The organism is Saccharopolyspora sp. NPDC049426, from assembly GCF_040676935.1.
Lineage (GTDB): Bacteria > Actinomycetota > Actinomycetes > Mycobacteriales > Pseudonocardiaceae > Saccharopolyspora.
Genome location: NZ_JBFAPZ010000004.1, coordinates 226,084 through 281,620, shown reverse-complemented (window position 1 = coordinate 281,620; position 55,537 = coordinate 226,084). Strand labels below are relative to the sequence as shown.

At 71.1% G+C, this 55,537-nt stretch carries 57 protein-coding genes and 1 riboswitch (2 of these 58 running past the window's edge); of the genes, 33 read left to right on the top strand and 24 right to left on the bottom strand.

Annotated features, from left to right (window positions below):
- Together AB0J78_RS10285 and AB0J78_RS10280 are read left to right on the top strand one after the other, a co-directional pair.
- Positions 1-350 carry the 3' portion of a pentapeptide repeat-containing protein gene (locus tag AB0J78_RS10285; protein ID WP_363788436.1) on the top strand. It extends 451 nt beyond the left edge of the window, so 350 of the gene's 801 nt are visible here — the last part of the coding sequence; the start codon falls outside the window, past its left edge; its stop codon occupies positions 348-350.
- A 141-nt stretch (positions 351-491) separates the two neighbouring features.
- Positions 492-1,148, top strand: a complete 657-nt coding sequence (locus AB0J78_RS10280; RefSeq protein WP_363788434.1) for a DUF6518 family protein — start codon at positions 492-494, stop codon at positions 1,146-1,148.
- A 174-nt stretch (positions 1,149-1,322) separates the two neighbouring features.
- Here AB0J78_RS10280 and AB0J78_RS10275 read toward each other — a convergent pair whose 3' ends face one another.
- A complete protein-coding gene (locus AB0J78_RS10275; RefSeq protein ID WP_363788432.1) occupies positions 1,323-2,174 on the bottom strand; it encodes a LysR family transcriptional regulator in 852 nt (283 codons plus the stop codon).
- Between the two features lie 70 nt (positions 2,175-2,244).
- Here AB0J78_RS10275 and AB0J78_RS10270 point away from each other — a divergent pair, with 70 nt between their 5' ends.
- The gene (locus tag AB0J78_RS10270; RefSeq protein ID WP_363788430.1) at positions 2,245-3,114 is read left to right on the top strand and encodes an EamA family transporter; all 870 of its coding nucleotides are present in this window, start codon (positions 2,245-2,247) and stop codon (positions 3,112-3,114) included.
- 163 nt (positions 3,115-3,277) lie between these two features.
- On the opposite strand, the gene AB0J78_RS10265 is transcribed toward AB0J78_RS10270, so the two are convergent.
- Positions 3,278-3,676: a VOC family protein gene (locus tag AB0J78_RS10265; protein ID WP_363788429.1), complete on the bottom strand. Its 399-nt coding sequence runs from the start codon at positions 3,674-3,676 to the stop codon at positions 3,278-3,280.
- A 67-nt stretch (positions 3,677-3,743) separates the two neighbouring features.
- On the bottom strand, positions 3,744-4,787 hold the full coding sequence (locus AB0J78_RS10260; RefSeq protein WP_363788428.1) for a tyrosine-type recombinase/integrase: 1,044 nt from the start codon (positions 4,785-4,787) through the stop codon (positions 3,744-3,746).
- Between the two features lie 184 nt (positions 4,788-4,971).
- On the opposite strand from AB0J78_RS10260, the gene AB0J78_RS10255 reads away from it, so the two are divergent.
- Positions 4,972-5,748: an AAA family ATPase gene (locus AB0J78_RS10255; protein WP_363788427.1), complete on the top strand. Its 777-nt coding sequence runs from the start codon at positions 4,972-4,974 to the stop codon at positions 5,746-5,748.
- 82 nt (positions 5,749-5,830) lie between these two features.
- Here AB0J78_RS10255 and AB0J78_RS10250 read toward each other — a convergent pair whose 3' ends face one another.
- Complete coding sequence (locus tag AB0J78_RS10250) at positions 5,831-6,625, bottom strand: helix-turn-helix domain-containing protein (RefSeq protein ID WP_363788426.1); 795 nt, start codon at positions 6,623-6,625, stop codon at positions 5,831-5,833.
- A 100-nt stretch (positions 6,626-6,725) separates the two neighbouring features.
- On the opposite strand from AB0J78_RS10250, the gene AB0J78_RS10245 reads away from it, so the two are divergent.
- From AB0J78_RS10245 to AB0J78_RS10235, 3 genes are all read left to right on the top strand, one after another.
- Positions 6,726-7,490, top strand: a complete 765-nt coding sequence (locus tag AB0J78_RS10245) for an alpha/beta hydrolase (protein WP_363788425.1) — start codon at positions 6,726-6,728, stop codon at positions 7,488-7,490.
- On the top strand, positions 7,484-7,612 hold the full coding sequence (locus AB0J78_RS10240; RefSeq protein ID WP_363788424.1) for a hypothetical protein: 129 nt from the start codon (positions 7,484-7,486) through the stop codon (positions 7,610-7,612). Before AB0J78_RS10245 ends, AB0J78_RS10240 begins: the two co-directional genes overlap by 7 nt.
- 70 nt (positions 7,613-7,682) lie before the next feature.
- Positions 7,683-8,315, top strand: a complete 633-nt coding sequence (locus AB0J78_RS10235; protein ID WP_363788423.1) for a maleylpyruvate isomerase N-terminal domain-containing protein — start codon at positions 7,683-7,685, stop codon at positions 8,313-8,315.
- 2 nt (positions 8,316-8,317) lie between these two features.
- Here AB0J78_RS10235 and AB0J78_RS10230 read toward each other — a convergent pair whose 3' ends face one another.
- Entirely contained in the window at positions 8,318-8,632 is a 315-nt protein-coding gene (locus AB0J78_RS10230; protein ID WP_363788421.1) for a multidrug efflux SMR transporter, read from the bottom strand.
- Positions 8,633-8,654: 22 nt separating this feature from the next.
- Positions 8,655-8,713, bottom strand: a riboswitch (guanidine-III (ykkC-III) riboswitch).
- Positions 8,714-8,860: 147 nt separating this feature from the next.
- On the opposite strand from AB0J78_RS10230, the gene argG reads away from it, so the two are divergent.
- From argG to AB0J78_RS10205, 5 genes are all read left to right on the top strand, one after another.
- Positions 8,861-10,276 carry an argininosuccinate synthase gene (gene argG, locus AB0J78_RS10225; RefSeq protein WP_363788420.1) on the top strand — a complete coding sequence of 472 codons (1,416 nt, stop codon included), beginning with the start codon at positions 8,861-8,863 and terminating at the stop codon, positions 10,274-10,276.
- A gap of 152 nt (positions 10,277-10,428) precedes the next feature.
- Positions 10,429-11,001, top strand: a complete 573-nt coding sequence (mug, locus tag AB0J78_RS10220; RefSeq protein WP_363788418.1) for a G/U mismatch-specific DNA glycosylase — start codon at positions 10,429-10,431, stop codon at positions 10,999-11,001.
- A 136-nt stretch (positions 11,002-11,137) separates the two neighbouring features.
- Complete coding sequence (locus AB0J78_RS10215; protein WP_363788416.1) at positions 11,138-11,839, top strand: hypothetical protein; 702 nt, start codon at positions 11,138-11,140, stop codon at positions 11,837-11,839.
- Positions 11,840-12,067: 228 nt separating this feature from the next.
- Positions 12,068-12,850 carry a GntR family transcriptional regulator gene (locus AB0J78_RS10210; protein ID WP_363788415.1) on the top strand — a complete coding sequence of 261 codons (783 nt, stop codon included), beginning with the start codon at positions 12,068-12,070 and terminating at the stop codon, positions 12,848-12,850.
- A gap of 82 nt (positions 12,851-12,932) precedes the next feature.
- Positions 12,933-13,694 (top strand): sulfite exporter TauE/SafE family protein, encoded by a 762-nt coding sequence (locus AB0J78_RS10205; RefSeq protein WP_363788414.1) that lies wholly within the window; start codon positions 12,933-12,935, stop codon positions 13,692-13,694.
- 30 nt (positions 13,695-13,724) lie between these two features.
- Here the strand turns inward: AB0J78_RS10205 and AB0J78_RS10200 are convergent, their stop codons facing one another.
- Positions 13,725-14,528 carry an ATP-binding cassette domain-containing protein gene (locus AB0J78_RS10200; RefSeq protein WP_363788413.1) on the bottom strand — a complete coding sequence of 268 codons (804 nt, stop codon included), beginning with the start codon at positions 14,526-14,528 and terminating at the stop codon, positions 13,725-13,727.
- A 201-nt stretch (positions 14,529-14,729) separates the two neighbouring features.
- On the opposite strand from AB0J78_RS10200, the gene AB0J78_RS10195 reads away from it, so the two are divergent.
- The gene (locus AB0J78_RS10195; RefSeq protein ID WP_363788411.1) at positions 14,730-15,740 is read left to right on the top strand and encodes a s-methyl-5-thioribose-1-phosphate isomerase; all 1,011 of its coding nucleotides are present in this window, start codon (positions 14,730-14,732) and stop codon (positions 15,738-15,740) included.
- Here the strand turns inward: AB0J78_RS10195 and AB0J78_RS10190 are convergent.
- Positions 15,728-16,183 carry a MarR family transcriptional regulator gene (locus AB0J78_RS10190; RefSeq protein WP_363788409.1) on the bottom strand — a complete coding sequence of 152 codons (456 nt, stop codon included), beginning with the start codon at positions 16,181-16,183 and terminating at the stop codon, positions 15,728-15,730. The genes AB0J78_RS10195 and AB0J78_RS10190 overlap by 13 nt on opposite strands.
- Before the next feature lie 98 nt (positions 16,184-16,281).
- On the opposite strand from AB0J78_RS10190, the gene AB0J78_RS10185 reads away from it, so the two are divergent.
- Positions 16,282-17,202: a zinc-binding dehydrogenase gene (locus AB0J78_RS10185; RefSeq protein ID WP_363788408.1), complete on the top strand. Its 921-nt coding sequence runs from the start codon at positions 16,282-16,284 to the stop codon at positions 17,200-17,202.
- A 107-nt stretch (positions 17,203-17,309) separates the two neighbouring features.
- On the opposite strand, the gene AB0J78_RS10180 is transcribed toward AB0J78_RS10185, so the two are convergent.
- Positions 17,310-18,032 carry a M24 family metallopeptidase gene (locus AB0J78_RS10180; protein ID WP_363788406.1) on the bottom strand — a complete coding sequence of 241 codons (723 nt, stop codon included), beginning with the start codon at positions 18,030-18,032 and terminating at the stop codon, positions 17,310-17,312.
- A 172-nt stretch (positions 18,033-18,204) separates the two neighbouring features.
- Between AB0J78_RS10180 and AB0J78_RS10175 the strand changes: the two genes are divergently transcribed.
- Both AB0J78_RS10175 and AB0J78_RS10170 read left to right on the top strand, forming a co-directional pair.
- Positions 18,205-18,693: a hypothetical protein gene (locus AB0J78_RS10175; protein WP_363788405.1), complete on the top strand. Its 489-nt coding sequence runs from the start codon at positions 18,205-18,207 to the stop codon at positions 18,691-18,693.
- Positions 18,690-19,289: a hypothetical protein gene (locus AB0J78_RS10170; RefSeq protein WP_363788404.1), complete on the top strand. Its 600-nt coding sequence runs from the start codon at positions 18,690-18,692 to the stop codon at positions 19,287-19,289. Before AB0J78_RS10175 ends, AB0J78_RS10170 begins: the two co-directional genes overlap by 4 nt.
- A gap of 34 nt (positions 19,290-19,323) precedes the next feature.
- Here AB0J78_RS10170 and AB0J78_RS10165 read toward each other — a convergent pair whose 3' ends face one another.
- Complete coding sequence (locus AB0J78_RS10165; RefSeq protein ID WP_363788887.1) at positions 19,324-20,079, bottom strand: helix-turn-helix transcriptional regulator; 756 nt, start codon at positions 20,077-20,079, stop codon at positions 19,324-19,326.
- Between the two features lie 54 nt (positions 20,080-20,133).
- On the opposite strand from AB0J78_RS10165, the gene AB0J78_RS10160 reads away from it, so the two are divergent.
- Positions 20,134-21,291 (top strand): MFS transporter, encoded by a 1,158-nt coding sequence (locus AB0J78_RS10160; protein ID WP_363788403.1) that lies wholly within the window; start codon positions 20,134-20,136, stop codon positions 21,289-21,291.
- On the opposite strand, the gene AB0J78_RS10155 is transcribed toward AB0J78_RS10160, so the two are convergent.
- Entirely contained in the window at positions 21,288-21,968 is a 681-nt protein-coding gene (locus AB0J78_RS10155) for a histidine phosphatase family protein (protein WP_363788401.1), read from the bottom strand. The genes AB0J78_RS10160 and AB0J78_RS10155 overlap by 4 nt on opposite strands.
- A 115-nt stretch (positions 21,969-22,083) precedes the next feature.
- Positions 22,084-22,914, bottom strand: a complete 831-nt coding sequence (locus AB0J78_RS10150; RefSeq protein ID WP_363788399.1) for an undecaprenyl-diphosphate phosphatase — start codon at positions 22,912-22,914, stop codon at positions 22,084-22,086.
- A gap of 262 nt (positions 22,915-23,176) precedes the next feature.
- On the opposite strand from AB0J78_RS10150, the gene AB0J78_RS10145 reads away from it, so the two are divergent.
- The 3 genes from AB0J78_RS10145 (at position 23,177) to AB0J78_RS10135 (ending at position 25,503) form a co-directional block, all read left to right on the top strand.
- Positions 23,177-24,148 (top strand): aldo/keto reductase, encoded by a 972-nt coding sequence (locus AB0J78_RS10145; protein WP_363788398.1) that lies wholly within the window; start codon positions 23,177-23,179, stop codon positions 24,146-24,148.
- Between the two features lie 159 nt (positions 24,149-24,307).
- A complete protein-coding gene (locus AB0J78_RS10140; protein WP_363788396.1) occupies positions 24,308-25,288 on the top strand; it encodes a hypothetical protein in 981 nt (326 codons plus the stop codon).
- Positions 25,285-25,503: a DUF5703 family protein gene (locus AB0J78_RS10135; RefSeq protein WP_363788394.1), complete on the top strand. Its 219-nt coding sequence runs from the start codon at positions 25,285-25,287 to the stop codon at positions 25,501-25,503. The genes AB0J78_RS10140 and AB0J78_RS10135 overlap by 4 nt, the downstream gene beginning before the upstream one ends.
- Here the strand turns inward: AB0J78_RS10135 and AB0J78_RS10130 are convergent, their stop codons facing one another.
- On the bottom strand, positions 25,504-26,553 hold the full coding sequence (locus tag AB0J78_RS10130; protein ID WP_363788393.1) for a biotin/lipoate A/B protein ligase family protein: 1,050 nt from the start codon (positions 26,551-26,553) through the stop codon (positions 25,504-25,506).
- A gap of 87 nt (positions 26,554-26,640) precedes the next feature.
- On the opposite strand from AB0J78_RS10130, the gene AB0J78_RS10125 reads away from it, so the two are divergent.
- From AB0J78_RS10125 to AB0J78_RS10100, 6 genes are all read left to right on the top strand, one after another.
- Positions 26,641-28,188, top strand: a complete 1,548-nt coding sequence (locus AB0J78_RS10125; protein WP_363788391.1) for a D-aminoacylase — start codon at positions 26,641-26,643, stop codon at positions 28,186-28,188.
- Positions 28,189-28,400: 212 nt separating this feature from the next.
- Positions 28,401-28,538 carry a hypothetical protein gene (locus AB0J78_RS10120; protein WP_363788390.1) on the top strand — a complete coding sequence of 46 codons (138 nt, stop codon included), beginning with the start codon at positions 28,401-28,403 and terminating at the stop codon, positions 28,536-28,538.
- A gap of 219 nt (positions 28,539-28,757) precedes the next feature.
- Positions 28,758-29,408, top strand: a complete 651-nt coding sequence (locus AB0J78_RS10115; RefSeq protein ID WP_363788388.1) for a TetR/AcrR family transcriptional regulator — start codon at positions 28,758-28,760, stop codon at positions 29,406-29,408.
- Positions 29,405-30,340 carry an ATP-binding cassette domain-containing protein gene (locus AB0J78_RS10110; protein ID WP_363788387.1) on the top strand — a complete coding sequence of 312 codons (936 nt, stop codon included), beginning with the start codon at positions 29,405-29,407 and terminating at the stop codon, positions 30,338-30,340. Before AB0J78_RS10115 ends, AB0J78_RS10110 begins: the two co-directional genes overlap by 4 nt.
- An 8-nt stretch (positions 30,341-30,348) precedes the next feature.
- Positions 30,349-31,182, top strand: coding sequence for an ABC transporter permease (locus tag AB0J78_RS10105; RefSeq protein ID WP_363788385.1), 834 nt, complete (start codon positions 30,349-30,351; stop codon positions 31,180-31,182).
- A gap of 16 nt (positions 31,183-31,198) precedes the next feature.
- Entirely contained in the window at positions 31,199-32,389 is a 1,191-nt protein-coding gene (locus tag AB0J78_RS10100) for a macrolide family glycosyltransferase (protein ID WP_363788383.1), read from the top strand.
- Positions 32,390-32,533: 144 nt separating this feature from the next.
- On the opposite strand, the gene AB0J78_RS10095 is transcribed toward AB0J78_RS10100, so the two are convergent.
- Complete coding sequence (locus AB0J78_RS10095; RefSeq protein ID WP_363788381.1) at positions 32,534-33,283, bottom strand: TetR family transcriptional regulator; 750 nt, start codon at positions 33,281-33,283, stop codon at positions 32,534-32,536.
- A 139-nt stretch (positions 33,284-33,422) separates the two neighbouring features.
- Between AB0J78_RS10095 and AB0J78_RS10090 the strand changes: the two genes are divergently transcribed.
- Both AB0J78_RS10090 and AB0J78_RS10085 read left to right on the top strand, forming a co-directional pair.
- Complete coding sequence (locus AB0J78_RS10090; RefSeq protein WP_363788380.1) at positions 33,423-34,577, top strand: acyl-CoA dehydrogenase; 1,155 nt, start codon at positions 33,423-33,425, stop codon at positions 34,575-34,577.
- Positions 34,578-34,707: 130 nt separating this feature from the next.
- A complete protein-coding gene (locus AB0J78_RS10085; RefSeq protein ID WP_363788379.1) occupies positions 34,708-35,169 on the top strand; it encodes a DoxX family protein in 462 nt (153 codons plus the stop codon).
- On the opposite strand, the gene AB0J78_RS10080 is transcribed toward AB0J78_RS10085, so the two are convergent.
- Entirely contained in the window at positions 35,163-35,639 is a 477-nt protein-coding gene (locus AB0J78_RS10080; protein WP_363788378.1) for a DUF1232 domain-containing protein, read from the bottom strand. The genes AB0J78_RS10085 and AB0J78_RS10080 overlap by 7 nt on opposite strands.
- 112 nt (positions 35,640-35,751) lie before the next feature.
- On the opposite strand from AB0J78_RS10080, the gene murJ reads away from it, so the two are divergent.
- The gene (murJ, locus tag AB0J78_RS10075) at positions 35,752-37,377 is read left to right on the top strand and encodes a murein biosynthesis integral membrane protein MurJ (protein WP_363788376.1); all 1,626 of its coding nucleotides are present in this window, start codon (positions 35,752-35,754) and stop codon (positions 37,375-37,377) included.
- Between the two features lies 1 nt (position 37,378).
- Here the strand turns inward: murJ and AB0J78_RS10070 are convergent, their stop codons facing one another.
- The 10 genes from AB0J78_RS10070 to AB0J78_RS10025 all read right to left on the bottom strand — a co-directional run bounded on the left by AB0J78_RS10070 (position 37,379) and on the right by AB0J78_RS10025 (position 50,929).
- Positions 37,379-38,104, bottom strand: coding sequence for a glutamine amidotransferase (locus AB0J78_RS10070; RefSeq protein ID WP_363788375.1), 726 nt, complete (start codon positions 38,102-38,104; stop codon positions 37,379-37,381).
- Positions 38,101-39,495, bottom strand: coding sequence for a MurT ligase domain-containing protein (locus AB0J78_RS10065; RefSeq protein ID WP_363788373.1), 1,395 nt, complete (start codon positions 39,493-39,495; stop codon positions 38,101-38,103). The genes AB0J78_RS10070 and AB0J78_RS10065 overlap by 4 nt, the downstream gene beginning before the upstream one ends.
- 812 nt (positions 39,496-40,307) lie before the next feature.
- Positions 40,308-40,919, bottom strand: coding sequence for a transglycosylase family protein (locus tag AB0J78_RS10060; RefSeq protein WP_363788372.1), 612 nt, complete (start codon positions 40,917-40,919; stop codon positions 40,308-40,310).
- Between the two features lie 423 nt (positions 40,920-41,342).
- On the bottom strand, positions 41,343-42,239 hold the full coding sequence (nrfD, locus tag AB0J78_RS10055; RefSeq protein ID WP_363788371.1) for an NrfD/PsrC family molybdoenzyme membrane anchor subunit: 897 nt from the start codon (positions 42,237-42,239) through the stop codon (positions 41,343-41,345).
- The gene (locus tag AB0J78_RS10050) at positions 42,236-43,099 is read right to left on the bottom strand and encodes a 4Fe-4S dicluster domain-containing protein (protein ID WP_363788370.1); all 864 of its coding nucleotides are present in this window, start codon (positions 43,097-43,099) and stop codon (positions 42,236-42,238) included. Before AB0J78_RS10050 ends, nrfD begins: the two co-directional genes overlap by 4 nt.
- A gap of 2 nt (positions 43,100-43,101) precedes the next feature.
- A complete protein-coding gene (fdh, locus tag AB0J78_RS10045) occupies positions 43,102-46,377 on the bottom strand; it encodes a formate dehydrogenase (protein WP_363788369.1) in 3,276 nt (1,091 codons plus the stop codon).
- Positions 46,378-46,477: 100 nt separating this feature from the next.
- On the bottom strand, positions 46,478-47,119 hold the full coding sequence (locus tag AB0J78_RS10040) for a pyridoxamine 5'-phosphate oxidase family protein (protein ID WP_363788368.1): 642 nt from the start codon (positions 47,117-47,119) through the stop codon (positions 46,478-46,480).
- Between the two features lie 133 nt (positions 47,120-47,252).
- Positions 47,253-48,287 (bottom strand): PDR/VanB family oxidoreductase, encoded by a 1,035-nt coding sequence (locus AB0J78_RS10035; protein WP_363788367.1) that lies wholly within the window; start codon positions 48,285-48,287, stop codon positions 47,253-47,255.
- A complete protein-coding gene (locus tag AB0J78_RS10030; RefSeq protein ID WP_363788366.1) occupies positions 48,288-49,169 on the bottom strand; it encodes a metal-dependent hydrolase in 882 nt (293 codons plus the stop codon).
- A gap of 8 nt (positions 49,170-49,177) precedes the next feature.
- Positions 49,178-50,929, bottom strand: coding sequence for an SDR family oxidoreductase (locus AB0J78_RS10025; protein WP_363788365.1), 1,752 nt, complete (start codon positions 50,927-50,929; stop codon positions 49,178-49,180).
- 185 nt (positions 50,930-51,114) lie between these two features.
- Between AB0J78_RS10025 and selA the strand changes: the two genes are divergently transcribed.
- The 4 genes from selA to AB0J78_RS10005 all read left to right on the top strand — a co-directional run.
- The gene (gene selA, locus AB0J78_RS10020) at positions 51,115-52,398 is read left to right on the top strand and encodes an L-seryl-tRNA(Sec) selenium transferase (RefSeq protein ID WP_363788364.1); all 1,284 of its coding nucleotides are present in this window, start codon (positions 51,115-51,117) and stop codon (positions 52,396-52,398) included.
- Positions 52,399-52,407: 9 nt separating this feature from the next.
- On the top strand, positions 52,408-54,147 hold the full coding sequence (gene selB, locus AB0J78_RS10015; protein ID WP_363788363.1) for a selenocysteine-specific translation elongation factor: 1,740 nt from the start codon (positions 52,408-52,410) through the stop codon (positions 54,145-54,147).
- Between the two features lie 64 nt (positions 54,148-54,211).
- On the top strand, positions 54,212-55,150 hold the full coding sequence (locus tag AB0J78_RS10010; protein WP_363788362.1) for a Ku protein: 939 nt from the start codon (positions 54,212-54,214) through the stop codon (positions 55,148-55,150).
- A gap of 290 nt (positions 55,151-55,440) precedes the next feature.
- Positions 55,441-55,537 carry the 5' end (the start) of a phytoene/squalene synthase family protein gene (locus AB0J78_RS10005; protein WP_363788361.1) on the top strand. 884 nt of this gene lie beyond the right edge of the window, so 97 of the gene's 981 nt are visible here — the first part of the coding sequence; its start codon is at positions 55,441-55,443; its stop codon lies beyond the right edge, outside the window.

Here is a 55,537-nt window from a genome sequence, read left to right as displayed (position 1 = left end):
TCCACGCCCAGCGCGCCCAGACCGGTGATCTGCTCGGGCAGGCCAGCCGCTTGGTGCGCGGCGAGCGCCCCGGCCCGGAACACCGCGGCGCGGACCTGATGGGCCGCTCGCTGCGCGGCGCGGACCTGCGGGCGGCCAACCTGCGGGGCACGTTGCTCATCGCCGCCGACGCTCGTGACGCCGACCTGCGCCAGGCCGACGTGCTGGGCGCGGACCTGCGCGACACCGACCTGCGCGGCGCGAACCTCACCGGCGCCCTGTTCCTCACCGCACCGCAGGTCTCGGCCGCGCGCGGCGACGACACCACCCGCCTGCCCGCCGGCCTGCAACGCCCGGCCCACTGGCATTGACCCACCGGGGCCCTGCGCTCACCTGGACACAACCCTCCAGGCTCCTCGCCGATGACGGGGCGGACACTCCGCCATCCTGCGCTCCCGGGATTGGTCCGAACCGGTCTTCCGCCGCCGATCACGGCTGGGAAACTGCTGGGCATGGACCACACCGCAGCACCGCGCGGCGGCAGGCACCGCCGTCGCGGCACCGTCCGCGCCGTCGTGGTGGCGGTGGTGTGCGGGCTGATCGCGGGAGCGGCCACGGCCATCGCGCAGGGGACGCTGCCGGCATGGCTGTCGTCGCTGGCCAACTCCAGCGGATCGTGGACCCTGCTCGCCTTCCTGCTGGCACTGCCCGCCCCCACCGCGGCATCCGGAGCGGTGTGCGGATTCGGGTCCCTGCTGTCGATGCTGGCCGGCTACGTGCTCACCGACCTGCTGCGCGGCTACCCCGCCTCCACCGGGCTGATGGTGTTCTGGTCGGCCGCGGCGCTGATCGCCGGCCCGCTGCTGGGCGTGGGAGCGCAGTGGCTGCGGCGGCGGCCGGGAACCCGCGCGGCGCTGGGGCTTTCGGCGCTGTGCGGGGTGCTGCTGGGCGAGGCCGGGTACGGGCTGCTGGTCATCGCGCAGAGCACCTCACCGGTGTACTGGTGGGGCCAGGGGATCGTCGGGGTGCTGCTGCTGGCCGCCGGTGCCGGGTGGAAGCTGCGCGGGCCGGGGCCGGTCGTTCAGGCGATGCTGTTCACCGCGGCGGTGGCGATGGCGTTCGTGGTGGCCTACACGCACGGCCCCGCGCTGATGCTGCTCGTGCCATGATCACGATCGTCACCGGTGGTTCGCGCGGTATCGGCGCGGGCCACCCCGCTGATGCTGGCCCGCGCCGATATCACCAGCGAGTCCGATGTGGACGGGTTGTTCGCCGGCCTAGCTGGGTCAGGTGACGGGGCTGGTCCCCAACGCCGGGCTCCGGCCCGACCTGCCGGGTTCTGATCATCGCCGGTAGAGCTCGGTGAGCAGGTCGACGACCTTGCCCGCGTGGGTGTGCCGCTCGTCGCGCCACCAGATGACCCGCACCGGGATCGGTGGGGCGTCGCGCACCGGCCGGAACACCACACCGCTGCGCCGGTACTGGGTGAGGGTGGCCTCGGAGGTGATGCCCACGACGCGTCCGCTGGAGACCGCGGTGAGCCAGTCGTCGACGTCGGTGGTGTCTTCGAACGCGGGCCGCTGATCTTCCGGCCACAGCTGCGGGGTGGTGGATCCGGCGCGGCGGTCGAGGAGCACGGTGCGCTCGGCGATGTCGGCCAGCCGCACGAACCGGCGCCGCGCCCACCTGTCATCGGTGGCCATCGCGCAGTAGCGGCGTTCCAGGCCCACCACCACTCCGGAGAACCGCCGCCGATCGGGTTCCGAGCGCACCACGGCCACGTCGCACGCGCCTTCACCGAGCCCGGCGGTGGCCGAGTTGGTGCGCACCAGCTGCAACCGCACCTCCGGCCACGACGCCGCCCAGCGCCGCTGGAAGGCCACCGTGTGCCTGCCCATCGCCGACCAGGCATGACCCACGCGCAGGATCGCGTCCCCGGTGGTGGCCTCGCGCACCAGCTCCTCGGTCTCGGCCAGCACCCGCCGCGCGCGGGCCAGGATCCGGGTGCCCGCAGCGGTGGGGGTGACCTGGCGGCTGGTGCGCCGCAACAACCGCACGCCCAGGGCGTTCTCCAGACCGGCCAGGGTGCGCGAGACCTGCGCCTGCGACAAGCCGAGTTCGCCTGCGGCGTCGGTGAAGGTGCCGGTCTCCACGATGGCGACCAGGCATCGCAGCTGCCGCAACTCCACATCCATACCTCCAGCGTATCGGTGGCGTGGCGGATGCATTGTGCGCAACGATGCCCGGCCCGGGAGGGTGAGCGGCATGGCCACCACCCACACCCCCGCACCGATCGCCCCGGCCGCTTCCTCGCGCGGAGCGGGGGTGGCGTTGATGTCGGGCAGTGCGGTGTCCAACCAGACCGGCGCCGCGATCGGGTCGCTGGCCTTCGACACCATCACTCCCGCCGGGGTCGTCGCGGTGCGCCAGTGGATCGCCGCCGTGGCACTGCTGGCCACCACCCGGCCTCGCCTGCGGGAGTTCACCTCGGCGCAGTGGCGGCTGGTGATCGCCCTGGCCGGGGTGTTCGCGGTCATCAACCTCGCCCTCTACAGCGCGGTCGACCGCATCGGGCTCGGCCTGGCCGTCACCCTGGAATTCCTCGGCCCCCTGGCGGTCGCTCTGGCCGGATCGCGCCGCCGCATCGACCTGGCCTGCGCCCTGCTGGCCGCCGCCGGTGTGGCGGTGCTGATGCGCCCGCAACCCAGCGCCGACTACCTCGGCATGGGACTGGCGCTGCTGGCCGCGGTCTGCTGGGCCTGCTACATCCTGCTCAACCACGCCCTGAGCCGCACCCTGCCCGGCGCGCAGGGCACCGCCACCGCCTGCGGGCTCTCCGGCCTGCTGTTCCTGCCGATCGGCATCGGCGTGCTGCTCGCGTACCCGCCGACCTGGAGCGCTCTGGGCTTCGCCGTCACCGCGGGCGTGCTGTCCTCGGCGGTGCCGTTCCTGTGCGACGCGCTGGCGCTGCGCCGCGTGCCCGCACCGCTGTTCGCGATCTTCATGAGCCTCAACCCGGTGCTGGCGGCCACCGCCGGTTTGCTCATCCTCGGCCAGCACCTCGACCTCTGGCAGTGGGCGTCGGTGGCCGCCATCGTCACCGCCAACACCACCACCGTCCTGACCCGCCGGTGAGCTGGGTTACCTCGAGACCCGCAGCCGCGCTGGCGGCGACCTGCTCGAAATCCCGGTAGCGCTCCCGTACCTCGGATCGAGGAATCGCGCGGGTGGGGTGATCTGGTGATCACCCCACCCGCCGCGCGGCCCGGCTCCGCACCCGGGCCGATCGCGCGTGTGGTCAGACTTCGACGATGGCGATGTGGTTGCCGTCGGGGTCGCTGACCATGAACAGCAGCGGTGCCCCCGGGCTGGACTCGGGTTCGGAGTCGATCTGGACACCTCCGATGGCCCGCAACCGCTCGTACTCGGCGCGCACGTCAGGTGTTTCGACCCCGATAGCACTGCCACCGGGTTCCCCGCCGCCCATCGGGGGATTGAGAGCCAGGCGCGCAGTGGAACCGGGCGGGGCGACCTCCAGCCAGCGGTATTCGCCGTCGGGGCCGAACCGGGTGTCACCGCGCAACTCGAAACCCAGCTTGCCGATGTAGAACTCCAGAGCTGCGTCCTGGTCGGCGACGGTGAACATGGTGACGCCGATGCTGTTCACGGTCGTGGATGCTTGCGTGTTGGTAGCCATGCACTATGGACTACCCGGGTGGCCGGAAGTCACCGCCGCCTACCAAGATTCTTTTCGTCACCGTGACTCATTCGAGTGGTGCCTCAGGATCCCCGTTTTCGGGGTCATCACGGCTTGCCGTGGCGCGAGAGACCAGGTGTGCCGGGTCCCGGCTCAGCGACAGCGCGACGTGGTCGTAGAGCTGGGTGACCGCCGCGGAGGAATGCCCGAGGGCGTCGCGCCGGTCTTCCAGTGCGGCCCCGTGCTGGCGGGCGATGGTGTTGAAGGTGTGGCGCATCGAGTGCGGGGTGATGCGCTGCGGCATCGCGACACCGGCCTGGGCGGCCATGGCCTGCACGAGGCGGTAGATCTGGTGGCGGTTGACCCGGCGCCCGTCGCGGGTGATCACCAGCGCGTCGGTGTCGGCATCGGGTCGCTGCTGCAGGTAGGCCTCCAGCACCCCGTGCAGGGCGTGCGGGATCGGGCGGGTGCGCACCTTGCCGCCTTTCATCCGCACCGTGAGCACCCGCATCCCCTCGCGCTGGCCGAGATCCGACAGGTCGGCGTTGCACAGCTCCGACACGCGCACGCCCAGATCGATCAGCAGCGCCATCACCAGCGCGGATGCCTGTGGCCCGAGGGTGCGGTGGCGGTAGTCGCGGCTGCCGGCCAGCATCGCGCTCGCCTGCTCCGCCGAGACGCTGGCGGTCGGCGAGTGCCTGCGGTCGTAGCGCGGCCGGGCGGCGTCGCGGGCCGGGTTGGCATCGATCACCCCGGCGCGCACGAGGTAGGTGTAGAAGCTGGAGACCGCGGCCAGCTTGCGGGCGCGCGTGGAGGCCGCCGGTGGGCGCCCGGTGCGCGGGTTGGTGGCGGCGGCCAGTTCCGCGCCGTACATCTGCACCTCGGGCAACCGCACCGACAGCGGGTCCAGTTCTCGCCGGGTGCACCAGTCGAGGTACTCGCGCAGGTCCCGCGAATAGGCATTCCGGGTGTCGGCGGACTCGGCGAAGGACCCCAGCCAGGAGGCGATCAGCGCGGCCAGCGTGTGTCCCGTGCGCGTGGCCGAGGCGAGGAGTTCCGTTTGCGCCCGCGTCCCCACCGCATCCGGCCCGCGCCCCATCTCGATCTCCATCACCCGACCCTACCGCACATAAGCGCGATTATGCGCGCCGCCCCTCGGTCCGTTTTCGCTGGATCGGGTTCCATTTCGTTGGGTTAGAAACGTTAGTAACGTAATTGGTTTTGGGGGTGGACGAAACCTGGCGAGAACTGCCGGGGCGACTTCCGGAGGCGCGCGGGCGCGCTAGCGTCGGGCGATGCGTCAGAGCTGGGACTCGCGTCGGGCCACCGGCGCCTTCATCCGCCACGCCCGCCTGGACACCGGCGGGGACACCGGCCGCTACCCCTTCACGCTGCCGGTGGTCTCCCACTTGGCCGCGGGCGGCGGAGTGGACCTGGATTCATCAGTGACGTTTCTGGTCGGGGAGAACGGGAGCGGCAAGTCCACGCTCGTCGAAGCGATCGCGACCGCGGCGGGTTTCAACCCCGAAGGCGGCTCCCAGTCATTCCGCTTCGCCACCCGCGCCACCGAGTCCAGCCTCGGCGATCACCTGATCCTGCGCTGGAACCGCAAACCGCGCACCGGGTTCTTCCTGCGCGCCGAGTCCTACTACAACGTCGCCAGCGAGATCGAACGCCTCGACGAGGACCCGTACTCGCCGTCCTTGCTGCCGGCCTACGGCGGGGTGTCGCCGCACGAGCGCTCGCACGGCGAGTCCTTCCTGGACCTGGTCACCCACCGCTTCGGCCCCGGCGGCCTCTACGTCCTCGACGAACCCGAGGCGGCGCTGTCGGTGCGTGGCTGCATGGCACTGCTGGCACGGTTGGCCGAGTTGGCGCGGCAGGGAAGCCAGATCATCATCGCCACGCACTCCCCCGTTCTGCTGGCGCTGCCGGGCGCGCGCATCATCGAGATCGACGACGACGGCACCACGGCGACCACCGACTTCGACCACGCGCTGCCGGTCCGCCTCACCCGGGATTTCCTGGCCGGCCCGGACAAGTACCTCCGCCACCTGCTCGACGAGGACTGACGGGGCATCAATCCGGCACACTGCGGTCCCGGAGCGAGCGGCATCTCGTCGCCTGGGCGCGGCCGGTGGCACTTCGCGAAGTTCACCGGCGTTGCGGCCGGGTTTCGCCGAAGGTCCGCCGGTAGGCGCCGGGGGTGGTGCCGAAGTGCGCCCGGAAGCGGCGGCGCAGGTTGACCGCCGAGGCGAGTCCGACCCGGGTGGCGATGGCCTCCACCGGAAGGGCGGTCTGTTCCAGCAGCACTCGTGTCGCGTCGAGGCGCTGGCCGAGCAGCCACCGCCCGGGGCTGGTGCCGAGCTGTTCGGTGAACCGCCGGGCCAGAGTTCGCGACGACAGCCCGGCGTGCTCGGCGAGGTGGCAGACGGTCAGGGTGTGGAGTTGGGAGGTGGCCCACTCCAGCAGTGGCGCCAAGGACTCGTCCGCTCGGGCCGGTGCGGGTGGTGCGGCGTACTGGAGTTGGCTTCCTTCCCGGTGCGGTGGCAGCACCATGTTCCGGGCGATCTGGGAGGCGTATGCCGCGCCGTGGTCGGACCGGACCAGGTGCAGGCACAGGTCGATGCCCGCGCCGGTCCCGGCGCTGGTCGCCACGTCGCCGTGGTCGACGTAGAGCACGTCGGGATCCACCTGCACCTCGGGGAAGGTGGCGGCGAGTTGGGCGGTCTGGCGCCAGTGGGTGGTGGCGCGGCGGCCGTCGAGCAGACCGGTCTGGGCGAGGACGAACGCCCCCGTGCAGATGGCGACGATCCTCGCCCCGCGCTGGTGAGCCCTCCCCAGCGCCTCGGTGATGGCCGGTGGCGCGGGTGTGCCGGGTGGCTGCCAGCCGGGGATGACCACGGTGTCCGCGCTCTGCAGGGCCTCCAGCCCTGCCTCGACGAGCATCGTGTAGCCGATGGTGGTCCGGAGGGGGCCGGGGTCCTCGGCGCAGATCGAGAAGTCGTAGGCGGTCAGCTACCTGACCGCAGAGCAGGACGGCCCGGCCGTGTTGCTGCTGCACGGGACCTATTGGAGCCGGGTGTGGCTTCCGGTGCTGGGGCGCCTCGCGCAGGCGGGGCTGCGGCCCTTCGCGGTCGATTTCCCCGGGCTGGGGCGCTCGGGAGGCGAGCTCACCTTGGAAACGGCCACGGTTCCGGCCCTGGCGGAGTGGGTGGTGCGAGTGGTCTCCGCGCTGAAGATCTCCGGGCCGATCGCCGTGGCAGGTCATGACATCGGTGGCGCCGTCGCCCAGCGCCTGCTGGTCCACGATCAGCTGGAGGTGAGCCGGCTGGCCTTGGTCAACTCGGTGGTCTACGACTCCTGGCCCGCGCCCCACGTGGGCCGGTACCGGGACCCGCTGGTCGCCGCGGCGACCACCGTCGATGAACTGCTCGCCGCACGCCGACAGGCCGTGACGGGGGCGCTGGCGGGTGCCGCCACCGAGCAGCGGATCGCCGAGTACCTGCAGCCGTGGACCGATCCGCGGGTCGGACGCTCCTGGCTCGCCATGGCGGGCGCGGCCGACAGCCGCTACACCCTTGATCTCGTTCCCGCGCTGCGGCGTTCCACGGTGCCCAAGTTGCTGATCTGGGGCGAGGACGACGTCGACGAGAAGGTGGAGTACGCCGAGAAGTTCGCCCGGGAGGTCCCGCGGACCACGCTGGTCCGCATCCCGGAGGCCGACCACATCCCCACCGAGAACGCCCCCGGCCAGATCGCCCGTGCCCTCATCGATTTCTGTCGTCCCGCCCCGCATCGGCAGCGATGCTGACCGTCTGGCTGCTGCTCGGCCTCACAGCGCTGATCGCACTGTCGGTCGCGATCGACCTGGTCCTCTGGGCGCGCCACCTCCCCGAAGCACGAGGCGCGCCGCACAGCCATGACCCCGGTTGACGTCGGGAAGTCCGAGGTGGTGTGGCAAAACCCGGGGCGACCGCGGGTGTGGTGGCGGTACGGTTCGGGGATGTCTCGATCAGCGGTGACCGCCGATGACCTGGCTCGTTGCGTGCGACTGGCCGTGGCGGTCTTGCGGGAGGTGCCGGAGGACTCGTGGCGGGCGAAGGCCGGTTCGCTGGAGTGGGATCGCTGGGAAACGGTCGAGCACCTCAGCGATGACCTGTTCGCCTACGCCGTCCAGCTCAGCCCCGCGGCACCGGCGTTGGACGGTCTCGTGCCGTTCGTGTGGCAACCGCGCCGGGAGGGCGGGCCGTACAACGCCGTGCACGCCGACCCCGATGCCGGGCCGGAGGGACTGCTGCAGACGCTGGAGGCCACCGCAGCGCTGCTGGTGGCCATGGTGCGCACGGCATCACCGCAGATGCGCTCGCACCACACGTTCGGCCGCTCCGATCCCGAAGGCTTCGCGGCGATGGGCATCGTGGAAACCCTCGTGCACACCCACGACGTCACCGACGGCCTCGGTCTGGCCTGGACCCCACCTGCCGAGCTGTGCTCCCGCGTGCTCGACCGGCTCTTCCCCGAAGCCCCCGCCGCGACCGATCCGTGGCCGGTGCTGCTGTGGTCGACCGGCCGCGCGGACCTGCCCGGCCGCCCCAGGCCGGTGACGTGGCGCTGGGACGGCACACCCCCGGGATGAGGTCAGTGGGCGAGCTTGAGGCCGACCACGCAGCTGATCAGGCCCAGCAGCAGCGCGATCTTCAGCGGTGAGATCGATTCGTCGCCGGTGGCCATCGAGTAGCCGACGGTGAGCACCGCGCCGATGGCCACCCACACCGCGTAGGAGGTGCCCACGGGCAGCGTCCGCATCGCGATCGCCAGCCCGCCCATGCTGATCGCGAGCGCGCCGGCGAACACCAGCGACGGCGCGAGCCGGCTGAACCCTTCGGATTTGCCGAGCGCGAGCGCCCAGACGGCTTCGAACATGCCGGAGATGATGAGAACGATCCATGCCATGGCGGTGCGCGCTCCTCGCGCGTCTGCACCGTCTTTGCATGGCCAGGTACGGTGCGCCTCGTCCGGATCCGATTCGCCTCTGATTGTGCCCAACTCGCGTGCCGGTGGCTCGGCCCGTCGCGGTGAGTTCGGGCACGTCACCGCCGCTGGCCTGCGGTTGGGGTGAGGTTGCACACCGATGGGCGACCCGGGTGGATAACCATACAGTCGGTCGCATAAACTTTCCGCATGTCCAAGGTTCTGACGTCACTGCCGGTCGGCCAGCGGGTCGGCATCGCCTTCTCCGGGGGTCTCGACACCTCCGTCGCCGTGGCCTGGATGCGCGACAAGGGTGCCGTTCCGTGCGCCTACACCGCCGACATCGGGCAATACGACGAGTCCGACATCGCCTCGATCCCGGGCCGGGCCAAGGACTACGGCGCCGAGATCGCGCGCATGGTCGACTGCCGCGAGCCGCTGGTCGAGGAGGGGCTCACCGCGCTGTCGTGCGGAGCGTTCCACATCCGCTCCGGTGGGCGCACCTACTTCAACACCACCCCGCTGGGTCGTGCGGTGACCGCGACGCTGCTGGTGCGCGCGATGCTCGCCGACGACGTGCAGATCTGGGGTGACGGGTCGACGTTCAAGGGCAACGACATCGAGCGGTTCTACCGCTACGGCCTGATGGCCAACCCGCGGCTGCGCATCTACAAGCCGTGGCTCGACGAGGACTTCGTGGAGCAGCTGGGTGGCCGGCAGGAGATGTCGGAGTGGCTGGTCGAGCACGGTCTGCCCTACCGCGACTCGGCGGAGAAGGCCTACTCCACCGACGCCAACATCTGGGGCGCCACCCACGAGGCCAAGTCGCTGGAGCACCTGGACACCGGCATCGAGATCGTCGACCCGATCATGGGCGTGCGGTTCTGGGACGAGTCGGTGGCCATCGCACCCGAGGACGTCACGCTCTCCTTCGTGCAGGGCCGGCCGGTGGCCATCAACGGCAAGGAGTTCTCCTCGCCGGTCGATCTGGTGCACGAGGCCAACACGATCGGTGGCCGGCACGGGCTGGGCATGAGCGACCAGATCGAGAACCGCATCATCGAGGCCAAGAGTCGGGGCATCTACGAGGCGCCGGGCATGGCGCTGCTGTTCACCGCCTACGAGCGGCTGGTCAACGCCATCCACAACGAGGACACGGTGGCCAGCTACCACAACGAGGGCCGCAAGCTGGGCCGGTTGATGTACGAGGGCCGCTGGTTCGACCCGCAGGCGCTGATGCTGCGGGAGTCGTTGCAGCGCTGGGTGGGTTCGGCGATCACCGGTGAGGTGACGTTGCGGCTGCGCCGCGGCGAGGACTACTCGATCCTCGACACGCGCGGTCCGTCGTTCTCCTACCACCCGGACAAGCTGTCGATGGAGCGCACCGAGGACGCCGCGTTCGGTCCGACCGACCGCATCGGCCAGTTGACCATGCGCAACCTCGACATCGCCGATTCGCGGGCCAAGCTGGAGGGGTACGCGCAGCTGGGTCTGGTCGGCAAGGCCCAGACCGAGCTGGTGGGTTCGTTGCAGGCCGGTGGCGCGGAGGCGATCGCCTCGGTGGGTGCCGAGGAGTCCGAGTCGCAGGCGCTGGACCGCGCGGCGATGGAGTCGGGCACCGACTGACGACCCGTGGCCGTCCGCGCAGCACGCTCTGCGCGGGCGGCCATGATCGCATTCGCCCGCGCGGAGCGCGTGCGGGGGCGCTGGGTTCGGTGGCTCCGGGCGATGTGGTTAGGGTCCGATGATGGACCGGGGTCGCGTTGCGGAGGTGCGAGTTGTCGGGTGACCGGCCGAGTACGCAGGAGCTGGAGGCCGCCAGCGGCGTCACGATCGACGATGTGCTGGCGCCGGATCTCAAGGTGCTGTTCTGCGGGATCAACCCGGGGTTGTGGTCGGGTGCCACGGGGTGGCACTTCGCACGTCCGGGCAACCGGTTCTGGCCGGTGCTGCACGCCAGCGGGTTCACGCCGCGCGAGCTGGCCCCGCAGGAGCAGTCGGAGCTGCTGGGGCTGGGTTTGGGCATCACCAACCTGGTGGCTCGTGCCAGCGCGAAGGCCGCGGAGCTCTCCGAGGAGGAGTTGCAGGCCGGGGCGCAGGCGTTGACCGCGAAGGTGCAGCGCTACCGGCCCCGGTGGGTGGCGATCGTGGGGATCACGGCATATCGGGCGGCCTTCGGTGCCAAGCGCGCCACCTTCGGTAAGCAGGACCGGACGATCGGTGACGCCGGGGTGTGGGTGTTGCCCAATCCCAGTGGCCTGAACGCGCATTGGAGCGCCGGGACGCTGGCCGCGGAGTTCGGCCAGCTCAGGCAGGCGGTCATGGCCGGCGATGAGTGCCGCTGCGGCTGAGTGATCGACAGGTCCGGGTGGGTTAGGGAACACGGGGGTGTGCTTTACCGGTCCGTGACCGGTAGGGTCTGCTCCGCCGGAACGGAAGTCCCCGATCCGGTGACATTGGCCGTTTGCTGACGCAGAGTCGATACGGATGACTATTCAAGACGATCTTGCTCGACCGTGGTTCCAGCCCGTGGTCCCCTCGGAAGCGCAACAGCAGCAGCCGGATCCGGGACCGCCGACGACACGCATCATGGGCCAGCTGCCCGTGGACGAGGCGATCGATCCCGCCCCGACGGCACCCGGCCCGATGCCCGCCTCCAACGCTGCACCGCAGCGGCCGGATTTCCCGGCCACCGCCCCGCAGCCCCCGATGCACGAGGCCCCGCAGAACTCCCGTCCGCCGCGGCCGAGCACGGCGATGTCGGAAGGCACGACGTTCGCCGAGGCGCTCAATCCCGGTGCGCAGCAGCACTTCTCCCCCGGCCCGAACCCCGCCGCGCAGGACTCCATCGCCGGTGACACGGCGTTCCAGGCGTTCTACAGCGACGAACCGGCTTCGCTGCCCTCGATCCCGCCGGCCGGTCCGCCGATGGCGCCACCGCCGATTCCCGAGCACGTCGAGGTCACCCAGCCCTACATCCCCGCGATTCGTGACGAGCAGCCGGAGTTCGCCAAGCGCCTCGATCCGCAGGCCGCGGCGTCCCCGACGGCGTTGACCGGTCCGCAGCCGGCGGTCACCGAGCGTCCCGCGCCCGCCCCGGCCCGCAAGCGCGGCTTGATGCGCCGGGTGGTGCGCCGGATCATCGGACCGGACCTGCTGCGCAAGGACCCGCCGAAGAAGCGCCGCTAGAACCCTCTTTCGCCTCGTCGGTGGTCCTGGCACGGGCGCAGACCTGCATCCTGCGCCCGTGCCAGGACCACCGTTCTTTCACGCCCGGATTCGCCGGATCGGCGACGCCGCCGTCGTCAGGTGGCGCAATGCCCTCCTCGGCGACGCCTTCCCGCTGGTCATGCGTCCGCGCAGGTCATGTGGGGTGGCGAAACTCGGACGTGATCTGTGCTCAGTACCGTCGGCGCGGTGAATCGAACTGTCAGCGCGACCGCGGGGCGGCGCGTGCCCGCTGGAGGGGTTTCCTCGCGCCCGAGGGCTGAACGGGCGCGGCAGCTGGCCGATGTGCTGCGGCAGCAGATCACGGCCGGCCGCTTCGATCAGGGCAGGTTGCCGGACGAGCGCAGGTTGAGCAGGCGGTTCGGCGCGTCGCGCAACGCTGTCCGGGATGCGCTGGGGTTGTTGCGCGATGAGGGGTTGGTCTCCCGTCAGCCGGGTGTGGGCACGGTGGTGAGCACACCGAAGTACGGCCACGGGCTGGACCGGCTCGCGGGGCTGGCGGAGACGCTGACCGGGTGCGGCAACGTGTTCAACGAGGTGCGGGTGGCCGAGACCGTGGCCGAGTTGCCCGCCGCGATCGCCGAGCGGCTCGAAGTCCACCCCAGCGCCGGTGGTGTGCACCTCGAACGGCTGCGCTGGCTAGCAGGACTGCCCCTGTCGCTGGACACCAGCTACCTCACCGCGGATGTCGGGGCCGCGGTCGTGGCCGAGGATCTGGCCGGCCGGGACGTGTTCGCGCTGATCGAAGAGCACACCGGTTGCCCGTTGGAGCGCGCCGAGATCGCGGTGCACGCCGTGGCCGCTGATGCCAACACCGCGGCGCTGCTGCAGATCCCGAGCGGGGCGGCGGTGTTCGCCATCGAACGCCGCACGCGTGTCCGCGGGGGACGTGCGGTGGACGTGGAGTCGATCCGCATGCGCGCCGACCGCCTGATCCTGCGCGCCACGCTGCATCGCGGCGGGGCGAAATGATCGGTTGCTCGAACTGGCGGGAGGGCGTTGTGCCATCGAACCGCGCCGGTGAGGCGCTCGATCGAGCCGGGGCGGTGAGGTGATGGCCGGAGTGCCGTGGCTGGTGGTGGTGTTGCTCGGGCTGTTCGGGCTCGTCGGAGGAATCGGCATCACCGCCGTCGGCCCCGGCGGCGTGCTGCCCACGATCGGGCTGTTCACGCTGACCGGTGTGTCGCCGGCGGAGGTGGCCGGTACCGCCATCGTCACCCACGTCGCCACCGGTGTCCTGGCCACCGGTGTCTACACCCGCTCCGGTCAGCTGCGCGATCCCGAGACGCGCCGCACCGCGCTGATCCTGGCGGGCGCGGCCGTGCTCGGAACTCCGCTAGGGGTGCTGCTCAACACGCTGGTCTCCCCACGCGTGTTCGGGATCGTGCTCGGCGTGCTCGTGGCCGCGGCAGGCGCGCTGGTCCTGCACCGCAAGCCCCCGGCCGCGGCGGCACGCGCGCACCCACCCGCGCCCGTGGTCGCGGGCTTGGGATTCGCCGTGGCCGTGATCTCGGGTGTGGTGGGGATCGGCGGACCGTTGCTGACGGTGCCGCTGCTGGTCGCCCTCGGGGTGCCCGTGCTGGAATCGCTGGCCTCCGCCCAAGCGCAATCGGTGGTCATCGCCACCGTGGGGGCGCTGGGCTATCTCGCTCACGGCGCCATCAACTGGCCCCTGGCCGCCGTGGTCGGCATCCCGGAACTCGTCGGTGTCGTGGTGGGCTGGAAGATCGCCCACGCGCTGCCCACCCGCAGTCTGCGGTGGGCGCTGATCGTGACCCTGTTCGCGCTGGCGCCCTACCTGGCGCTGCGCGGTTGATCACCGGCCCGGTGCTCGGCAGGGCGGGGGTCAGCGGGCGCGGGCGTGCCAGCGGCCGTGGTCGCGGGTGATGTGCACGGGGTGGTTGAAGCACTTGCTGATGTGGTCGCTGGTGATGACCTGCTCGACCGGGCCGGCGGTCAGGCAGTGCCCTTCGCGCAGCAGCATGGCGTGGGTGGTGCCGGTCGGGAGTTCTTCGAGGTGGTGGGTGACCAGCACGGTGGCCAGCTCGGGGTGTTGGGTGCGCAGGTCTTCGAGGCTGGTGAGCAGTTGTTCGCGGGCGGCCAGGTCCAGTCCGGTGGCGGGTTCGTCGAGCAGCAGCAGGCGGGGTGCGGGCATGAGGGCGCGGGCAATGAGCGCCCGGCCGCGTTCGCCTTGGGACAGGGTGTTCCAGCGGGCGTGAGTGCGGTCGGCGATGCCCAACAGGCTGATCAGCCGGTCGGCGCGGGCGGTTTCGGCGTCGGTGGGTTGCCAGCGCGGGACGAGCTCGGTGGTGTTGGTGGCTCCGGTGAGCACGACCTGGCCGACGGTGAGCGGGCTGGTGAGCGGGTGGCGGGGGTTGACGTGGCCGACGAGGCTGCGCAGGGCGCGCATGTCCACGGCGCCGAGGCGGTGCCCGAGGACCTCCACGCTGCCGCGGGTGGGGTGCTGGTGGGCCCCCAGGAGGCTGAGCAGGGTGGATTTGCCCGCGCCGTTGGCGCCCAGCAGTGCCCAGTGCTGGCCGGGGTGGACCTGCAGGGTGATCGAGCGCAGCAGGTGCGCGCCGTCGCGGACGACGTCGACGTCCTCGGCGTGCAGCACGGGTCCGGTGTCGCTGGGGCGGGGGTGGGTCACGAGAGTTCCTTCGGGCTCCGGGCGGTGCGTGGGTGAGGTGGCGCGGGTGTCGCGGAGCCTCGGGTGATCAAGCCTGCGGGGTGCGGCGATCAACGCGGTGTCGTGAGCCTAGCAAACCAGTTGGTGGTGGCCGGGTGGGTGCGCGCGGCTGGTTAGGCTTTCGTCCGTCAGCTTCTTTCGGACTCGTGACCTGAGGATTCGATGTCTTCTTCCGCTGTGCCCGTGCCGGTTCTCGCCGACAGCGTCCGGCTCGACGACGACGGTGTGCACATCCTGGACCGGCGGGTGTTCCCGTTCGAGCGCCGGTGGGTGCGTGCGCGCACGGTGGAGGAGGTCGCGCGGGCGATCGAGGAGATGGTGACCCAGTCCTCCGGGCCGTACTTCGCGGTGTTGTGGGGTTTGGTGCTGGCCGCCCGGCAGGCCGAGGGCCAGGACCCGCAGGTGGCTCGCCACCGGGTGGGTGAGGCGGCCCGGCGGTTGATCGCCACGCGCCCGACCAACGACCAGCCGCGCAAGGCCGCCGCGTTCGTGCTCGAAGAGATCGCCGGACGCGAGGATGTCGCCGCGGCGGCGTGGGACGGTGCTCGCGCGGGCGATGCCGACTACCGGCGGCGCTGCCGCGAGATGGGACAGGCCGGCGCGGCGCTGCTCGACGACGGCGCGCGGGTGCTGACGCACTGCTGGGGTGATCTCTACCTGCTGGGGCTGGTGGAGGCGCTGGTGGCCGGGGGCAAGCGCCCGGAGTTCGTCTGCACCGAGACCCGCCCGTACCTGCAGGGTGCGCGGTTGACCGCGGAGTCGCTGGCGGAGATGGGGGTGCCCACGACGCTGGTGACCGACGCGATGCCGGCCTCGCTGATGCGCGAGGGCCGGGTGGATGCGCTGGTGACCGCCAGCGACCGGATCACCATGGACGGCTCGGTGATCAACAAGGTGGGCACGTTGCAGCTGGCCACGGCGGCCCAGGCGTTCGGGGTGCCGTTCCACGCGTTGTGCCACGCCCCGGATCCCGACACCGAGTCGGGTGCGCAGGTGCCGATCGAGTTCCGCGACGGTGACGAGGTCCTGCACACCCTCGGTCACCGCAGCGCGAGCACGCGGGTGCGGGGCTTGTACCCGGCGTTCGACGTGACCGATCCGCACCTGGTGACCACGGTGGTCACCGACCGGGGCGCGTTCGCTCCCGGCGAGGTGCGCCGCTACTGGGCCTGATCGGCGTGGTGCAGCCGTCGTAGCAGGGTGATCAGCAGTTCGCGTTCGGCAGCGCTGAGCGGGGTGAGCAGCTCCCGGTTGGCCTGGTCGGCCAGCGCGGCGCAGCGCTGCAGGGTCGACAGGCCCTCGGGGGTGGCTGACACGGCGTTCTTGCGGCGGTCGCGCGGGTCGGGCCTGCGTTGCACGAGGCCCTTGTCCCCCAGCTCGTTGAGCAGTCCGACGACGTCCTTGGGGTCGATCTCCAGGCGTCGCACCAGTTCGGCTTGGGCCAGCGGGCCGTGTTCGGCCACAGCGGCCAGCACGGCGTGCTGGCTCAGCCGCAGCCCTTCACCGGCCAGGGCGTGGGCCACCAGGTCGCGGCCGCGCGCGGCGACGCGCCCGGTCAGCCAGCTGGGCAGGGACTGGATGTGGTGCAGAGCGCGGGTGTTGTCCTGTTCGGCCACGATCTCACCCTAGCCGAAAATTCGTTGGACTCCCCCACGGTTTTCCTCCTACTCTCGATTTCGTTGGTGGACCCATCGAATTCCGAGGAGTGTGCGTGATGCGACGCGTCAACTACGTCATCAACGGTGGACCGGAGGTCCTGTTCGTCGAAGACGTCCCCACCCCGGCGCCCGGTCCTGGACAGCTGCTGGTGCGCAGCGAGGCGGTCGGGGTCACCTGGCCCGCGGTGCGCCGCGTGCGCGAAGGGCCCGAGCCGATACCGCTGGGCGGGGAGGTCGCCGGGGTGGTGGAAGCGCTGGGCCCGGGGGCGCGGGGTTTCCGGCTCGGCGACCGGGTCACCGGGCTGTGCTTCGAGCACGCCTACGCCGAGCGGGTGCTGCTGGCCGATCACATGGCCTCGCGGGTGCCCGACCACGCCGACGCGGTGACCGCGGTGGCGCTGGTGCGCAGCGGGCTGGTGGCGCGCAGGGCGTGCGCGGCGGGCGTGGTCGGCCGGGGAGAGTCGGTGCTGATCACCGCGGCGGCGGGCGCGGTCGGCACGATGGCGATCCAGCTGGTGCGCGCCCACGGCGCCCGCGTGGTCGCCGCCGTGGGCGCCAAGCAGGACAAGCACGCGTTCGTGCGCACCCTGGGCGCTGATGCGGTGGTGGGCTACGACGATCCCAGCTGGGGTGAACCGGTCGACGTCGTCCTGGAGTGCGTGGGCGGTGAGGTGCTGGACAAGGCGGTGCGCGCTCTGGGCCGCGGTGGACGGTTGGTGACCTTCGGCGCCCAGCCCGGCGCGATCTGCTCGGGTGAGCTGATGACGCGGGGCGCCTCGGCGACCGGGTTTCGCATGGCATCGCCCGCCGCACCGTCGTTGCACGCCTGCTGGCGGGACGAGTTGTGGGACTGGCATCGGGAGGGCTGGCTGCGCACGCGCGTGCACGCCGAGATCCCGCTGGCCCGGGCGGCACGAGCGCACGAGGTCATCGAGTCCCGCGCCAACCTGGGGAAGGTGGTGCTGGTGGTGGACTAGGTCGGTCCTGCCGAATGGTCAGCAGCAGGCGGGCTGTTTTCCGCATGCAGTGCGTTCGACCGGCCGCCGGTGGGACACCGCGGGACCTGACCGGCCTGGCGCCGTGGTCAGGTGGTGAGGATGCGGGGGCCGGTGTCGGTGATGGCGAGGGTGTGGCCGCTGTGGGCTGCGCGGCTGTCGTCACCGGGGCGCAGCACTTCGCCGTCGGGGTCGAGGTGGTCGTGGCCGCCTGCGGTGAAGATCGGTTCGACGCTGAACACCAGCCCGGGGCGCAGCGGGATGCCGCGGGCCGGGTGCCCGTCGTTGGGCACGGCCGGGTCCTGGCGGGCCTGCCTGCCCACCCCGTGCCCGCCCACGGCAGGGATGCCGTAGCCGGCGCTGCGCCCGACCAGCCCGATCGCTCTGCACACCTCACCGAGCCGGGCGCCGGGGCGTGCCGCGGCGATGCCGTCGGCCAGCGCCTGACCGGTGGCCTCGATCAGCGCCCTGTCGCCCGCACTGGCGGGGCCGACGGTGCGGCTCGTGGCGGCGCGGGCGTGCCACCCGTGCCGCTCCAGCGCTGCGGCCACGCTGAGCAGATCGCCTTCGGCCAGCACGCGCCCGTCCGCTGCGCCTCCGGTGATCTCGTCGTTGACCGACGTGGAGATCACCCGGCCTCCGACCGGCCGCGCACCGGCCCCGGCGGCGACGTCGCGGGCGATCTCGTCGAGCTCACCCAGCGACACTCCCGCAGCGACGTGGGAGTTCACCGCGGCCAGCATCGCGGCCACCACCGCCCCGGTTTCGGCCAGGGCGTCGATCTCGCCCCGACTGCGCAGTTCGATCACCATGCGTCGATGATGCACCCCGGCACCGACACCTCTCACCACCGCGGATGCCTTGACGCTGCGTGTCGGGTCGTGCGTTTTCCGTCAACGCCAACGCTTTTCGCCCCGCGATGCGAGACGCGGTTCACCGGGGGCGCGTAAGGTGCCCGCAACCCCCGCAAGAAGGAGACGCCACGTGCGTGCCCAACCCCCCGACCTCCTGCGCCGCCTGTGGTGGAAGAGCCCGCTGGTGCTGCGCCTGGTGCCCGCATTGGCCCTGATCACCGCCACCGGAGCCGGTGTGGTGGCCAACCTGCCCGCCACCGGCGAACCCCCGCGCGCCCAGCAGCCGCCGCAGCAGGTCACGCTGCTGGCCCCGACCACCACACCGCCGCCCCCACCGGCGACCACGGCAGCACCCACCACCAGCCAGCCGCCGCCGACGACGAGCACGAGCACCACCACGCGCAGCAGCACCCGAACGACCACCAGCGCACCACCACCGACACCGCGCACCCCAACACCGACCCCTACGACCACGCCCAGCCCGCCATCGACGCCACGCCCGCCCGAGATCGCCGAAGGCCAGCCCTGCGACGAACCCGGTGACATCGGACGCGGGCAGAACGGCGACCGGTACGTGTGCGACTACGACGACGGCACCTGGAGGTGGCGCGAGCGGTGAACCCCGACCACATCCCCCACCAGCCCCTGTCCGATCGCGAAACGCTCGTGCGCGGCGAGCTCACCCCCATCCGCGACGAAGCGCTCTACGGGCACGAAACCCTCGCCAAGATCACCACCGAGCACCTCCACCGCGACGACGGCGAAGACCTCGACTTCCCCGACCAAGCCCCACCCACACCACCCCGCGGCACCCTCGCCGACGGCACGATCCGCACCACCGGCTGGTTGCAGATCGGCCCGCTGGCCCTGTCCTCGGGGCTGTGGGCGGCGCTGACCGGGCTGGCCGCGGGGCTGGCCCTGACCTGGCTGTGGGTGTGGCTGCCGCTGGTGCTGGCCGTGGCGGGGCTGCTCTGTTGGTGGGTGTTCACCCGCAGGCTGCGGCCGGCCTCGCGCGCCACCAACCTGCGCCGGGTGCCCGCGGCGAACCTGCGCCCGGGACTGCCGGTGCGCCTGCACGGCCCGATCGGACCGGTGGCCGTCGTGGAGACCCTCGCCAGCACCGACGACGGGCACATCACCGTGGTGTTCACCAACGGCCACCAGCGCACCCTGCCGGCACGCGCCCGCCTGCACCTCGTCGAGATCCTCGACTGAACCAACTGTTGACCGCCGTCGTTGTGTCGCGGTCTCACCCAGCTGCTGGCTCCCCGGGGCCGGCGCCGGGGGTGTAGCCGAAGGCGCGGCGGAACACGTCGATGAACGTGCTGGCCGACGACCAGCCGCAGCGGTGCGCGACGGCGGTGACGGCGACGTCCTCGGCCAGCAGGATCAGCGCGTGGTGCAACCGGATCTGGGTGCGCCACTGGTGGTAGGTCAGGCCCAGCTCGGCGCGCAGCCGGCGCGACAGCGTGCGGGAGCCGGCGCCGATCTGCCGCCCGATCTCGGCCAGCGTCCGGTTGTCGGCGGGGTCGGCGCGCAGGATCTCGTGCAGATCCCGCAGCAGTGGGCTCGACGGTGCCGGCAGGTGCAGGGGCTGCTCGGGGGAGATCGCCAGCTGGTCGAGCAGGACCGCGCGCAGCCGCAGGCGGGCTGCGCTGCGGTCAGCGGGTGCGCGCGTGTAGGCGATGATGAGCTCGCGCAGCAGCGGACTGACCGCCAGCACGGCCGGCTTGGCCAGTCCCAGCGGGTTGACCTCGGCGGGCAGGCCGAGGAGGTGCAGGTCGACTTCGCCGTGGGCCTGGTGCTGGTGCACGGTGCCCGCCGGGATCCAGATCGCGCGGGTGGCGGGCGCGACCCAGGAGCCGCCGTCGGTGCTCACCGCGATCGTGCCCTGCCCGGCGTAGGCGATCTGGTGATCGTCGTGGCGGTGGGCGTCGATCTCACCGCCGGAGGCCAGGCGCCGGGTGCGCGTCGGCGCGACCGGGGTGTGGCGGATTTCCTGTATCAACGGTCACTCTATCGACAGCGCGACACCGGTGGGGTGGCCAAGCATGAACGGGTGCGCAGCAACCCCGCTCTCGTCCTGCTGGCCCTCGGCCACGCCTGCGTCGACCTCTACCAAGGGGCCGTCGCCGCGCTGATCCCCTTCTTCGTCGCCGAGCGCCACTACAGCCTGGCCGTCGCGTCCGGCATCGTGCTGGCCGCCTCGCTGCTGTCCTCGATCACCCAACCGCTGTTCGGCGCGCTGACCGACAGGTGGCCGATGCCGTGGCTGCTGCCGGTCAGCACCATCGTGGGCGGGGTGGGCATCGCGCTGAGCGGGCTGAGCGGCTCCTACCCGCTGACCTTGGCCTTCGTGGCGCTGTCGGGCATCGGCGTGGCCGCCTACCACCCCGAATCCGCCCGCGCGGCCCGCATCGCCAGCCGGGGCAGTCACACCGCGATGAGCTGGTTCTCCCTCGGCGGCAACGTCGGCTTCGCCCTCGCCCCGATCGTGGTGGCGCTCGCGATCGGGCACGGTTCGCTGCGGGCGACACCGGTGCTGGTGCTGCCCGCGCTGGCCGGAGCCGCCCTGTGCGTGCCGGTGCTGCGCCTGCTCGGCCAGGCCCGCCCCGCCACCACCGACTCACCGGCTCGGGGCCTCGACGACGTGGCGTCGTTCGTGAAGCTGTCGCTGGCGGTCATCGCCCGCTCCATCGTCTTCATCGGCCTGAGCACCTTCATCGCCGTGCACGCCCAGCAGCGCGTGCCCGGCGTGCCCGCCGCCGGAACCATCGCCCTGTTCCTGCTGTTCCTCGGGGGCGCCGCGGGATCGGTGCTGGGCGGAGGTCTGGCCCAGCGCTACGACCGCGTCCGCGTCTCGCGCTGGTCCTACCTGATCTCGGTCGCCGCGGTCGCCGGGGTGGTCCACGTGCCCGGACCGGCGATGCTGGTGTGCGTGGCCCTGACCTCGGCCGGGCTCTACGTGCCCTTCTCCCTGCAGGTCACCCTCGGGCAGGACTACCTGCCCTCCCGCATCGGCACCGCCAGCGGCCTCACCCTCGGACTGACCGTGAGCATCGGCGGCCTGATCAGCCCCCTGCTGGGACGCCTGGCCGACACCACCTCGCTGCAGACGGCCCTGACACCGCTGATCCTCATGCCGCTGGTGAGCTGGCTGGTGTTCCGCGTGCTGCCCGAACCCGCCGCGCCGGCACCGGCGCGGCGCGGGAGCTAGGAGCGCTCGCCGGTGCTGCCACCGACCACGGCGTCCGAGGACGACGACTCCTCCTTCGGCGGCAGCAACCCGGAGACATCACCACCGGTGTCGTTGATCTTGAGCACGAACGGGCGCGTCTCGGTGTAGCGCACCACGCTCACCGAGCACGGGTCGACCACGATCCGCTGGAAGGAATCCAGGTGCAGCCCCAGCGCGTCGGCCAGCACCGACTTGATCACATCACCGTGGCTGCACAACAACCACACCTGGTCGGACCCGACCTGCCGGTCGTGCTCGCGCACCGCCGCAACCGCCCGCGACTGCACCTGCGCCAGCCCTTCACCACCGGGGAACACCGCCGCGGACGGGTGCTGCTGCACCACCTTCCACAGCTCCTGCCCGGTCAGCTCCTTGATCTTTTGGCCGGTCCAGTCGCCGTAGTCGACCTCGGCCAGCCGCTCCTCGACCAGCGGCTCGATCTCGCGCTGCCGCACCAGCCCGGCCACCGTCTCCTGGCAGCGCTGCAGCGGAGACACCACCACCCGGCTCAACGGCACGCCCTCCAGCCGCGCGGGCAGACCCGCGGCCTGACCACTGCCGGTCTCGTCAAGACCGACACCGGGCGTGCGCCCGGCCAGAACACCGGAACCGTTGGCCGCCGAACGGGCGTGCCGAAGCAGGATGAGAGTCGCCACGTCCGCCGAGGGTAGGCCTCACCGCACACCCCACCACCCGCAGGGCCCGCACGAACAAAAAAGCCGGGGCGGCCCGACCGGACCGCCCCGACACCCGTTGTGCGACGTCACCGCCTCACGGCTGGATCACACCGAAGCCCAGCAGCGCGAACACCGCCGCACCCAGCGCGATCCGGTACCAGACGAACAGGTAGACGCTGTGCTTCTCCACGAAGCGCAGCAACCACGCGATCACCAGGTACCCGATCACCCCGGCCACCACCGTGGCCACGATCATCTGCGCCGCCGACGGCTGCAGCCCGTACGGGCTGGGCTCGAACACGTGCGAGACCTCCGACAACCCCGCGGCGAACACCGCCGGAATCGCCAGCAGGAACGAGAACCGCACCGCCGTCGCACGCGTGAGACCCAGCGCCAGACCCGCGGTGATCGTCCCGCCGGAACGCGACACACCGGGGATCAACGCCAACGCCTGCGCGAAACCCATCAGCACACCATCGCTGAGCCGCAACCGCGCCTGAGCGCGCAACTGCTTGCCGAACCGCTCGGCCAACCCCATCAGCACACCGAAGATCACCAGCGTCGCCGCGGTGATCCACAGGCTGCGCAGCGTCGAGCGGATGTAGTCCTGGAAGAAGAAGCCCAGGATGCCGATCGGCAGGCTGCCCACGATCACGTACCAGGCCAGCTTGTAGTCCTGCGTGGCGCGCACCTGAGCGCTGAACAGCCCGCGGAACCACACGGCGACCAGCCGGACGATGTCACCGATGAAGTAGATGACCACCGCCAGTTCGGTACCGATCTGCGTCACCGCGGTGAACGAGGCACCTGCGTCTTCGCCGAAGAACAACTTCGACACGATCGACAGATGCCCGGACGAGGAAATCGGCAGGAACTCGGTGAGCCCCTGGACCACGGCCAGCACCATGGCCTGCAACCACGACACGAAACCCACTCCACACGATCGAAAAGGGAACCCCGGGCCGCACCCGAAACTTCCGGCCCGGTCCCCAGATCTTCCAGCATCACCCGGCAACGACCTCCCCCACCCTTGATCACCCCATCAGGGCAGGTCAGCGCCCGAACCGTCACCCACCGCAGCCAACCCTGCGACACACCACCAATGATGTGATCCACAACACTCACAATCGGACCCGCCGAGCCGACCTCACCAGCCACATCCACCACACCGAATACCCTGCAACACCGTGGAACAGCGACAACTCGGCCACAGCGGCCTCCGCGTCTCCCGACTCGCCCTCGGCACCATGACCTGGGGCCTGGACGTCACCGCCGACGACGCAGCCGAACAGCTGACCACCTTCCACGACGCAGGCGGCACCCTCATCGACACCGCCGACGTCTACCAAGACGGCCACGCCGAAGAAATCCTCGGCGACCTGCTCACCCACCACATCCCCCGCGACGAGATCATCCTCGCCACCAAAGCCGCCGCCCGCCGCAAACCCGGCCCCTTCGGCGGCGGCGCCTCCCGCGGCGCACTCCTCAACGCCCTCGACGAATCACTCCGCCGCCTCGGCACCGACCACATCGACCTCTGGCAACTCCAAGCCTGGGACCCAAACGTCCCCCTCGACGAAACCCTCGCCGCACTCGACACCGCCGTGACCACCGGCCGCGTCCGCTACACCGGCATCGCCAACTACACCGGCTGGCAAACCGCCACCGCCGCCGCACACCAGCACCACCACCCCACCCGCACACCCCTCATCTCCACCCAAGTCGAATACTCCCTGCTCGAACGCGGCATCGAACGCGAAGTCGTCCCCGCCACCGCACACCACCAACTCGGCATCCTCGCCTGGGCGCCCCTCGGCCGCGGCGTCCTCACCGGCAAATACCGCAACGCCACCCCACCCGACTCCCGCGGCGCCACCACCCACCTCGCCGGCTACGTCGAACACCACCGCACCGAACGCGCAGCCCGCATCGTCCAAGCCCTGCTCACCGCAGCCGAAGGACTCAACACCACACCCGCCCACGTCGCCCTCGCCTGGGTCCGCGACCGCCCCGGCATCACCGCCCCCATCCTCGGCGCCCGCACCACACCCCAACTCAAAACCGCCCTCACCACCGAAGACCTCACCCTCCCCCCAGCCATCCGCGCCGCCCTCGACGACATCAGCGCACCCCAGCACACCTACCCCGAAACCCAGTAGCACTTCCCGCCACACCCACGACGTGCCAAGCTGATGGGTCACCACCCACAAGGGGGCACCCTGCACCCACCATCCCCCGATCAGGGATGCTGGAGGAAGCAGAAACCACCCAGCGGAAGCGGCAACACCGCAGGGCAGCACCACCACAGGAGGACCTCGTTGCGTCGTCTGGTCATCACCTGCCTCACCCTCACCCTCCTCACCGGGTGCGGCATGGACGACAGCACAGACCCCCTCCAGGTCACCGACACCCTCACCGCCGCCACACCCGCCACCTCACCCCCGGCGACCACCCCACCCGCAGGCACCGTGCACCCCGCACCACCCACCCAGCACACCGCCTACGACCGCGACACCCACACCCTCGTGCTCGCCGCCGGCCCCCAGCTCCACCTCATCGACACCACCACCGGCAACCGCCGCACCCTCGACCTGCCCGCACCACCGGCCACCATCCACGCCCAACACGGCCAGGTCCTCGCAGCACTCCCCGACGCACACCAGATCACCCGCATCGACCTGCGCACCACCACCGCACACCCCACCCCCGTCGCAGGCGCACCCGTCGACGCCATCGACCTCGACACCCACCGCACCGCCGTCGCCCTCCGCGACACCGGCACCATCACCATCCTCGACCAAGGCAAACCCGGCACCACCACCGAGAAGTTCCCAGGCCCCGCACAACTGCTCCACCACGCCGGCCAGCTCTACGTCCTCGACCGCCTCACCACCGCCATCACCCCCATCAACACCACCACCGGCGACAAAGGCGCAGGACTCCGAGCAGGCGAAGGCGCCACCAACACCACCCAAGACCGCTACGGCCGCATCCTCACCATCGACACCCGCGGCCAAGCACTCCTCGCCTTCAGCACCGACCCCCTCATCCTCAAACAGCGCTACCCCGTCCCCGGCGCCCCCTACGCACTCGCCTACGACCCCACCACCGACACCGCCTGGGTCACCCTCACCACCACCAACGAACTCGTCGGCTACGACATCGCAGGCGGCGAACCCCGAGAAACCCACCGCATCCCCACCATCAGCCAACCCGACACCATCACCATCGACCCCAACACCCGAACCCTCTACATCGCCTCCGCCAACGGCGCCGGATACCAGGTGGTGAGAATGTGACCGCACAAACCGAAAACACCGACACCGACTGGGAATACCGGCCGCTGCGCCTCCCACCCGGCATCACCCGCATCAGCGCAGCGACCCAACTCAGCATCCACGCCGAATACTCCGGCTGGGAACTCTCCCGCGTCCTCCTCTACGCCGACGGCACCCGCAAGATCTGGCTCCGCCGCAAACGCAACACCCCCGGCGTCCCCAACGTCATCACCTGATCACCGCACCCGCCACAACCAGGCATCCGTCGCGAACTTCGACTCCACCAACGCCCCAGCGCGCGCCTCCTCCACCGCGCTCACCGGCCCCTCCACGAGCCCGAACCGCGACCGGAACCCCTCGATCAGCCGCTCGATGACGACCTCACGCGCCAAACCCGTCTGCCGCGCCAGCGGATCCACCCGCTTGGCAGCGCTCGCGACACCCTTGTCCGACAACTTCTCCCGGCCCACGCGCAGCACCTCACCGAGCTTCGCACCATCGATCGAGTACGACATCGTCACGTGGTGCAACACCGCACCCGAAGCCATCCGCTTCTGCGCCGCACCACCGATCTTCCCGCCACCCGAAGCGATGTCGTTCAACGGCTGATACCACACGTCCAGCCCCAGATCCCGCAACACACCCAACACCCAGTCGTCCAAGAACGGATACGACTCCGCCACCGACATCCCCGCCACCAACGACGGCGGCGCGTACAGCGAATACGTCACCGTGTTCCCCGGCTCCACGAACATCGCCCCACCACCGGTCACACGACGCACCACCTCAACCCCCAGCCGCGCAGCCGCATCCAGATCCACCTCGTTGCGCACCGACTGGAACCCACCCAAGATCACCGCAGCCGACGACCACTCCCACAACCGCAACGTCGGACCCCGACGCCCAGCACCCACCTCCTCGGCCAGCACCTCGTCCAAAGCCATGTGCATCAACGACGACCGCGCACCCTCACGCACCAACTCCCACTCGTGATCACCCCACCCCGACGCCCGCGACAACGCCCGACGCACCGCCGTGGCCACCGACTCCGGACCGAACCCCACCAACCGCGCGTCCTCGGGCAACCCACCCCGAATCCGCCGCACCAACTCCTCCGGCTCCGCCGACACCGGCGCACCCACCAACGAAGCGTTGATCGCCTCCAACGCCTCATCCGGCTCCAGGAAGAAATCCCCGCTCAACCGCACGTCCGACAACCGGCCATCGACCACCTCCAGGTCGACCACCACCAACTTGCCACCCGGAACCTTCAACTCACCGTGCACGTCGCACCCCTCTCCCACAACATCGACAACACCACCCCCAGCCGCCGGAATTTCCCGATGAGACCCAGCTCCCAGAAAGGCACGCCCATGACCGAGCTGCTCACCGGAGCACTCATCGCCGACGGCACCGGCACACCCCTGCGACCCGCCGACGTCCTCATCGACGACCACCACATCACCGCCGTCGAACCACCCGGCACGCTGCCCCCGCACCACCCCCGACGCGACCTCACCGGACTCGTCCTCGCACCCGGCTTCATCGACGTCCACTCGCACGCCGACAACGCACCCCTGCTCACCGAACACGACACCACCAAGATCCTGCAGGGCGTCACCACCGAAGTCGTCGGCAACTGCGGATTCAGCCTCGCACCCCGCACCACCACCCACGCCGACGTCCACAACGCGTTCCTGCAACGCCTCTTCCCACCCCTCAACACCACCTGGACCGGCTTCGCCGAGCTCTTCCACGCCACCGACACCGCAGGCCACATCACCAACCACTGCCCGCTCATCGGCCACGGCACCCTGCGCGTCGCCGCCACCGGCATGACCGACGCGGCGCCCGACGCCGACGCGCTCCACCACATGCGCGCGATGCTCGAAGAAGGCATGACCGCAGGCGCTTTCGGACTCTCCAGCGGCCTGATCTACCCACCGGCGTTGTTCGCCACCACCGACGAACTCACCGCGCTGGCCACCGTCCTCGGCGGCAACGGCCTCTACGCCACCCACATGCGCGACGAAGGCGACCACCTCCTCGACGCCATCGACGAAGCCCTGCGCATCGGCCACGTCACCGGCCGCACCCAGCTGTCGCACCTCAAGGCCACCAGCCCGCGCAACTGGGGCACGATGCCCGACGCTCTCGCCCGCATCCACCGGGCCCGCGAGACCGGGCAGACCGTCCACCAGGACGTCTACCCCTACACCGCCTCCTCCACCACCCTCACCTCGGTGCTGCCCACCGACTACCTCACCGGCGACTCCGAGCACACCCTCGCCAAGCTCACCGCCACCGATGCGCACGCCGAGCTCACCGCCGCGATCGGCAAGACCACCCACTTCGACCGCATCCTCATCGCCACCACACCCAGCCACCGCCACCAGGGACGCACCCTCGCCGACATCGCCGACGCCCGCAGCACCGACCCGATCAGCGCCCTCATCGACGTCCTGGTGACCGAAGAGCTCCGCGTGGCGATGATCCACTTCTGCATGCACGAGGACGACCTCGAACTCGCCCTCCGCGACACCCGCACCATGATCGGCTCCGACGGCCTGCCACCCGGCAACGGAGGCAGACCGCACCCGCGCATGACCGGCACCTTCCCCCGAGTCCTGGGCCGCTACGTCCGCGAACGAGGCGTGCTGGAGCTGCCCGAGGCCATCCGCCGCATGACCTCCCTGCCCGCCGAGACCTTCCGCATCCCCGACCGCGGTCGGATCGCCCCGGGCATGGTCGCCGACCTCGTGGCCTTCGACGCCGACACCGTCGTGGACGTCGGCGACTACCAGGACCCGATGCGAGCACCCGCGGGCATCCCGTGGGTGTGCCTGGACGGCAAGACCGTCGTCGAAAACGGCGACTTCCTCGGTGCACGAGCCGGCACCCGCCTGACTCCGAAGGCCTGACCTGGACTTCCTCTGCGTCTTCTCGAGTGCTTGGGCGAGTCGGAATGCGGAGCATTTATTTCAGCTACCACTGAAGTTATAGAAGCTAATACTGATAAGAAAGCCAGCTCGTCCGGGGGATTCCCCAGCCCGCGTGGCGCGTCCCACATGCGATCTGTCCACTCGCGACGGACGATCGGCCGGTGAAATCCGTTGCCGAGAGGAGCCCCGCCATGACGCTCTCAGATCATCGAGTAGCCCAGCAGGACTCCTTTGACCCGGACGTGGACCTGGACCTGCCGGTCCAGACCCGCCGGGAATCAGTCGAGACCGAAGACGACGAAAGCCACGTCATCCGCGGCTACGACTGACCCGCTGAGCCGGCGCGCCGCCCACGGTCGCAGCAACACCTCCCAGGACCAGGCGGCGCGCCCTCCCCGCTCTCCTCCTCCGCGTTTGTGTTGCCGTTTGCCTTCGTGGCTTTATCTCATTCGACACTGAAGTCGCAGAGGCTAACGACCATTCGAACTCCGCACGGAGTGAGTGCGCGCTCATTGACATGAGTGAGCACTCACTCCTACCTTGGTGGCGTGAGTTCTGAACCACCGCGCCGGCGTGCCTCGGCGATGAGCCCCGAGCAGCGGCGGGAAGCGATCGTCACGGCCGTGCTGCCCCTCGTGCGCGAACACGGCGCGCACGTCACCACCAAGCAGATCGCCCACGCCGCCGGGATCGCCGAAGGCACCGTGTTCCGCGCCTTCGCCGACAAGACCGAGCTGCTGCACGCCTGCGTGACAGCCGCGCTGCGCCCGGACGAGCTGTGCGCCACCGTGCGCGCCGTACCCCGCGACATCGACCTCGCCGCCAGGCTGACCGAAGCAGCCCAGCTGTTCCTGGAGCACTTCACCAGCTTCGGCGAACTCGTCCACACGCTCGCGGCCTCCGGATTCGACCTGCGCGGAGGCCCCGGGGGAAAGCCCGCAGGTCTTCCAGAGGTGCGCGAGCAGTTCATCCGCGACCTCACCACCGCCCTCGCCTCGCTGGTCGATCCGCAGGAGCTGCGGATCCCAGCCGAGGACCTCGCCAGCTACCTGCAGGCGCTCGTGCTCGGCATCCGGTTCACGGCCACCTCCTCGGACACCTCCGAGGTCGACCACACCGCCGCGATCCGCGCCCGCGTCGACGTGCTGCTGCACGGAGCCCTGGCCGAGACCACCGACGACCCCCAGGAGTCCCGATGACCGATCCGATCATCGAAGCGCACCACATCACGCAGAAGTTCGGCGACGTCACCGCGCTCGACGACGTCAGCATCGCCGTCGCCCAAGGCAGCGTGCTGGGCCTGCTCGGCCACAACGGAGCCGGCAAGACCACGCTGATCAACATCCTCAGCACGCTGTTACCGCCCACCAGCGGAACCGCCAGCATCGCCGGGCTCGACGTCGTCACCCACCGTCGCGAGGTCACCGCCCGCATCGGGCTGACCGGCCAGTTCGCCGCCGTCGACGAGCAGCTCTCCGGCTACGACAACCTCGTGCTCATCGCCCGCCTGCTCGGCGCCAGCCGCCGCGAGGCCAAGCAGCGGGCCGACGAACTCCTGCACACCTTCGACCTCGTCGAGGCCGCACGACGCCCGGCCCGCACCTACTCCGGCGGCATGCGGCGCAGGCTGGACATCGCCGCCAGCCTCGTCGGACACCCCGACGTGATCTTCCTCGACGAGCCCACCACCGGACTCGACCCGGTCAGCAGGCTCAACCTGTGGCAGATCGTGGAGAACCTCGTAGCCGACGGCACCACCGTCCTGCTCACCACCCAGTACCTCGACGAAGCCGACCGCCTCGCCGACTCCATCACCGTGCTGTCGGCGGGCAAGGTCGTGGCCACCGGAACCGCCGAGCAGCTCAAGGCCCAGGTCGGCCAGCGCACCGTCAACGCCACCCTCACCGAGAGCTCCCACGTCACCGACGCGCTGCGGGAACTGCGCACCGCGGGCTTCGACCCCGCGCACGACGAGGCGCGCCTGACCATCCCGGTCAGCGCCTCCCGCCAGCTCGCCGACGTGGTCCGCGCGCTCGACGACGCCGGCATCGACATCGGTGACCTCGGGCTCGGGGAACCGACCCTCGACGACGTCTACCTCGCCCTCGCCCACCACGCTCCCGCCGCTTGAGGAACGCCATGACCACCACCGCCCCCTCCCCGCCCGCCGCGCGCACGGCCACCCCACGCCGATGGCGCGGCGCCTCCTACCCCACCCAGATCCGCGTGCTCACCGGCCGCTCGCTGCGCGCCGTGGTCAAGGACCCGCGCGTGGTGATCTTCAGCCTGCTGCAGCCGCTGATCATGCTCGTGCTGTTCAGCCAGGTCTTCGGCAAGGCCATGATGGGCGACGTCGCCTCCCAGGGCGGCAGCTACATCAACTACCTGATGCCGGCCATCCTGGTCACCACCGGCATCGGAGCCGCCATGCAGTCCGGAGTCGGGCTGGTCAGCGACATGAAGAACGGCGTCATCGCCCGCTTCCGCGCGCTGCCGATCGGGATGAGCTCGGTGCTGATCGCCCGCAGCCTCTCCGATCTCGTGCGCACCGCGGTGCAGCTGATCGTCCTGCTGACCGTCGCCTCCCTCGTGTTCGGCTTCGCGCCAGCCGGGGGCCTGGCCGGCACGCTCGGCGCGTTCTGCCTCGCCCTGTTCGTCAGCTGGTCGCTGTCGTGGATCTTCCTCGCGCTCGGCGCCTGGCTGCGCAAGGAAGAGGTCATGCAGAGCATCGGGTTCCTGGCGATGTTCCCGCTGATGTTCGCCTCCAGCGCGTTCGTCCCCATCCAGGCGCTGCCGAACTGGCTGGGCATCGTCGCCAAGATCAACCCGCTGACCTACGCCGTGGACGCCTCCCGCAACCTCTCGCTGGCCCTGCCCACCGGCACCGGCGTGATCTCCGCGCTGGCCACCAGCGCCCTGCTGTGCGCCATCGGCATCACCATCGCGGTCCACGGCTTCCGCCGCCCGCTGTAACCGTTCTCGAGGAGCCATGAAGAAGCACTTCCTGTTCACCAGCGTGCCCGCGTTCGGGCACGTCAACCCGACGCTGGCGCTGGTCACCGAACTGCTCGACCGCGGCCACCGGGTCACCTACGCCGTCGGCGCGGACGCGATCGAGCCCGTGCGCGCCACCGGCGCCGAGGTGATCGAGCTGCCGACCAAGATCCCGGAGCTCGGTGGTCGCGGGCAGCACTTCACCCCCGAGCGCATGCGGACCATGGCCGAGTTCTTCGTCGACGACGTCCGCAAGTGCTTGCCTGTGCTGCTCGAGCACTTCGGCGACGCCCCACCGGACGCGGTGTGCAGCGACGGAATGACCGCCTACGGCCGGATGCTGGCCGAGAAGCTCGGGATCCCGGCGATCGCGCTGGTCCCCAACTTCGCGGGCAACGAGAAGTTCGACCTGCGCACCGCGGTGATGGCCGAGCACGCTCAGTCCGCGGGCTTCCCGCCGCCGGACGCCCTGCTCCAGATCCAGACCGCGCTGAGCGAGCTCGGCGCCGAATTCGGTGTCGAGGCACCGAGTTTCCTCGGCGGGGCCCCGGCGGCGCTGAACCTGGTGTTCCTGCCCGAGGAGTTCCAGCTCGAGCACGAGACCTTCGACGAGCGCTTCCGGTTCATCGGACCGCTTCTGGGCGACCGCGCGGACGAGCCCTACTCCCCCGCCGATCCGCAACGCCCGCTGCTGTTCATCTCGCTGGGAACAGCGTTCAACGAGCGGCCGGAGTTCTACCGGCTGTGCATCGAGGCGTTCGCCGACAGCCCGTGGCAGGTGGCGATGTCGGTCGGTTCGCGCATCGACCTGGCCGAGCTCGGCGAGGTCCCGCCCACCTTCGACGTCCGCCGGTCCTTCCCGCAGCCCGCCGTGCTGCGGCACGCGAAGGCGTTCGTCTCGCACGCCGGGATGAACTCGACCATGGAGTCGCTCCACGCCGGCGTTCCGCTCATCGCCGTGCCGCAGATGCCCGAGCAGTCGGCCAACGCCGCCCGCACCGAGGAGCTGGGGCTCGGCGCCGCGCTCGACTCCGACACCGTCACCGCGGCCGAGCTCCGCGACACCGTCGACCGGGTGGCCGCCGACCCGGACGTTCGCGCCGACCTCGCCCGCATGCGCGAGGTCGTGCGCTCCTCGGGAGGCGCTGCTGCCGGCGCCGACGCCATCGAGGCGTTCGTGCGCTGAGGGCTCTTCCCTTCGATGCGGGGTGGGCGGCGGCGTCCGGGTCAGGCCGTCCCCGCCCCGTGTTGTTTTCATTCGACACTGAAGCCACGAATGTAATCAACACGTGACTGATCGAGATCGCTTCCGGCACTCAGTGCCGTGGATTCAGCGTTCGATTCCGCGCAGGGCTTCCCGCACCTGCTTGAGGACCACCTCGGACGACGCCGAGGTGCGCACCGCCGCCACCACGACCGACTCGCGGTCCTGGTCCTCATCGGACCTCCCCCCGGGCCACTGGCCCGAGAGCGCCTCACCGAGCTGATCGGTGGCGTGCCGCAGCGCTGCCCTGGCGTCGAGCTCTCCCCCGCTGCGCAGCCACTGGCGCAGCACGTGGTTGTGCGCGGCGACCACCGCCGCGGCGGCGACGGCCGCGTGCAGCTCGCCATCGGGCTGATCGGCGAAGCGGGCGCGCAGGTAGCGGGCGAAGACGCGCTGGTAGCGGTCGATGCTCGCGATCTCCTTGTCCCGCAGGGAGGAGACCTGCCTGGTCAGCTCCGAGCGCTTGCGCGAAACCTCGGGATCCTCCAGGTACATCCCGAGCACGAACTCCGCCGCCTCCCCCAGCACCACCAGCGGGTCGGCGTCCGCGGAGGCCGCTTCCAGGAGCTCCACGACCTCGGCCAACCGTTCGTCGTGCCCTGGGAACACGACGTCCTCCTTGGACCGGAAGTACCGGAAGAAGGTCCGCCTGCCGACCCCGGCGGCCTCGGCGATCTGGTCCACAGTGGTCGCCTCGAAGCCCTGCTCGGCGAACTTCTCCAGCGCTGCGACCGCGATCGCGCTGCGCACCTTCCGGCGGCCGTGCGGAGTGCGTCCGGAACGGGACTTGGGCGCCGCAGCGACTGCCTCGGACATGGCCGGAATATAGCACCGGCGAATTGCTAGTGGCACTCAGTGCCGTTACGATGGCGTCGACAACGGTCCGCCGCGTGACGCGGGCGGCATTGCGACGAAACCCCGCCGCGGCGATGCGACGGGACTAGGGAGGGACCCGGTGGACCCGAACTTCGACACCTACCAGCTCGCCGAGGAGCACGACGCGCTGCGCGACGCGGTGCGCGCCCTCGCCGAGAAGGAGATCGCGCCCCACGCGGCGGAGGTCGACGAGCAGGAGCGCTACCCCAAGGAAGCGCTCGACGCCCTGGTCAAGGCGGGTTTCGCCGCGACCCACATCCCGGAGGAGTACGGCGGCGAGGGCGCCGACTCGGTGGCCACCTGCATCGTCATCGAAGAGGTCGCGCGCGTGTGCGGGTCCTCCTCGCTGATCCCCGCGGTGAACAAGCTCGGCACCATGCCGATCATCCTGTCGGCCTCCGAGGACCTCAAGAAGCAGGTCCTGCCCGCGATCGCCACCGGTGAGACCACCGCGTCCTACGCGCTGTCGGAGCGCGAGGCCGGCTCGGACGCCGCGGCCATGAAGACCCGCGCCCGCCTCGACGGCGACAACTGGGTGCTCAACGGCAGCAAGTGCTGGATCACCAACGGCGGTGTGTCCAAGTGGTACACGGTCATGGCCGTGACCGACCCGGAGAAGGGTGCCAACGGCATCAGCGCCTTCGCCGTCCACGCCGACGACCCGGGCTTCACCGTCGGGCCGAAGGAGAAGAAGCTCGGCATCAAGGGGTCCCCGACCGTCGAGCTGTACTTCGAGGACGCCACCATCCCGGCCGACCGGATCATCGGCGAGCCGGGCACCGGGTTCAAGACGGCGCTGAAGACCCTGGACCACACGCGTCCCACGATCGGCGCGCAGGCGGTCGGCATCGCGCAGGGCGCGCTGGACCAGGCGCTGGACTACGTCAAGGAGCGCAAGCAGTTCGGCAAGTCCATCTCCGAGTTCCAGGGCGTGCAGTTCATGCTCGCCGACATGGCGATGAAGGTCGAGTCGGCCCGCCAGATGGTCTACGTGGCCGCGGCCCGCGCCGAGCGCGGCGAGCCCAACCTCGGGTTCATCTCCGCCGCCGCGAAGTGCTTCGCCTCGGACGTGGCCATGGAGGTCACCACCGACGCGGTCCAGCTGTTCGGCGGCGCGGGCTACACCCGCGACTTCCCGGTCGAGCGCATGATGCGCGACGCCAAGATCACCCAGATCTACGAGGGCACCAACCAGGTCCAGCGCATGGTCATGGCCCGCAACCTGCTCAAGTGAGGCCCTGAGGTGATGCGGCCCCGGCAGGAGCGACCGCCGGGGCCGCACCACCTCAGCGGTCCGAGATGTCGGTTGTCTCGATCGCCGTGACACTGTGCTTCGACGCTAGGTGTTCAACACGGGAGTCGACATGATCGCGCTTCGGAGCCTGCTCACGCTGATCGGCCGCATCGGGATCGGGATCATCCTCATCGCGCACGGGTGGCAGAAGCTCGTGACCTGGGGAATTCCGACCACGGCCGAGAACTTCGGCAAGATGGGAATCCCCTTCCCGCAGATCGCCGCCTGGTACGCGGCCGTGGTGGAACTCGCCGGCGGGATCCTGCTGATCCTCGGCATCGCGCTGCCGCTGGTCGGGCTGGCGGTGGCCATCAACATGGCCGGGGCGATCCTGTTCGTGCACCTGCCGCACGGCCTGTTCGCGCCGAGCGGGTTCGAACTGCCCCTCGCCGTCGGCGCCGCCGCCCTCGCGATGGGCTTCAACGCGGGCAACTGGTCGATCGACCACGGGCTTTTCGGCCGCCGCAAGAACCGCCACCGGGCCGACGACGAACCCGGCGCGCAGCACCGCCAGCCCGGCGACTCCTACTGAGGCTCGCCCGGCTCGACCTCGCGCGGCTGCTGCCGGGCGGCGATGTAGTTGCCCGACTCCGCGTAGAGGCTGCTCAGCAACCAGCTCGCGACGCCGATGTCATCGCCGATGCCCAGCAGCGGCAGGAACTCCGGGATGAAGTCGATCGGCGAGACCAGGTAGACCACGGCGATCAGCCACAGCAGCAGCTGGTAGCGCGGGAGTTCGGGATTGCGGCCGCGTGCGGTGGTGCCCACCATCGCGGGCACCGCGCGAAGCCGGTCGATCGGCGAGCCCGCCGCACCCGCTCGGTGCGCGCGCACCGCGGCCCGCACCGGTGACCGGCGCAGCCGTGCGACCAGGCCCGCGAGGCTGATTCCCAGTCCCGCGGCCATCAGGCCGACCGGCAACAGCCAGCCTCCGGCGTCACCGCCGAACGCCACGGCCACCACCGCTCCGGCGATCAGCAGCACGACCCCGAACACGATCACGCGCGCTCCCTTCCGCAGGCGTTTCAACCAGCCTGCCACGGACCGGCGCCACCCGGCGAAACCGGGTGTTTCGTGGCACCTTCAGCATCGAACCGCCGACGGGAGGGGCTACGTGGTCGATCAGGCCGACACCGGTGTCCGACGCCCCTCACTGGCCCGCGCGAGCGCGGCGATGGCGGTGGCCACCGCGACCAGCAGGGTCAGCGGTCTGCTCGCCAAGGTGCTGCTGGTGGTGGTGCTCGGCCTGGGCACGGTCAACGACTCCTACACCGTGGCCAACACCCTGCCGACCGTGGTCAACGAACTGCTGCTGGGTGGGGTGCTGACCAGCATCGCCGTGCCGCTGCTGGTGCGGGCGCAGCAGGAGGGGCCGAAGCAGGGCGAGTCCTACGCGCAGTGGATGATCACCATGGGCGGCGTGCTGCTCGCGGTCGCCACCGCGGTGGCCGTCGCCTGCGCCGGCCTGCTCACCGCGCTCTACCTCGGCGCCGACACCCGGGCCAACGCGGAGCTGACCACGGCGTTCGCCTACCTGCTGCTGCCGGGCATCGTCTGCTACGGCATGTCGGCGCTGCTGCAGGCGATCCTCAACGTGCGCGGCGTCTTCGGCACTCCGGCGTGGGCACCGGTGTTCAACAACCTCGTCGTCATCGCCACCGTGATCGTCTACGCGCTGGTGCCCGGGGAGATCTCGACCGACCCGGTGCGCATCGGCGAACCGAAGCTGCTGGTGCTGGGCCTGGGAACGCTGGCGGGGATCACCACCCAGCTGCTGGTGATGGTGGTGTCGCTGCGGCGCAGCGGTTTCCGGTACCGCTGGCGGTGGGGGTGGGACCGGCGCCTGTCGGAGTTCGGCGGGCTGGCCGGATGGGTGGTGCTCTACACGCTGATCAGCCAGGCCGGGATGGTCGTGATCACCCGGGTCACCGCGCAGGGCACGCCGGGCAGCGTCGCGACCTTCAACTACGCCTGGCTGCTCTCGCAGGTCCCCTACGGCGTGCTGGGGGTGTCGCTGCTGACGGCGTTGATGCCGCGCATCAGCGAGGCCGCCGCCGCGGGCAGGACCCGGGCGTTCGTCGACGACGTCGCGTGGGGAACGCGGATGACCTCGGTGCTGCTGATGCCGGTCAGCGCGCTCCTGGTGGTGGCGGGTGGCCCGCTGGCGGTGGCGTTCTTCTCGCTGGGCGCCAGCGACGTGGCCGCCGCCGGGCGGCTCGGCTGGGCGCTGGCCGCTGCGGCGGCGGGCGTCGTGCCGTTCGGGATCACCATGCTCCAGCTGCGGGCGTTCTACGCGATGCACGACGCGCGCACCCCGACCTGGATCAACGTGATCATGGTCGTGGTGCGCAGCGCGCTGTGCTACCTCGTGCTGGCCACCGTCGATCCGCAGGACCTGGTGCTCGGGGTGACGGCGGCGATGTCGGCGAGCTTCCTGCTGGGCGCGGTCGTCGGGCAGGTCTGGCTGCGCGCCCGCATCGGGTCGCTGCGCACGGCGGCGACGCTGCTGGGGTGCGTGCGCGCGCTGGTCGCCGGGGCCGCGGGGGCCCTGTGCTCGTCGGCGGTGCTGGCCGGGGTGCGGTCGTTGACCGGGCCGCTGAACCCGATGGCCGACGCCTGGCTGGCGCTGCTGGTGCACGGGATCGTGGTGCTCGCGGTGAGCCTCGGGGTGCTGGCGCTGTTGCGGGCACCGGAGCTGAAACCGGCCCTGCGCAAGCTGGGCCGGCTCGCTCGTCGCTGACCTACTTGCGGTTGCGCACGTGCACGCGGGTGCGTTCGGTGCGCAGCGCCTTGAGCTCGGGCGGGTCCGGCACGGGTGCCAGCGGCTCGCCGATGGCCCATTCCAGCAGCAGGTCGGCCAGCTTCGGGTTCCGCGCGAGGACGGGCCCGTGCATGTAGGTGCAGATGACGTGGCCGGTGACCGCGCCCTCGGCGTCGTCGTGGCCGTTGCCGATGCCGCGCACCACCCTGCCCAGCGCGTGCGAGCCCGGGCCCAGCGTGGTGCGGCCGAGGTGGTTCTCGAACCCGGTGAGCATCCCCACCCCGCCCAGCGTGGACTGGGTGGTGACCTCGCCGATGGCGCGTCCCTTCCCGGGTTCGGTCGAGGCGTCCACGAGGCCCAGACCTTCGTGGCGCTGCCCGTCGCCGGTGACGAAACCGGTGCCCAGCACCTGCAGCCCGCCGCAGATGCCCAGCACCGGAACCCCGTGCTGCACCGATCGGATCAGGCCCCCGCCCCTGCGCAGGAAGCGGACGGCCGCGACCTGCGCGACGTCCTCTCCCCCGCCGATGAGGTACAGGTCGCAGCCCTCGGGCACGGCGTCATCGGAGGAGAGCACGGTGACCAGCTCACTGCCGATCCCGCGCCAGCGAAGGCGTTGTGCCAGCACGATCGCGTTCCCGCGGTCCCCGTAGGTCCCGAGCAGGTCGGGCAGGACGAGGGCGATGCGGACTCGTTCCCCGGTCATGTGCGGCTCCTGGTGAGCACATCGCGGAAGGCGGTGTAGTTGGCGATGACGTCGGGGAGGCCGCCGGAGGTGCTGCCGAGGGCGACCTCGACGGTGGAGGCGACGCTGGCCTGCACCCCGGCGTAGCGCAGGCGGACCGCGAGGTCCAGGGCTCGGTCGCCTGCGACCTGGACGGACCTGCCGCGCAGCATCTCGAAGTCCACGTCCCACAACCAGGAGACGTCGTAGCCGTCGGCTTCGCGGCTGTTGACCACCAGGACCAGCGGTTCGTCGTTGCCGGAGACCAGGTCGAGCATCTCCAGCCAGCTGGCGGGGTTCTTGGCCAGCAGCAGCCGGACCCGGCGTCCGCCGACCCGGACGGTGTCGTAGCGGCCCGCGGCCTGCGAGATGCGGCGGATCCGGGCGAGCGCGGAGGCTTCCTCGCCGCCGAGGTGCAGTGCGGCGGCCAGGGCGAAGGTGGCGTTGACCCGGTTGACGTGGCCGGGCAGGGCCAGGGCGAGCTCGTGGTGGGTGCCCGCGGCGTCGAGGACTCCGGTGTCGGTGACCTTCCAGTCGGCCGGCGGGCGGGCCAGGCCGCACTGGCAGCGCCAGTCTCGGTCGACGTCGCCGATGAAGGCGCCGCACTGGGGGCAGTTCAGCGCGTCGTCGCGCCACCGCACGCCGCCCGAGACCCAGGTGACGTTGGGGTGGCCGGCGGCGGCGAAGACGATGTTGGGGTCGTCGCGGTTGGCGATGACCTGCGCGCCGGGGGCCTGCGTGAGGGCGCGTTGCAGGCTCGCGGCCACGCTGCGGACCTCGCCGACCCGGTCGAGCTGGTCGCGGCTGAGGTTGAGCAGCAGGATCGCGGCGGGTTCGAAGCGGTCGGTGACCTGCGCCAGGTGCAGCTCGTCGACCTCCAGCGCGGCGAACGGGGCGTCGAGCCGGGTCAGCAGGGCGGCCACGTGGCCGTCGAGCATGTTCGCGCCGGTGGCGTTGCTGACGGCCGGGGCTTGCGCGCGCACGGCCTCGGCGACCATCTGGGTGGTCGTGGTCTTGCCGTTGGTGCCGGTGACCATGACGACACGCCGCCCGGTTGCCAACCGCTGCAGGAGGTTGGGTTGTAGCGTCAGGGCGAGACGGCCACCGATCATGCCACCGGAGCCGAGACCGAGGCGCTGCGACAGCGACGCGGCCATCCGTCCGGCGTTGATGGCCATGGTGGTGCGCAGGTCCATGCGGCCCGCTCCGGCGGGCTGCTGCACCGGCGCGGGAACGACCTTCCAGCGCTGGTCGGCGCTGTGGCTCTGGTCAAGGTGCCGGTGTTGTTCGGCGCTCTGCTGCTCGGGTGCCTGGCGCTGGGCCGGTGTCTGGTCGACCGATGGCTCGTCGGTGTTCCGCGTGGTGTCGGTCATGCGTCCCCTCCCCCCCTCAGGCGGCCGTCGCACGCGGCACGCCGGGTCGGCTCAGGGCTGCGCGACACCGCTAATCGGCCGCACCAGGCCGCGCCGCCCTTCGCTTCCTGGCCAGTGTGGCTCGGGTGCGGCGAAACAGCGCGACGATCAATAGCAGGACACCGAAGGTGATGGCGGCCGGTCCGACCCAGCTGTCGAGTCCGGACTCGGTCGCGGCGTCCGCTTGAAGTGCGAGGAGCATCGGGGTCCCCTTTCCGAAGGTCGGGGGTAGGGGCACGCGGGGTGAGTGCGGTCACGTCCATCGTCCGGCCGCAGCCCGGGGCCGAGCCTGGTTGACATGCCGGGGCTTCCCGCGATCGGGGATCTTTCACCCGCACTGATTCCGCGAGGGGCACGCTGAGTGCTCAGCGCGCGACCCAACAGATCGGAATCAGATTCATGATTTCCGGATGTTTTCTTGCGGGTGCTGAGGTTTGAGGCCGAACGGCGGAACGTTCACGTCCTGCGGCTCACCCGTTGGGGTCTATTGCGGCAATACGCTCGGCGATCAACAAATGTGCATCTACTCTCGGATTTGGTCCCGACGGCGTTCGTCACGATCCGAAGGGAGCCGAACATGACCGAACTCGTTCTGCTGCTGGGTTTTCTCGCCTTCGCCGGAATCGGCTGGACCGCATGGGACATCCGCAACGACCTGCGCCGCCGCAAGCTCAAGTGACCGGAGCTCCGGTGATCGCAGACGAGGGACCCCGCCGGAGAGAGGAAGGCGGGGTCCCTCGTTCATGCGCACCCAAGTCCGAAGACGGGGTGGGTCACTTGATGGCGAGCTGCTGGCCCGGGAAGATCAGGTTCGCGTCCTTGACCGACGAGCGGTTCTTCTCGAAGACCGACTCCCAGCTCACGCCGTACTTCTGAGCGATGGAGCCCAGGGTGTCACCGGCCTGAACGGTGTAGGTGCCCTCGACCTGGACGGTCTTCTTCACCGGGTTCTTCTTGGTGGTGGACTTCTTCTCGGTGCTCTTCTTGCTGCCCGAGGCGACGTCCTGGTGCTCGGCGCTGCCGCTCTTGCTCAGGCCGGCCTTCTTCGAGCACACCGGCCACGCACCCGGTCCCTGCGCCTGCAGCACGCGCTCGGCCACGGCGATCTGCTGGGACTTGCTGGCCTGCGCGGCGTTCGAGGCGTAGCTGGTGCCGCCGTAGGCGGACCAGGTGGACGCGCTGAACTGCAGACCACCGTAGTAACCGTTGCCGGTGTTGATGCTCCAGTTACCACCGCTCTCGCACTGCGCGACGGCGTCCCAGGTGGACTGCGAGGCCGCGTTGGCCGGCATGGTCATCGCGAACGGCGCGGCGACCATGGCGCCGGCGACGGCGACGCGGGTGACGGTGCGGCGGCTGGGGGTGGACTTGCGGTGCTTGCCCATTTTCTGTCTTCGTCTCCAGCAGCGCCTTCGTGCCGCCTCGACTCCGGCGCCCCGGGCGCTCGGGCCGATGAGATTCGGCCCGCCGCGCCGGGTTCCGGCGGTCGTCACGTCCCTGCCCGCAATGCGTCTCGGGGTTTCGGAGAGCCCGCCGGGCAGGGTTCGGCGCTGCGGACTTCCGGTCTTGCCGTCGGCTCGGGGGCGCCGACGCCGGGCAACGCTACGTAGCTGAAAAGCGTGAACAAAACCGTGCGCTGGTGGCGCTCGTCATAGAAACGTAATCAAGATCGCGACGATGCAGACGTTTCAGCTGGTCATTTCTTGATCAGAAACGCGTTATTCACCTGAAATCAAACCACGCAGGGTGAGAGTTGAACCACTACTCACTCACGTGAGTGACTACCCAATGTCAACATCCGAACTCGATCAGTGCACTTGCCCACGGACCGAAGACCCTGTTTCGCCCACCCGTTCGCGTTGCGGCTCGACCACGTACCGGGGGTCGCGAGCCGTCTCGCGGCCGGCTTCGAAGACACCGAAGCGAGTCGCGATCGCGCCGAGGGTCAGGCACCCGCCCGCCACGATCGCCGCCGCGCGGCTGCGCCCTGCCACCAGCGCGAATCCGGCGCCCACCGCGGTGGCCGCTCGCGCCGTTCGCAGCACCCTACCCGCGCGCCCGGTGCGGTAGGCCTCGGCCGCCAGGCCGAGCCGGGACTCCATCCGCTTGCTCGCGGCCAGCTCCAGCACCGATCCGGCCACCGCCATCCGCCGCGCGGGCCCGGATTCGGCCGGGGCGGCGACCATGCCCACCGCCCCCGCGCTCGACACAGCGCTCCCGGCGAACACGAACGGCAGCTCCCGGTAGCCCTCGTGCCAGCCCGGCACGGCCGTGTCGGACAGCAGCACCGCGGTGTAGGTGGTCATCGCCGGGGCGATCACACCCGCCACCACCCCGGCCGCGCGGCCGGGCAGCGGGAGCAGACCGGTGAGCTCGCTGGCCGTCGCGGCCCCGGCCAGACCCGAGAACGGCGCGAGGATCCACGATCCGACGCTCAGCGGCGAGGTCGGCTTGATCACCCGCAGCATGTTCAGGAACCGCATCGGGCGTCCCAGGTCGTGCACCAGGAAACCGACGCTGGCGGTCGCGCCCACCGCTGCGGCCAGCCTGCCCGCGCGGGCCAGCCGCTGCCGCCCGGTGAGCTCGGCCAGCAGCGCCATCGTCGACGAGGCCCCAGCCATCCCGCCGAGGTAGAGGTAGGCGGGGACGTCCGGGACCTTCCACACCGGTTCCTTGAGGACCGGTCGGCCGTAGTAGGAGGTCACCTTCTCCTCCCGAGGAACGATCCGGCGATGAGCGCGGCCGCGGTGAGCGCGCCTGCGGCCGCGTGCCGCCACATCGAGGGCAGGTCGCGCGTGGTGACCACGGGATCCGGTGGCAGACCGTAGACCTCGGGGTCGTCGAGCAGCAGGAAGAACGCCCCGTCTCCCCCGACGCCGTCGGTGGGCTCGTGACCGTAGAGGCGGGCGCTGGTCACTCCCTGCTCGTGCAGTTCGTCGACCCGCATCGCGGCGCGTTCGCGCAGCTCGTCGAGCGGGCCGTACTGGATGGACTCGGTCGGGCAGGCGGTGGCGCAGGCCGGCATCAACCCGGCGCCGAGCCGGTCCTGGCACATCGTGCACTTGGCGGCTCCGCCGGTGTCGGGACGGATGTCGATCACGCCGTAGGGGCAGGCGGGCACGCAGTAGCCGCAGCCGTTGCACACGTCGTCCTGCACCACCACCGTTCCGTGCTCGGTGCGGATCAGCGCACCGGTCGGGCACACGTCCAGGCAGGCCGCGTGCGTGCAGTGCTTGCACACGTCGGAGGACATCAGCCAGCGCACCTGCTGCTCGTCCGGTGCGCCGAACGCCGGCATGCCGAGCTCTTCGGGCGTGCCGCGCTGCTCGACGAAGGCCACGTGCCGCCAGGTCGTGCCGCTGAGCGCCTCGGTGTTGTCGTAGGACATGCCGGTGAGGTCCAAGCCGTCCTCGGGCAGCAGGTTCCACTCCTTGCAGGCGACCTCGCAGGCCTTGCAGCCGATGCACACGCTGGTGTCGGTGAAGAACCCGGCGCGGGGCTGCGGCGGGTAGCCGGTCTCCCCCGCCGGGTCGGGCAGCGGTCCGGACAGCCGGTTGACGGTCACGTTCAGCCTCCTGCCTGTCTGGGGTCGTCGGAGTGCTCGGTACCGGTGCGCTCGGTGATGCCCGCGCGGTCGCGGTACTCGGCGACCAGGCGGTTGAGCGCGGCCGCGCGCGGTCGCCGCCCCGGCCGGACGTCGCAGGCCCCGGCCTTGGTCTCCATGATGTGCACGTTGGGGTCCAGCGCCACGCCGATGAGTTCGTTGGCGGCGTCGCCGGTGGTCAACCCGTTGGGCCCCCAGTGCCAGGGGATGCCGATCTGGTGCAGGGTGCGGCCCGCGACCCGCAGCGGCAGCATCCGCTCGGTGACCATCACCCGGGCTTCGATGGCGCTGCGCGCGGTGATCACGGTGGCCCAGCCGCCGTGTTCGAGGCCGCGTTCGGCGGCCAGCTGCGGGGAGACCTCCACGAACAGGGCGGGCGCGAGTTCGCTGAGGTGGCGGAGCCAGCGGCTCATCCCGCCGGCCGTGTGGTGCTCGGTGAGCCGGAACGTGGTGAACACGTACGGGAAGACCTCGCTGCCGGCTTCGCCCGCGCTGGGCTGGTACCGGTTCTCCGGGCGCGAGTTGATCTGGCGTGCGGGGTTTCGCTGCTGGTGGGGGTGCAGCAGGTTGGCGACCGGGGATTCCTGCGGCTCGTAGTGCGCCGGGAACGGGCCGTCGACGAGCCCGGCGGGCACGTAGAGCCAGCCGCGTCCGTCGCTCTGCATGATGAACGGTTCGGTGCCCGCGATGCCCTCCGGTCCGACGGTTCCGTCTTCGGGCCGGTAGTCGGGGCGTTTGGTCTTGTCGAAGTCGGGCACGTCGTGGCCGGTCCACTCGCCGCGTTCGGCGTCCCACCACACGTAGGCCTTGCGCTCGCTCCACGGGCGGCCGTCGGGGTCGGCCGAGGCGCGGTTGTAGAGGATGCGCCGGTTGGCAGGCCACGCCCAGCCCCATTCCGGTGCCACGCGGCTCTGCTGGCTGCCGGGCCTGCGGCGGGCGGACTGGTTGACCCCGTCGGCGGTGACACCGCAGTAGATCCAGCAGCCGCAGCTGGTGGAGCCGTCGGCGCGCAGCTGCGGGTAGGCCGACAGCGGGTCGCCGTTGCCGTCGTGGCCGTTGATCTCGACGAGCACGGCTTCGGCGCTGGGCTCGTCGAGGTCGCCGTGCGTCGGGTAGTCCCAGGTCAGCTCCAGCAGGGCGCGGTCGCGTTCGGTCCGGGCGCTGAGCCTGTCGCGGATGCGGCGCCCGAGGTGGTAGAAGAACCACAGGTCGCTGCGCTGGTCATCGCTGGGTTCGACGGCCTTGTGGTGCCACTGCAGGAGCCGCTGGGTGTTGGTGAAGGTGCCGTCCTTCTCGGTGTGCGCGGCGGCCGGCAGGAAGAAGACCTCGGTGCCGATGTCGGCGGTGCGCATCTCGCCGGTCTCGATCTCGGGACCGTTCTTCCAGAAGGTGGCGGTCTCGATCATGTTGAGGTCGCGCACCACCAGCCAGTCGAGCGCGGCCAGGCCCATGCGCTGCTGGCGCGCGTTGGCGGTGCCCACGGCGGGGTTCTCGCCGATGACGAAGTAGCCCTTGCAGCGGCCCTCGATCTGATCGAGGACGGTCTGGAAGGTGCCGTGGTCACCGGTGAGCCGGGGCAGCCGGTCGAAGCAGAAGTCGTTGTCGGCGGTGGCGTGCTCACCCCACCAGGCCTTGAGCAGGCTGACCAGGTAGGAGCGGATGTTGGCCCAGTAGCCGCAGGCGTGCTCGTCGTCGGCGACGAAGGACTCCAGGTCGGTGTCGGTGTGGGCGTGCGGCATCGGGATGTAGCCGGGCAGCAGGTTGAACAGGGTCGGGATGTCGGTGGAGCCCTGGATGCTGGCGTGCCCGCGCAGCGCGAGGATGCCGCCACCCGGTCTGCCGATGTTGCCCAGCAGCAGCTGCAGGATCGAGGCCGCCCGGATGTACTGCGCTCCGACGGTGTGGTGGGTCCAGCCCACGGCGTAGGCGATGGCCGAGGTGCGCTCGCGCCCGGAGTTGGCGACGAGCTGGTCGGCGACCCAGGCGAAGTCGTCCTGCGAGATGCCGCAGATCTCCTCCACCACGTCCGGGGTGTAGCGGGCGTAGTGGCGTTTGAGCAGCTGGAACACGCAGCGCGGGTGTTGCAGCGTCGGGTCGGAGTCGGGGTGGCCGTGGTAGACGGGACCGCCCGATCCGGTGCGTTCGGGCTTGCTGGTCTCACGCTCGCGCCCGTGCGCGGTGCTGGGTGCCTGCTCCGGTCCGTGCCCGCCGACCGGGGGAACCGCGGTGCTGCCCTGGTACTGCCACGTGCTGGTCTCGTAGGTGCCGACGTCGGGGTCGAAGCCGGAGAACACACCGTCGAGGTCCTCGGTGTCGCGGAAGTCCTCGCCGACGATCATCGCCGCGTTGGTGTAGTTGACGACGTAGTCGTGGAAGTGGGCCTCGCGGGTCAGCACGTGGTTGATCAGCCCTCCGAGGAACGCGATGTCGCTCCCGGCCCGCAGCGCGACGTGCTTGTGCGCCATCGCCGAGGTGCGCGTGTAGCGCGGGTCGACGTGGATGACCGTGGCGCCGCGCTTCTTGGCCTCCATGACCCACTGGAACCCGACCGGGTGGGCTTCGGCCATGTTGGAGCCCTGGATGAGGACGCAGTCCGATTCGGCGAGGTCCTGCTGGAAGGTGGTGGCGCCGCCGCGCCCGAAGGAGGCACCCAGACCGGGCACCGTGGAGGAGTGTCAAATGCGCGCCTGGTTCTCCACCTGGATCGCGCCGAGGGCGGTGTAGAGCTTCTTCATGAGATAGTTCTCCTCGTTGTCGAGGGTCGCTCCTCCGAGGCTCGCGATGCCCATCGTGCGCCGCAGCGGCCTGCCACCGGCGTCGGCGTCCTCCCAGGTGGCGTCCCGGGTGGCCAGCACCCGGTCGGCGATCATGTCCAGCGCGGTGTCCAGGTCGAGGTCTTCCCACTCGGTGCCGTGCGGGCGCCGGTAGCGGACCTTGGTCTGGCGCAGCGGTGAGGTGACCAGTTCGCGCGAGGCCGACCCCTTGGGGCACAACCGGCCTCGGCTGATCGGCGAGTCCGGGTCACCCTCGATCTGGGTGACCCGTCCGCCGGAGGTGTAGATCCGCTGGCCGCAGCCGACCGCGCAGTAGGGGCACACCGATTGCGTGACGTTCTCGGCGTCGCTGGTGCGCGCCCGCAGCTCGTCGGTGCGCCGGGACCGGGCCGCGGGGCCTCGGGCCAGCCGGTCGGGGCCGGTGAGCTGCCGCAGCACCGGCCAGTTCAGCCACGTGGCCACCATGGCCGGAGGCTACCCACCTCGTCGATCTCGCACACCTGCTCAGTTCCTGGCCACCCTGCTGCGCCATCGCCCCAGGACCGATCGCGCGACACGGCGGTGGTCAGGCCTTCGCGTCGTAGAGCAGCTCGGTGAAGTGCTCGTCGGAGTAGTAGTGCTCCAGCTCGGACATCGAGTCGTTCGGGCGCTCGAGGTTCTTGGCGATGTGTGCCCGGGAGGGCACGGCTTCGGGATCCCAGGTCCGGCTGTCCCACAGCCCGGACCGCAGGAACGCCTTGGAGCAGTGGTGGAAGACCTCCTCGATCTCCACCAGCAGCACCACGGTCGGGCGATGGCCCTTGACGACCATGCGCTCGAAGCACGGCGCGTCGCGCAGCAGCCGGGCGCGGCCGTTGATCCGCAGCGTGTCACCGCGGCCGGGGATGAAGTAGAGGAGCCCGACGTGCGGGTTGGCCAGCACGTTGCGGAACCCGTCGACGCGGCGGTTGCCCGGGCGTTCCGGGATGGCGATGGTCGTGTCGTCGACGACGTGGGTGAACCCGGCCGGGTCGCCCTTCGGCGAGACGTCGCACCGGCCCTCGGCGTCGGAGGTCGCCACCAGGCAGAACGGTGAGGCGGCGAGCCATTCGCGGTCCAGCGGGTGCAGCGCGGGGCGTTGCTTGTCCAGGACCCGCTGCAGCGGTGCGCCGACCAGCTCTTCCAGCTCGCGGGTCGAGGTGATCTCGGTCAGGCCTTCGCGTTCCACGGTGCCTCCCAGGTCGCTCCCCCACGACCCTACGGCCCGCGCTGCGGCCGCAGAACCGATTTTCGCGGGACCGCCCGGCTGCACCCCGCCACCGGGCGGCCCCGCTTTCCCCTCCGGTCCCCCGACCGGGGCTTCACAGATCGACGGCGATGTGCCCCTGCCCTCGATCCACGCAGATCGCCACGTCCTCGCTGCGCGACCGGCCGCGCCTGCGCACCTGGCCGGACAGCAGCGGGACCTGGCAGGTGCCGCAGAAACCCTGGCGGCACGAGTAGGCGACGTCGGGCAGCACCTCGCCGATCGCGTCCAGCGCGGTGCGATCGGCGGGCACCTCGACGGTGCGTCCGCTTCGGGTCAGCTCCACGGTGAAGGCCCGCCCGTCGACGATCGGCGGTGCCGAGAAGCGTTCCCAGTGCAGACCTCTCGCGGTGCTCCCGGGCAGTCCCAGGCGGAGCGCGGTGATCATCGGCACCGGGCCGCAGGCGTAGACCGAGGCGCCCAGCGGCGCGTGCGCGAGCAGTTCGCCGCCCGCGGCGGGGATGCCGAACTCGGTGTCGGGCCGGATCCACACCCGGTCGGCGGGCAGATCGGCGAGTTCGTCCAGGAACGGCATCGACGCGCGGGAACGTCCGGTGCAGACCAGCCGCCAGTCGGCTCCGCGCGTCGCGGCGGTACGGACCATCGGCAGGATCGGCGTGATGCCGATGCCGCCCGCGACGAACAGGTAGGAGCGCCCGGCGACGAACGGGAACGCGTTGCGCGGGCCGCGCGCCACGATCCGGTCGCCCTCGGCGAGCTCGTCGTGGATCTCCCGGGATCCGCCCGCGCCGTCGGCCAGGCGCCGCACCGCGATCCGGTAGTAGCGCCGCTCCCCCGGCGGGCCGCACAGCGAGTACTGCCGCTTCCGCCCGGACGGCAGCAGCACGTCCAGGTGCGCGCCCGGTTGCCAGGCGGGCAGCGCGCCGCCGTCGGGACGGGTCAACCGCAGGCTGCGGACGCCGTCGGCCTCGGCGCTGATCCGGGAGATCACCAGCGTGAGGTCGTGGTCGACCGGCCGGGGTGACCCGGCGTGCCGGCGGCTGTTGCGGTGCAGCCATTCCACTCCGCTGACGACCCGGTGCAGCACGCGCATCAGCCGGTCGGGGCGCGACCGTCGCTCCGCGGCCATCTAGTGCCCCGCCGCCAGCGCCGCCGGTGAGCTCGCCAGGTAGTGCACCGCCTGCGCCGTGGATCCGTGCTGCGACGGGTGGTAGCCGGGGCGGAAGAACGCGGGGATCGCGCCGAACAGCGCCCGGTAGCTGGGGGTGAGGCCGAGGCGCCCGGTGCGGACCAGGTCGCGCCAGCGCGGCCTGCGCGTGCCGCGCAGCACCGGGTCGGCGGCCATCAGGAACCGCATCCCGCGCGCCCACAGGATCGTCAGCACCGCGGTCGCCAGCAGCATCGACAGGCAGCGCTGCCAGTACCGGCCGTGGACCTGCTGGTAGACCTCGAAGGCGACCGCGCGGTGCTCGACCTCCTCGGCGCCGTGCCAGCGCAGCAGGTCCAGCATCGTCTCGTCGGCGCCCGCCAGGTCGAGTTCCTCGGCGTCGAGCACCCATTGGCCGAGGAAGGCGGTGAAGTGCTCGATCGCGGCGATCAGTGCCAGCCGCTGCACCAGCCAGGACTCGGCGCGCTTGCCGCGCAGCGGCCGGTCCCCGAGGGTCTTGCGGAACATCCAGCGGACCTGGTCGACGAACGGCCGGGTGTCGAGGCCGTGGGCGTCGAAGTGGTCGAGGACGCCCTGGTGCGCCTCGGCGTGCACGGCCTCCTGACCGACGAAGCCGCGCACGTCCTCGGCCAGACGCTCGTCGTTGATCAGCGGCAGCGCCTGCTTGAACACCTCGACGAACCAGCGCTCGCCCTCGGGCAGCACCAGGTGCAGGAAGTTCACCCAGTGCGTGGCGAACGGCTCGCCGGGGATCCAGTGCATCGGCAGCTGGGACCAGTCGAACTCCACGTCGCGGGCGTGCAGCGCGACGCGGTCGGGATCACCGGGGTCGAGTTGCGGCATGCCTCCTCCTACTTGGGCATGAGGTCGGCCCGCGCTGCGGCGCGCAGCAGGCGCGGGGTCAGCCGCGACAGCACCAGTCCGGCACGCGCTTCCGGCGTCACCGGCGCGATGGCCGGGGCCCGGCGCGTCGCGCGCAGGATCTCCTCAGCGGCGCGCTGAGGGCTGTAGTCGCGGCGCTGGTAGAGCTCGGTGGCCGCGCGCCTGCGCTTGGCCTGCTCGGCGTCCTCGGTGCCCGCGAAGCGGCTGCTGGTGGTGATGCCGGTGTTGACCAGTCCCGGGCACACCGCGGTGACCTTGATGCCGTCGGCGGCCAGCTCCACGCGCAGGCATTCGCTCAACCGCAGCACGGCGGCCTTGGTGGTGCTGTAGGCGGGCAGCACCTGGGACGGCAGGTACGCGGCCGCGGAGGCGACGTTGATGATCCGGCCGCCTTCGCCGCGCTCGACCATCTGCCGGCCGAACAGGTGGCAGCCGTGGATGACGCCCCAGAGGTTGACGTCGATGACGCTCTCCCAGTCGGCGACGCTGGTGTCCAGGAACGACCCCGCCAGGCCGATCCCGGCGTTGTTGATCACCACGTCTGGGGTCCCGAGCTCGGTCCGCACGCGCAGCGCGAAGTCGCTCATCGCGGTCCGGTCGGTGACGTCCACGCGGTGGGTGGTGACGGCGTCGCCGAGCAGATCGGCGGTGCCGCGCAGGGCCTTGTCGTCGACGTCGGCGGCGACGACGTGCGCACCGGCTTCGGCGAAGGCCTGCGCGGTGGCCCGGCCGATGCCGTTGCCCGCGCCGGTGATGACGACGAGCTGGTCGGCGAACTCACCGCGTCCGGGGCGGACCCGGGCGCTGCGCAGGCCTCGGGTCTGCTCGCCGCCTTCGACGTGGTCGATGAGTTCGGCGGCGCAGCGGGCCACGAGCTCGGGCCGGCTGCGGGGCAGCCAGTGGCCTCCCGGGAGCCGGCGCACCCGCAGGTCGTCGGCCAGGCCCTCGACCTGGGTCTGCAGCGGCGTCGAGACGAACGGGTCCCCGGTGGGCGCCAGGACCTGCACCGGGACGCTGGTGTGCCGCCGGACCGGGTCGCCCAGGCGTCCGGCGTTGGCGCGGTAGAGCTCCAGGCCGTTGATGCCGTCGGCGGTGACCGGGCGGGTGGGCCTACCGGCGGCCTTGGGGTCGAGGCGTTCGAGGGTCGAGATCAGCTTGGGCATGATGCCGCTGCGCCAGGCCAGCTCGGGTGCGGCGGGCAGCTGGAAGAACGCGATGTAGGCGGAGAAGGCCAGCTGCGTGGCCAGTTCGCGCAGATCTCGCGGGTTGGGGCGCAGTTTCGAGCGCAGCCACCGGCCGTAGTGGTCCAGGCTCGGGCCGGAGATCGAGGTGTAGGAGGCGATGCGCTCGGCTGCGCGCGGTTCGGTGACGGCGTGCCAGGCCTGCACCGATCCCCAGTCGTGCGCCAGCACGTGCACCGGCCGGTCCGGGCTGACGGCGTCGGCGACGCGGAACAGGTCGTCGGCGAGCCGGTCGACTCGGTAGCCGTCGGTGGTCGCGGGCCGGTCCGACTCGCCCGCTCCTCGCACGTCGTAGGTGACCACCTGGTATCGGTCGGACAGCGCGGCGACCACTCCGTCCCAGATGGTGTGGTTGTCCGGGTATCCGTGGACCGCCAGCACGGTCGGCGCGTCGGGCGGTCCGTGCACCTGCACGGCCAATCCCAGCCGGTCAGCGGTTTCGAGCCGACCGGTGCTGTCCCGCCACGATGCGCCATTCATGCGCGAAGCCTAACCACGTTGTCAATGGCTGTTGTCAGGGTCCACTCGATCGAACTCCGGACTCACCCGAACTCCCCACCTGCGCCCGGATTTCGACGGGAATCGGAACCCGGCATTCCACCGGATCCGGGGTCCGCACCGGGCGTTGGTGGGCGGGGAGGTGGGTGGCTTCCTATGGTGGGGGCATGGGTGATCGGCGGCGAGCTGTTCCGGGGACCGACCGCGTGCTGGCCGATCCGGGCGTGGCCACGGCGGTGGAGCGCCTGGGGCATCAGCTGGTCGCCCAGACCGTCCGGGAGGTGGCGCAGCGGGCGCGGGACGGGTTGCTGGAACCGGAGAGCGTCGTGGCGGAAACGCTTGCCGCGCTGCCCCGTTCGGCGTCCGGGATGCGACCTGTGATCAACGCGACCGGGGTGCTGCTGCACACCAACCTCGGGCGCGCACCGCTGTCCCGCGCGGCGCGCGAAGCGCTCCAGGTGGCGGCGGGCACCACCGACGTGGAACTGGACCTCGACACCGGCGACCGGGGCCGTCGCGGAGCCTCGGCAGTCGAGGCGCTGCTGGACGCCGTGCCCGGAGCCGAGGACGCGCACCTGGTGAACAACGGTGCGGCGGCGCTCGCCCTGGCGGCCACCGCGCTGGCGGCCGACCGGGAGATCGTCCTGTCACGCGGCGAAATGGTGGAGATCGGTGACGGGTTCCGCATCCCCGAGCTGCTCACCTCCACCGGCGCACGACTGCGCGAGGTCGGCACGACCAACCGGGTTCGGCTCGACGACTACCGCCAAGCGCTGGGCGCCGACACCGGTTTCGCGCTCAAGATCCATCCGTCGAACTTCGTGATCAGCGGTTTCACCGCCGAGGTCGGGCTGGCCGAGCTGCGCGAGCTCGACGTTCCCGTGGTGGCGGACATCGGTTCGGGACTGCTGCGGCCGGATCCGGCGCTGCCCGGCGAACCGGACGCGGCGACCGCCCTGGCCAACGGGGCTGATCTCGTCATCGCCAGCGGCGACAAGCTCCTCGGCGGCCCGCAGTGCGGTCTGCTGCTCGGCCGCGCGGACGTCGTGCGGCGGTTGCGCCGCCACCCCCTGGCGCGCGCGCTGCGAGTCGACAAGTTGACGCTGGCCGCGCTGGAGGCCACCGTGCGCGGACCGCGCCCACCGGTCACCGAGGCGCTGCACCGCTCCGGCCTGGCCGAACGCGCTGCGGCGCTGGCGGATTCGCTGGCGGCGGCCGGCGTTCCCGCCGAGGCGGTCGACTCCGGCGCCAGCGTCGGCGGCGGAGGGGCGCCCGGAGTGGTGCTCTCGAGCGCGGCGGTGGCGCTGCCCGCGCGGTTCGCCAAGCAGCTGCGCCTCGGCGAACCCCCGGTGATGGCGCGCCTGGAGCGCAACCGGTGCCTGCTGGACCTGTTCGCCCTCGACCCCGACGACGACGAGGTGTTGCGGCGCGCGGTGCTGGCCGCGCACTAGGAGGTGCCCATGCGCGTGGTGGCCACGGCCGGCCACGTCGACCACGGCAAGTCCACGCTGATCCGGCGGCTCACCGGCATGGAACCCGACCGGTGGGCGGAGGAACGGCGCCGGGGCCTGACCCTCGACCTGGGCTTCGCCTGGACCGAGCTGACCGACGGCTGCGCGGTGGCCTTCGTCGACGTGCCGGGCCACGAGCGGTTCGTGCCGAACATGCTCGCCGGGGTCGGCCCGGTGCCCGCGGTCCTGTTCGTGGTCGCCGCCGACGAGGGCTGGATGCCGCAGTCCGATGAGCACCTCGACGCGCTGCACGCCCTGGAGGTCTCCGACGGGCTGCTGGTCATCACCCGCAGCGACCTCGCCGACCCCCGACCCGCGCTGGAGCAGGCTCGGCACCGGCTGCGCGGGACGAGCCTGGAGGAGATCCCGTCGGTGCTGGTCAGCGGCCGCACCGGAGCCGGTTTCGACGAACTCGCCGAAGCCTTGGACGCGATGCTGCACCGGCTCCCGCCCGCCGACGCCGACGCCGATGTGCGGCTGTGGATCGACCGCGCCTTCGTCATCCGAGGTGCCGGAACGGTCGTGACCGGAACGCTGCAGGGCGGCACGGTGCGCGTCGGCGACCAGCTGGCCCTCACCCCGTCCGGGCTCGACGCCCCGGTGCGGTCGCTGCACGCGCTGGGCACCGCCGAGGAGTCGATCACCGCGCCCGCGCGGGTGGCAGTCAACCTGCGCGGAGTGGACCTCGACCAGGTCCGGCGCGGCCACGCCCTGATCACCCCCGGGCGCTGGCTGACCACCGACGTCGTCGACGTACGCCTGCACCCCTCGGGGGACGTGCCGCGAGAGCTGGTGCTGCACATCGGTTCCGCCGCCGTACCCGCGCGGGTCCGCCCGCTGGGCACCGACACCGCCCGGCTGGCGCTGCGGGAGGCGCTGCCGCTGCGGATCGGCGATCGCGCGCTGCTGCGCGACCCCGGCGGGCACCAGGTCCGCGGCGGGGTCACCATCCTCGACGTGCGACCTCCCCCGCTGCGCCGCCGCGGTGCCGCCCGGCTGCGCGCCGAAGTCCTCTCCGGCATGCGCGGAACCCCGGACTGGGCCGACGAGCTGCGACGGCGCGGGATCGCGCGGGCGGACGAACTGGCCGCGATGGGCGCCACCCCGCCGACGGCGGGTCCGTGGCTGATCTCCGAGCAGCACCGCGCCGAGCTCGCCGCCAGGCTGCGCGAGGTGTTCGCCGAGCACCGGCGAGCGCACCCGCTGCACGAGGGCATGCCCTCCGGCGCCGCCGCCCGCGCGCTGGACCTGCCGGATCCGGCGCTGCTGCCCGGCATCGCCGCCGAAGCGGACCTGCACCTGGCGGCCGGCCGCCTCAGCGACGGCGCCACCGCCCTGCCCGACCGGGTCGCGCGCGCCGTGGAAGCGGTCCGCAGCGGACTGCGCGAGCACCCGTTCCGCGCGCCCACCGCCGAGGAGCTGGCCGAGCTCGGCATCGGGGACCGCGAGCTCGCCGCCGCCGAGCGCACCGGCGCACTGCTGCGGCTGGGCCCGGGCCTGGCGCTGCTGCCCGACGCCGAGCGCACGGCGCTGCCCCGGCTGGCGGAGCTGGCCGAGCCCTTCACCCTCAGCGAGGCCAAGCGAGCACTGGACACCACGCGCCGGGTCGCGGTTCCCTTGCTGGAGATGCTCGCTCGCCGCGGCCGCACCCGCAGGCTCCCGGACGGCACCCACCGCCTGGTGCGCTGAGCACTGCGATCTTGCGGCCGCCACCTCATCGTGGAAGCAGGCGCCGGGCGATGGGAGGCACACCATGCCGCGCAAGATCTGGACCGGGTCGATCAACTTCGGCCTGGTGACCATTCCGGTCGGGCTGTACGCGGCGACCGAGGACCACACGATCCAGTTCCACCAGTACCAGCGCGGGACCACCGACCGGATCCGCTACAAGCGGGTCAACGAGACCACCGGCGACGAGGTCGGCTACAACGACATCGTCAAGGGGCGCGAGCACGGCGACGGGATCATCACCGTCGAGCAGTCCGAACTCGACGAGATCGCGCCGGGACGTTCGCGCACCATCGACATCAGCACGTTCGTCGATCTCGGAGAGATCGACCCGGTGCACTTCCAGAAGACCTACTGGCTGGCGCCCAACTCCAAGGAGCACTACCGGCCGTACAACCTGCTGCGCCGGGCCATGGAGCAGACCGGGCAGGCCGGGATCGCCACGTTCGTGCTGCGCGGCAAGCAGTACCTCACGGCGGTGCGCGCCGACGCCGACGTGCTGGCGCTCAACACGCTGTACTTCGCCGACGAGATCCGCGACCCGGCCGATCTGGTGGGCGATCAGCCCGAGCAGTCCAAGCCCACGGACAAGGAAATCCAGATGGCCACCACCATCATCGAGTCGATGAGCGGCGAGTGGCAGCCCGAGGAGTACTCCGACACCTACACCGAACGGGTCGAGGAGCTGCTGGCCGAGAAGGCGCGCGGCGGCGAGGTGCAGGCGGCCGAGGCTCCGCCGCAGCCCACCGACGTCATCGACCTCACCGAGGCGCTGCGCCGCAGCGTCGACGAGGCCCGCAAGGGCCGCAAGCCCGCGCCGTCCGAGGACCTCTCGGAGCTCACCAAGGCCGAGCTCGACGACCGCGCCAAGCAGCTGGGCATCAAGGGCCGGTCGAAGATGAAGCGCGCCGAGCTCGAACAGGCCGTCGCCGAAGCCGGGCAGGGGTCCCGCAGGGCGTCCTGAGCACCACCCCACCCGTGGTGGCAGGAGCAACGCCGCAGGTCGCGGGCGCGGACGAAAAAGATCCGCGATCTTGCGTCATGACCCCGCAGCAGATCGGTCCCGATCACGTGGGCAGCCTGGTTCTCCGCCCACGGGCGCGCGGGAGCTAGAGGGGATTCCGCGTGTGAAAAGCCGCCGGGCGCACCTGCTGTGGATGCGGGTCGTGCCCGGCGGTCCCCGCACGTGACCGGGTTCACCGAGCAGCGCCACCGACGGCACCGGGCCGGGTGGGGTGTGCTGAGATTCAGCGCATGGACGCGGGTGCCTGGTCGGCGGTGGGAGCACGCCGTGAACTCGACTCCGCTGGCGTGCCGCCCGCCCTGCGCCCCGCCTACCTGCGCTCGAGGG

Excerpts from the sequence above, each read along its gene's own strand:
- AB0J78_RS10185 (WP_363788408.1), top strand. The coding sequence starts at position 16,282 with ATGCGACGCGTCAACTACGTCATCAACGGTGGACCGGAGGTCCTGTTC.
- AB0J78_RS10205 (WP_363788414.1), top strand. The coding sequence starts at position 12,933 with ATGGCCGGAGTGCCGTGGCTGGTGGTGGTGTTGCTCGGGCTGTTCGGG.
- AB0J78_RS10125 (WP_363788391.1), top strand. The coding sequence starts at position 26,641 with ATGACCGAGCTGCTCACCGGAGCACTCATCGCCGACGGCACCGGCACA.
- AB0J78_RS10030 (WP_363788366.1), bottom strand. The coding sequence starts at position 49,169 with ATGCCGCAACTCGACCCCGGTGATCCCGACCGCGTCGCGCTGCACGCC.
- AB0J78_RS10065 (WP_363788373.1), bottom strand. The coding sequence starts at position 39,495 with ATGACCGACACCACGCGGAACACCGACGAGCCATCGGTCGACCAGACA.
- argG (WP_363788420.1), top strand. The coding sequence starts at position 8,861 with ATGTCCAAGGTTCTGACGTCACTGCCGGTCGGCCAGCGGGTCGGCATC.
- AB0J78_RS10025 (WP_363788365.1), bottom strand. The coding sequence starts at position 50,929 with ATGAATGGCGCATCGTGGCGGGACAGCACCGGTCGGCTCGAAACCGCT.
- AB0J78_RS10110 (WP_363788387.1), top strand. The coding sequence starts at position 29,405 with ATGACCGATCCGATCATCGAAGCGCACCACATCACGCAGAAGTTCGGC.
- AB0J78_RS10215 (WP_363788416.1), top strand. The coding sequence starts at position 11,138 with ATGACTATTCAAGACGATCTTGCTCGACCGTGGTTCCAGCCCGTGGTC.
- AB0J78_RS10280 (WP_363788434.1), top strand. The coding sequence starts at position 492 with ATGGACCACACCGCAGCACCGCGCGGCGGCAGGCACCGCCGTCGCGGC.
- AB0J78_RS10095 (WP_363788381.1), bottom strand. The coding sequence starts at position 33,283 with ATGTCCGAGGCAGTCGCTGCGGCGCCCAAGTCCCGTTCCGGACGCACT.
- AB0J78_RS10240 (WP_363788424.1), top strand. The coding sequence starts at position 7,484 with ATGCTGACCGTCTGGCTGCTGCTCGGCCTCACAGCGCTGATCGCACTG.
- selA (WP_363788364.1), top strand. The coding sequence starts at position 51,115 with ATGGGTGATCGGCGGCGAGCTGTTCCGGGGACCGACCGCGTGCTGGCC.
- AB0J78_RS10120 (WP_363788390.1), top strand. The coding sequence starts at position 28,401 with ATGACGCTCTCAGATCATCGAGTAGCCCAGCAGGACTCCTTTGACCCG.
- AB0J78_RS10275 (WP_363788432.1), bottom strand. The coding sequence starts at position 2,174 with ATGGATGTGGAGTTGCGGCAGCTGCGATGCCTGGTCGCCATCGTGGAG.
- AB0J78_RS10010 (WP_363788362.1), top strand. The coding sequence starts at position 54,212 with ATGCCGCGCAAGATCTGGACCGGGTCGATCAACTTCGGCCTGGTGACC.
- AB0J78_RS10035 (WP_363788367.1), bottom strand. The coding sequence starts at position 48,287 with ATGGCCGCGGAGCGACGGTCGCGCCCCGACCGGCTGATGCGCGTGCTG.
- AB0J78_RS10265 (WP_363788429.1), bottom strand. The coding sequence starts at position 3,676 with ATGGCTACCAACACGCAAGCATCCACGACCGTGAACAGCATCGGCGTC.
- AB0J78_RS10230 (WP_363788421.1), bottom strand. The coding sequence starts at position 8,632 with ATGGCATGGATCGTTCTCATCATCTCCGGCATGTTCGAAGCCGTCTGG.
- AB0J78_RS10260 (WP_363788428.1), bottom strand. The coding sequence starts at position 4,787 with ATGGAGATCGAGATGGGGCGCGGGCCGGATGCGGTGGGGACGCGGGCG.
- AB0J78_RS10270 (WP_363788430.1), top strand. The coding sequence starts at position 2,245 with ATGGCCACCACCCACACCCCCGCACCGATCGCCCCGGCCGCTTCCTCG.
- AB0J78_RS10195 (WP_363788411.1), top strand. The coding sequence starts at position 14,730 with ATGTCTTCTTCCGCTGTGCCCGTGCCGGTTCTCGCCGACAGCGTCCGG.
- AB0J78_RS10255 (WP_363788427.1), top strand. The coding sequence starts at position 4,972 with ATGCGTCAGAGCTGGGACTCGCGTCGGGCCACCGGCGCCTTCATCCGC.
- AB0J78_RS10100 (WP_363788383.1), top strand. The coding sequence starts at position 31,199 with ATGAAGAAGCACTTCCTGTTCACCAGCGTGCCCGCGTTCGGGCACGTC.
- AB0J78_RS10085 (WP_363788379.1), top strand. The coding sequence starts at position 34,708 with ATGATCGCGCTTCGGAGCCTGCTCACGCTGATCGGCCGCATCGGGATC.
- AB0J78_RS10250 (WP_363788426.1), bottom strand. The coding sequence starts at position 6,625 with ATGCTCGTCGAGGCAGGGCTGGAGGCCCTGCAGAGCGCGGACACCGTG.
- AB0J78_RS10180 (WP_363788406.1), bottom strand. The coding sequence starts at position 18,032 with ATGGTGATCGAACTGCGCAGTCGGGGCGAGATCGACGCCCTGGCCGAA.
- AB0J78_RS10105 (WP_363788385.1), top strand. The coding sequence starts at position 30,349 with ATGACCACCACCGCCCCCTCCCCGCCCGCCGCGCGCACGGCCACCCCA.
- AB0J78_RS10060 (WP_363788372.1), bottom strand. The coding sequence starts at position 40,919 with ATGGGCAAGCACCGCAAGTCCACCCCCAGCCGCCGCACCGTCACCCGC.
- AB0J78_RS10235 (WP_363788423.1), top strand. The coding sequence starts at position 7,683 with ATGTCTCGATCAGCGGTGACCGCCGATGACCTGGCTCGTTGCGTGCGA.
- AB0J78_RS10070 (WP_363788375.1), bottom strand. The coding sequence starts at position 38,104 with ATGACCGGGGAACGAGTCCGCATCGCCCTCGTCCTGCCCGACCTGCTC.
- selB (WP_363788363.1), top strand. The coding sequence starts at position 52,408 with ATGCGCGTGGTGGCCACGGCCGGCCACGTCGACCACGGCAAGTCCACG.